Here is a 57,671-nt window from a genome sequence, read left to right as displayed (position 1 = left end):
CGCAGGCTCGGCGGCTGCTACAGGTGTTTTACACGCGGAACTGTTTGAGTAGCCCGTTCAACTGCTCACTCAGGTCCTTGAGCCGAACGCTGGCCGCGCTCGATTGCTCGGCCGCCAGGGCCGTGCTGTGAGACAGTCCCGCTGCCTGGGTGACGTTCTGGTTGATGTCCTCGACGACATGCGCCTGCTGCAAGGTCGCACTGGCGATTGACGCGTTCAGCCCATTGAGGTTGCGCAGTGCCTGGCCAATGGCATTCAGGCTGGCACCGGCGAGGCCGGCCTGCTCGATGGTCAGCTGCGAGGCGCGGCTGCTGTCGCCGATCACCTTGACCGCCGCTTCGGAGTGGGTTTGCAGGCGTTCGATCATTGACTGGATCTCGGCCGTGGACTTCTGGGTGCGCTGGGCCAGCAATCGCACTTCATCGGCCACCACGGCGAAACCGCGACCCTGTTCCCCGGCCCGAGCGGCTTCGATGGCCGCGTTGAGGGCCAGCAGGTTGGTCTGTTCGGCGATGGAACGGATCACTTCCAGCACGCTGCCGATCTGGGTGCTTTCGGTCGCCAGGGTCCGAATCACTTCCACGGCCTGGACAATGGTCGAAGACAACTTGTCGATCTGTTGCAAGCTGCCATCGATGTTGACCTGGCCTTGTCGGGCTTGAGACTCGGCGTCGCGCATCTCGCTGGCCGCATGCTCGGCATTCTTCGCGACGTCTTGCACGCCATAGGTCACTTCGTTGATTGCCGTGGCCACCAGTTCCATCTGCTGGGACTGTTGCTGGCTGCGTTGTTGAGCCTGGGCGGCGTCATTGCCCAACTCGGTGGAAGACTGGCCCAGTGCGCTGGCGGACACCTGCAATTCGCCGATCACCCGCCGCAGTTTGGCGGTGAATGCGTTGAAATGGCGTGCCAGTTGCGTCACTTCATCGTCGCCCTGGGCGTCGAGGCTGCGGGTCAGATCACTCTCGCCGCTGGCGATATTGGCCATGGCGTTCACGGTTTCCTGGAGCGGACGGACGATACTGCGGGCAATCAGGATCACCAGCAGCGCCATGATCGCGGCGATCACCAGCCCGACAATCGAGGCTTTCCAGACCTGGCCAACGAACTCGGCCTGCATGTCATCTATATAGACGCCCGAACCAAGCACCCAGCCCCAAGGCTCGAACAGTTTGACGTAGGACGTTTTTTCTACCGGTTCGCTGGCACCCGGTTTCGGCCAGCGATACTCGATGGTGCCGGCGCCTTTGGCCTTGGCGACCGCAACCATTTCATTGAATAGCGCAAAACCGTCCGGGTCGCGGATGGCCGAGAGGTTCTGGCCATCGAGCTTGGGGTTGGCCGGGTGCATGATCATGACCGGCGTCAGGTCGTTGATCCAGAAGTAGTCATTCTGGTCGTAGCGCAGGCCGCGAACGGCGGTCAATGCCTGTTTCTGCGCGGCTTCGCGTGTGAGCGTGCCGGCGGTTTCGAGGTCGTGGTAGTAGGTCAGTATGCCGCTCGCGGTCTGCACCACGTGTTGGGTTTTCTGGACTTTGGCATGATACAGGTCGTCATGGATCTGCTTGAGCATCAAGACGCCCAGCGTTAAAAGCATCATGACCGCCACGATCAGGATGAGCCACAAGCGGCGGCTGATCGACATATTGCGCAAGCTGTTCATAACGCTGTCACTCCGGATTCTTGTTCTTGTAATAAATGATCGCCAGCATCCAAGCACACTTTGCAGATCGGGCCAATTCGACCCAAGTCCTATAACGCGGCAGCGGTAACAAGACTTGTCTGATAGGATTTCGGCCCCGCACGGAGAAACCTGAATCCAAGTTGATTTTTCACAGGATTTTTACGCGCTTGTGTAGATCTTGTGCGCGCGGGACTTCAGCTAGGCTGATCGCAGTGAGCGCTCTAAAAAAATATTAACGGGGCATGCCTGGGGGCATCGCTTCTTGGGGGATTGATGGATCTTTGGACCGCCGTTCAGGCATTGATACTTGGAGTTGTAGAAGGGCTGACGGAGTTTTTGCCCATTTCCAGTACCGGACACCAGATCATCGTGGCCGATTTGCTCAACTTCGGTGGTGAGCGGGCGATCGCGTTCAACATCATCATCCAGTTGGGCGCGATCCTGGCCGTGGTCTGGGAGTTTCGCCGCAAGATTCTCGACGTGGTGACCGGTTTGCCGACGCAACCCGGCGCCCGGCGCTTTACCGCCAACCTGTTGATTGCCTTCATGCCGGCCGTGGTGCTGGGGGTGATTTTTTCCGATCTGATCCACCATTACCTGTTCAACCCGATTACGGTTGCGGCGGCGTTGGTGGTGGGCGGGATCATCATGTTGTGGGCCGAAAAGCGTCAGCACGAAGTGCACGCCGAAACCGTTGACGACATCACCTGGAAAGATGCACTGAAAGTCGGCTTCGCCCAGTGCCTGGCCATGATTCCAGGCACATCGCGCTCCGGCTCGACGATCATCGGCGGCCTGCTGTTTGGTTTGTCGCGCAAAACGGCGACCGAGTTCTCGTTCTTCCTGGCGATGCCGACCATGGTCGCCGCGGCGGTGTATTCGGGGTTCAAGTATCGCCATCTGTTCGTGCCGGCAGACTTCCCGGTGTTCGCCCTCGGTTTTGTCACCGCGTTTATCTTCGCGATGATCGCGGTCAAGGGCCTGCTCAAGTTCATTGCCACTCACAGTTATGCGGCGTTTGCCTGGTATCGCATCGTGTTCGGCATTGTGATCCTGGCGACCTGGCAGTTCGGTTGGGTCGATTGGGCAGCCGCCAAGCCATGAGCGACTCCAGCGCGCGCAACAGACCCGGACGCGGTTCCGGGGGAGAGACCCGGCATCTTCGGCTGAAATGGCTGGTGTTCGCGGCGGTGTGCGCGCTGCCGCTGTTTGGCTCGATGTCGATGGGGTTGCAGGGGATTTCGCTGATCCCTCTGTCAGCCTACGGGATCGTCAGCGTACTGGCGTTCTTCCTTTATTGGAGCGACAAACGCAAGGCGCAAACCGAACGCTGGCGCACGCCGGAGAACGTCCTGCACGCGGTCGAACTGGCCGGAGGCTGGCCGGGCGCCTTGCTCGCGCAGCAAGTGTTTCGCCACAAGACCCGCAAAATCTCCTACCAGATCCTGTTCTGGCTCATCGTATTGCTGCACCAGGTGTTCTGGATCGACCAGTTATTCCTGGGGGCGCATTTGTTTGCGCTGTTCTAGAGCAGCAGTCCGACCTGGGTGCGCTTGGGCAACTTGCTCACCACCAGTTGGTGGGAACGCTGCAACAAGCCTTGTAGCTCTTCGGCGCTCAGAGGGTAGGGCGTTTCCATGATCACCCACTGGGCTCGCGCCAGATAAGGCGCGGGATGAATGCCCGGGCGGTCGCAATGGCCGAGAAACAGATCCTTGTCGACCTTGAAGGCCAATGAGTCCCCGCGTAGGCCCTGGAGGACGAACATCTTGTTCCCGGCAATCGAAAACACCCGAACGCCGCCCCACTTGTAGTCTTCCCGCGCACCGGGCAGCGCAAGACAGAAGGTCGCGACATCCTCTTCGCTCATGCGCCCAGCCTTCATATCAGTCGGTCCCCACAGGCGTTGAATGATTCGATGAGATGGTCGATCCAGGCGCGCACTGCCGGCATCACGCCGCGCCGATGAGGGTAGACCGCTTGCAGCCAGCCGCCAGGCAGTGACCAGTCGGGCAGCAGTTGCACCAGCGTGCCGTTTTCCAGTTCCTGTTCGCAATACATCATCGGCAGCATCGTAAAGCCCTGGCCAGCCAGGGTGCAGGCCCGGCGCACGATGAAGTCGTCGATGCCCAGTCGCGCCTCGAGCGCCAGATCAACGTTTTTGCCCTGTTGATCGAGCATGCGTATATGCACCATGCGATCGGCTTCCAGTGCACCGAGCACCGGCAAACCCTTGAGGTCCTCGGGATGCGTGATCGCCCGACCGGCAAGGAAGGCCGGGCTGGCCACCAGCAGCATTTGCGCCTGGCGCAGCCGACGCGTGACCAGCAACGGATCTTCATCACCCAGTTCGCGGACCCGCAGGGCGACGTCGACACCCTCGGTCACCAAGTCGACCCGGCGATTCAGCAGCATGACTTCCAATTGAACCTGAGGGTGCTTTTCAAGAAATTTGCTGATCACCATCGGCAACATTTCATGGGCCAGCCCGACGGGGCAGGACACCCGCAGGCGCCCACGCGGTTCGCTGGACATGCTGGCCACCGCTTCATCGGCCATCTCGGCTTCCAGCAACATCGCCTGGCAGTGTCGCAGGTAACGTTCGCCGACGGCCGTCAACTTCAGTTGCCGGGTCGTGCGTTGCAGCAGGCGCGCGCCCAGGCGTTCTTCGAGTTCGGCGATGCGCCGCGACAGTCGCGACTTCGGAATGCCCAGCAAACGCCCGGCCGCCGCGAAGCCACCGGCTTCGACCACCTTGGCAAAATAGTAGAGGTCATTGAGGTCTTGCATGAGGGTGTTGGCTCGATTGTTCTATCAGTAGGACAAACTATCGCATTGTTGCCGACTAATCAGCTATTGGTTTCGCCTGTAGGATTGTTTCCATCAGATCGCCTCGTGGCGGTCCTCACCTGGAGATCCCACATGAAATTGTTGCATATCGATTCGAGCATTCTTGGTGACAACTCGGCTTCCCGTCAGCTGAGCAGTGAAGTCGCTAAAGCCTGGCAAGCCGCCGAGCCGTCTGCCGTCGTGACCTACCGCGACCTGGCTGCCGACGCCATCAGCCACTTCTCCGCCACGACCCTGGTTGCCGCCGGCACCACCGCTGAGTTGCGTAACGCGGCCCAACAGCACGAAGCCGAGCTGAGCGCGTCGACCCTGGCTGAATTCATTGCCGCCGATGCCGTGGTAATCGCCGCACCGATGTACAACTTCACCATCCCGACCCAACTCAAGGCCTGGATCGACCGTATCGCCGTTGCCGGTCAAACCTTCCGCTACACCGAAGCCGGCCCTGAAGGCCTGTGCGGTGGCAAGAAAATCGTGATCGTTTCGACGTCGGGTGGCCTGCATGCTGGCCAGGCGTCCGGCGTTGCTCACGAAGATTACTTGAAACTGGTGTTCGGCTTCCTCGGTGTCACTGACATCGAGATCGTCCGCGCCGAAGGTCTGGCTTACGGTGATGAAGTCCGCACCAAAGCCATGAGCGACGCCCAGGCGAAAATCAGCGAGCAGCTGTTCGCCGCTGCGTAAGGCTTGCGTAAAGAGCTGAATCAGCTCAGGCAAACCACCAAAAAACTCTGTATTCTGATCACGCAAGTGTCAGATACGGAGTTTTTTGTTTCTGGCTATTACATTTTATGGCCCGAGTTATGCAGTAGAGGGTTACCGTCTCCGGTCTAGTAACAAGGTGGGGCATCCCATGGTGCGTCTTTGTGCAAGTTTACTGATTTGCCTGCTCAGCAGCCTGAATTCAGTGCACGCCGCGCCTGCGCCTCCTCCTCACTGGAGCGTCGGCTTCCATGAGATGACTTTTCTCGATCCTCTGGATCTGCAACCGATGCGCGCCATCGCTTTCTATCCCTCCAGCGACCGTGAACACACCAGCAAACTCGAGGGCTATTCGGTCGAAGCCGGTGAAGACACGCGCGTCGCCATCGGTCGCTTCCCGATGTTGATGCTGTCCCACGGCAACACCGGAACCCCGCTGGCCCTGCACGACCTGATGACGTCGCTGGCACGCAAAGGCTTTGTGGTGGTAGCGGTGTTCCATCCTGGTGACAACTCCAAAGACCACAGCCGTCTCGGTACTTTGAGTAACCTTTACGGTCGGCCGATCCAGATTTCCGAAGCGATTACCGCGACCTTGGGCGATCGCATGCTCGCGCCATTCGTCAATGCCGATCAGGTCGGCGTGATCGGTTATTCGGCCGGCGGGGAGACGGCGTTGATCCTGTCTGGAGCCACACCCGACCTGGATCGTCTGCGTCGTTACTGCCAGGAGCGTCCGGATGATCGCGACGCCTGCAACACTCAGGGGGAATTGATTGTCGACCGGGATGACCTGCAACCGGTGGCCGACCCGCGCGTTCACGCGTTGCTGCTGATGGCACCGCTGAGCCTGAAGTTCGGTCGCCACACCTTGGCGGACGTGCATGTCCCGGTGCTGCTTTACAGCGGTGACGGCGACAAGCTGGTGCCGTTCGACAAAAACGCCGCGGCGTTGGCGCGCAAACTGCCGATCGCCCCCGACTTCAAATTGTTGGCCGGGGCAGGGCACTTCGTGTTTATGGCGCCTTGCAACGATGAGCAGATCGTCATCATGCCGGCCCTGTGTACCGATGCCGATGGGGTCGACCGCGAAGACATTCACCGCAATCTGATTTCCGAAGCCGGGCGTTTCTTCTCCCACACCCTGGGCAAATCAACGCGCGCCGGCATGCAAACCGCCGATCAATAAAACCCACGCCGGCCTATAAACCGCCGATCAAAATACCCCACGCCGGCCTATAAACCGCCGATCAAAGTACCCCACGCCGGCCTGTAAACCGCCGATCAAAAAAACGCACATTCCCTGTAGGAGCTGCCGCAGGCTGCGATCTTTTGATCTTGATGTTTGCGATTTAAGCGTACATAAGATCAAAAGATCGCAGCCTGCGGCAGCTCCTACAGGGTTTGCGTGTTCGTGAGTTTCAGGCCATTGCGCGGCGTTTCAGCAGTAAGGTCAGGCCAAGCCCAGTCACCGACAACAACGCCGCACTGAAGAAAATCCACGAGTACCCCAGGTTCAGCGCCACCGCCCCCATCAAAGGCCCGGCAATCGCCAGCGCCAGATCGAAAAACACAGCGTAAGCACTCAAACCCGCGCCGCGACTCGAGTTGGGGACCTGTTTAATCGCCTCAACCCCCAGCGCTGGATACACCAGTGACAAACCAAACCCGGTCAGGCCTGCACCGATCAGCGCATAACCGGTCGAAGGCGCCAGCCACAGCAGCACCAGGCCTACTGTTTCAATGGTCATGCAGGCGATGGCCGAGGTGAAACCACCGAAGCGGCTGATCGCCGAGATGAACAACAGTCGCGACAAAATGAAGCAAATCCCGAAGACCGTCAGGCAATAGGCCGCCCCAGTCCAGCCTCGGCTGACGTAATACAAGGTGATGAAGGTCGTTAGCGTGCCGTAACCGATCGAGGCCAGGCTCAGGCTTGCACCAAACGGCGCAATCCGCTCGAACACCGCCCAGAACGGCAGACGCTCGCCGCGAATCACCGGCACCGACGGTTTGTTACGGATGAGCCACAGCGCGGCCAAGGCCAGCAGCGACAGCGCAATCCCCAGGCTGGCGAAGCCATATTCTGCGACCATCACCACGCCCAGCGGTGCCCCGATTGCGATAGCACCATAAGACGCAATGCCGTTCCACGAAATCGAACGCGCGGTATGTTCCGCACCCACCTGGCCCATGCACCAGCTAATGGTGCCTACGCCGATCAAGCCCTGCGCTATGCCGAGCAACAATCTACCGGCAATCAGGATCAACAGGCTCAGCAGCGGAAAGCTTTGCAGCAAGGTTGAAATCAGCGTCAGCACGCCGCTCAACACAATCCCTGACAGCCCGTAAACGATCGCTCGCTTGGTGCCGATATTGTCCGACATGCGCCCGGCCATCGGGCGGCTGAGGAGGGTGGCCAGGTACTGGGAGCCAATCGTCAGTCCCGCAACAATGGCGCTGAACCCCAGTTGTTCATGGACATACCCCGGCAACACCGCAATCGGCAGGCCGATGCAGAGGAAGGCAATAAAGGTATAGAAAACGATGGAGACGATCTGCAGGGTGATCGCCAGGGAGCTTTGCGGGGGCAGTTGCGGCGCAGACATGTGGGCTCGTTCGCGGGCGGCGGGGGGAGAGCTGCATCATGGCTTGGGCGCGAAATAAAAGGAAGCTGGCTAACGATAAGATCAAAAGATCGCAGCCTGCGGCAGCTCCTACAGTTGGAATGCGTACCCCTGTAGGAGCTGCCGCAGGCTGCGATCTTTTGATCTTAAAAAACAAAAAGCCCCGTCACCAGGACGGGGCTTTCAGTGGCAGCATGCTTATTTAGAACACAACGCCCTGGCTACGCAGGTAATCATCATAAGTACCGCTAAAGTCGATCACGCCGCTAGGGCTCAACTCGATAATGCGGGTCGCCAATGACGATACAAACTCACGGTCATGGCTGACGAAAATCAGCGTGCCCGGGTAGTTCTCCAGCGCCAGGTTCAGCGCCTCGATGGATTCCATGTCCAAGTGGTTGGTCGGTTCGTCCATGATCAACACGTTCGGCTTTTGCAGGATCAGCTTGCCGAACAGCATGCGACCTTGCTCACCACCGGAGATGACCTTGACCGACTTGAGGATCTCGTCGTTGGAAAACAGCATCCGGCCGAGCGTGCCGCGAACGATTTGCTCGCCGCCCTGGGTCCACTGGCCCATCCAGTCGAACAGGTTGCAATCGTCTTCGAAGTCGTGCGCGTGGTCCTGGGCGTAGTAGCCCAGTTCCGCGGCGTCGGTCCACTTCACGGTGCCGGCATCCGGAGTCAGTTCGTTGACCAGGGTGCGCAGCAGAGTGGTTTTACCGATACCGTTCGGGCCGATGATCGCCACGCGCTCGCCCGCTTCAACGACGAAGCTGAAGTCCTTGAACAGCGGCTTGCCGTCGAAGCCTTTCGCCATGCGCTCGACGATGACCGCCTGACGGTGCAGCTTCTTGGTTTGTTCGAAGCGGATGAACGGGCTCACACGGCTCGAAGGCTTGACCTCGGCCAGTTGGATCTTGTCGATCGCCTTGGCGCGGGACGTGGCCTGCTTGGCTTTAGAGGCGTTGGCCGAGAAGCGGCTGACGAACGATTGCAGCTCGGAAATCTGTGCTTTCTTCTTGGCGTTGTCCGACAGCAGCTGCTCGCGGGACTGGGTCGCCACGGTCATGTACTCGTCGTAGTTGCCCGGGAACAGACGCAGCTCGCCGTAATCCAGGTCAGCCATGTGGGTGCACACGCTGTTCAGGAAGTGACGGTCGTGGGAGATGATAATCATCAAGCTGGAGCGCTGGGTCAGAATGTTTTCCAGCCAGCGGATGGTATTGATGTCCAAGTGGTTGGTCGGTTCGTCGAGCAACAGCACTTCAGGATCGGAGAACAGCGCCTGAGCCAGCAATACACGCAGTTTCCAGCCTGGGGACACTTCGCTCATCGGGCCGAAGTGCTGCTCGATGCCGATACCCAGGCCCAGCAACAATTCACCGGCACGGGATTCGGCGGTGTAGCCGTCCATTTCGGCGAACTCGGTTTCCAGTTCGGCAACGGCCATGCCGTCTTCTTCGGTCATTTCCGGCAGCGAGTAGATACGGTCGCGCTCGGCTTTAACCTTCCACAGCTCTTCGTGACCCATGATCACAGTGTCGATCACGGTGAATTCTTCGTAGGCGAACTGGTCCTGGCGCAATTTACCCAGACGCACGTTCGGCTCGAGCATGACCTGGCCGCCGGAAGGCTCGAGGTCGCCACCGAGGATTTTCATGAAAGTCGACTTGCCGCAACCGTTGGCGCCGATCAAGCCGTAGCGGTTGCCCGCGCCGAATTTCACCGAAACGTTTTCGAATAGCGGCTTGGCGCCGAACTGCATCGTGATGTTAGCTGTAGAGATCAAAGGTTTTTCCTGCGAAGCATTCAGAGTAGCTAGGGTTGCGGCAGTACCGATTCAGTACCCGTTTCCGGTATTCAAACCACGGGAAATTCATCCCGGTCAGAAGCGGAAGGTCCATCTGGCAATAAGTGGACAGCAGCAGTTGGAGCGCTTGGCCCGAGTCGAAGTGCGCTGAGACGGGGTTCATTCCCGTCATCAACCAAGGGGGGCGCGTAATGTTTGGCGGCGATTGTACTGGTCTGGCTCTTTAAACGATAGGGCGTTGAGGCCGCACGGACACTTTGGCGGTATCAGCGGACAGATTTTCACACCTGAATGCTAACCATTTGTTACAAACAGTGGCTAAAATGCCAGTTAACCGGATGCCGACAGGCATGAACGCAGTTTGTTCACCTCTGAAGTGTGACGATTTCCGTGAAGCTGATTATTGCCGCTGTATATGTCGTATCCATTGCGTACGTCCACCTGCGGGGTCGGGTACGCCATAAACTGGGACGCCAACTGAGCGATCACTCGACGTTCCTGGCGCCGGTCAATTGCTTCCTTTATCTGTTCTCGAAAATCCCCAACAAGCCTTACCTCGATCCGGTTGATTTCCCGGACCTGAGTCCGTTGCAGGCTAATTGGCAAGAAATTCGCGCCGAAGGCCAGAACCTGCTGAAGGCCGGGGAGATCAAGCGCTCGAACCAGTACGATGACGTCGGCTTCAACTCATTCTTCAAGACCGGATGGAAGCGTTTCTATCTGAAGTGGTATGGCGACAGTCATCCTTCGGCCATGAAACTCTGCCCGCGCACCACCGAACTGGTGCAGAGCATCGGTTCGATCAAGGCGGCGATGTTCGCCGAACTGCCACCAGGCTCCAAACTGGTGCGTCATCGTGATCCGTATGCGGGCTCCTATCGCTATCATCTGGGGCTCGAAACGCCCAACGATGCCGGTTGCTACATCAACGTCGATGGCGAAAATTATCATTGGCGAGACGGTGAAGCGGTGATGTTCGACGAGACCTTCATTCATTACGCCGAAAACACCACCAGTCAGAACCGCATCATTCTGTTCTGCGACATCGAGCGGCCGATGAAGTATCGCTGGGCGGCGGCGTTCAATGGCTGGTTCAGCCGTAACGTGGTGTCGGCGGCGGGCGCGCCGAACGATGCGGGCGACAAGACGGGCGGCATCAACCGTTTGTTCGCCAAAATCTACAAGATTCGCTTGCGCGGCAAGGCGCTGAAGAAGACTAACCGCAAACTCTACTACCTGGAGAAATGGGCGATTTTTGGTGGGTTGCTGGCGATTTTTGTGCTGATGTAGGAGCTGCCGAAGGCTGCGATCTTTTGATCTTGCCTTTAAAAACCAAAATCAAGATCAAAGATCGCAGCCTTCGGCAGCCCCTACAGGGGACGAGAATCATTAATCAGCCACGAGAGCTCTTCGTGGCTTTTTTGTTTGCGGCGGGTTTGGCTGCCGGCTTGGTTTTAGCGGTACTCTTGCCACCAAGGCTACGTTTAAGCAATTCAGTCAAATCAATAACATCCGCCGTCTTACGCTCCTCTTCACCCGTCGCCGTTTCCACATCCTCGATCTTGCCTTCATTGGCCTTCTTCTCGACCAGCGCCATGATCTTGTCTTCAAAGCTGTCGCGGTAGTCCTCGGGCTTCCAGTCGGCGCTCATGTCTTCCACCAGCCGTTTGGCCATGTCCAGTTCGCCCTTGGCCAGTTCCGGTTTCGTCACTTCGCTGCCTAACTCTAGCGTGTCTAGGCTGCGCACCTCGGCGGGCCAGCGCAGCATCACCAGCACCATGGCCGACTCCAGCGGCATCAGCGCGGCCAGGTGTTGACGGGTATGCAAGACCACATGGGCGAGGGCGACCTTGTTGGTTTTGCTGAGGGTCTCGCGCAACAGCGCATAGACCTTGCCGCCGCGCTTGTCCGGCGCGAGGTAGTAGGGCGTGTCGATGTTTTGCAGGGGGATTTGCTCACTGTCGACAAAGGCAAAGATGTCGATGGTTTGCGTGGACAGCGGGTGCGCCGACTTGATTTCGTCTTCGCTGAGCACCACGTAGCGCCCCTTCTCGTATTGCACGCCTTTGACGATGTGCTCCTTGGTGACTTCCTTGCCGGTGACCTTATTGATGCGTTTGTAGCCGACCGGGTCCATGCTGCGGTTGTCGAGCCAGTCGAAATCCACCCCTTGGGAAGACGTCGCCGAGACCAGCGCCACAGGGATGTGCACCAGGCCGAAACTGATTGCGCCTTTCCAGATTGCCCTTGCCATGGTCGTCTACTCGCGAGTGATGATCAGGTGACCTGTGGCCCCGCGCAAAAGTTTCAGTGGTGTGTGGCCGAGCCCTGGCGGGGGATCAACTTGGTGTTACATCTTGCCGGGAAGGTTTTGGTTAACAAAACCGAACCCTGGGCGTAGCGTGCTATCGAAGGGTGCATTCACGTAGAGAGGCTGCCTATGAACCGATTAGTGCTAGGTATCATCGCGATAGCCTTGACTGGCGTGGTGAGCGACCTCGCCCAGGCTGAGGTCTCATCGCCGGCATTCCCCTTGCTGGCCCAAAGTCCGACGGGCGCCACCACCAATCCTTACAACAGCCCGATTCGCCGGGCAAACCCCAACAGCATGCAAGGCACGCAACCCAGTGCTCCAGTCATCCGTGGGCCCAACACGGTGCCGGTTCCCCGGCCGCCGACCCTCGACAACGGCGGCGTAGGCAACCGCTATCCGCAAGACCGGCCGGCGCCGGTCAGCCCACCCAAGTTCATACCTAGTCCACCCCCACGCGATGCGGACACCAACCGTTGAGCGGCAGGATTGAGATCCTGCCAGCCATTCAGACGACAAAAGGAATCGTGCATGTTGCGTAAAACCCTCCTGGCGACGGTCTGTGTCTGTGCGCTGTTCACCGCCGGCGGGCCCGTTTTTGCGGCGCCTGCACACGCACTGGAAAGCGAGCAGGGCACCCTTGAGGTCATACCGCTCGCGAAGGGGCTGGACCACCCTTGGGCGCTGGCGTTTCTGCCCGATCGAAAAGAGATGCTGGTGACCGAACGGCCCGGCAACCTGCGCGTGGTCAGTGCCGATGGCAAACTCTCGGCGCCGCTCAGTGGCGTGCCGAAGGTCTGGGCCAAGGGCCAGGGCGGTTTGCTGGATGTGGTGTTGTCACCCGACTTCAAACAGGACCGCACGGTGTATCTGTCATATGCCGAAGGCGGTGGCGCGGGCGACGAGGCTGGCACGGCGGTCGGCCGTGGGCAGCTGTCAGAAGACCTGAGCGCCTTGAAGAATTTCAAAGTGATCTTCCGTCAGGAACCCAAGCTTTCCGTCGGTAACCACTTCGGTTCGCGCCTGGTGTTCGACCGCGATGGCTATCTGTTCATCACCCTGGGCGAGAACAATGACCGGCCGACCGCCCAGGACCTGGACAAGCTGCAAGGCAAAATTGTACGAATCTATCCGGACGGCAAAGTGCCCGACGACAATCCCTTTGTCGGTCAATCCGGCGTACGGCCGGAAATCTGGTCCTATGGCCACCGTAACCCGCAAGGCGCGGCACTCAATCCCTGGACCGGCACCCTCTGGGAAAACGAGCATGGCCCCCTTGGCGGCGATGAAATCAACATCATCGAGCGTGGCAAGAATTACGGTTGGCCGCTGGCAACCCACGGCCTGAACTATTCCGGCCAACCGATTCCGGAAGCCAACGGCAAGACCGCCGAAGGCACGGTCGCGCCGCACCATGTCTGGGAAAAATCCCCTGGCCTGAGTGGCATGGCGTTCTACGACGCTGACCGCTTCAAGGTTTGGCAACACAACGTGTTTATCGGGGCGCTGGTGAGTCAGGAGCTGATTCGCTTGCAGTTCGATGGTGACAGGGTTGTTCACGAAGAGCGGTTGATGGGCGAACTCAACCAGCGCATTCGCGATGTGCGGCAGGGGCCGGACGGGTATTTGTATGTGCTCACCGATGAGGACGACGGCACGTTGTACAAGGTCGGCCTGAAGTAACACAAAACCTTGTAGGAGCTGCCGCAGGCTGCGATCTTTTGCCTTTAAAAGATCAAAAGATCGCAGCCTGCGGCAGCTCCTACAGGGAGTGTCACGCTCGGGCATACAGAACCACCGCCGCCCGCAACTTGCCTCGTCCGAAGCTGCACATCTTGTCGAATTCCCCATGGCTGACCGGCAAATGCTGGCAATCCATGGGCTGGCGATGTTGGCTATGGTCGACATCCGGGTCGTGCAGGTATACAAACTCTTCATCGCAATCGGTGACGATCACCCAATGCGGCGATTTGGAGCGGGTCAGTCGATAGCTGCTGATCAGCACCAACGGCTGCCCGCCGTCGGCCAGCAACCGTGGTAAATCCAGCGGCCCACCGATCACCTGTTCGACGTCAGTGGCGAGCAACTGCGCCGTGAACTCCTCGTGCACCAGACGCATTACGTCTTTTTTATGCTCATCGCGCACGCCATCCAGAAACAGAGGGCCGGCCATGCTCACTTGCAGTCGTACGCGAAATCCTCGTCGCGACGCCGACAGCGCCAGGCCCTGAGGGCTGCAACCGCCGTGGCCCGAGGTCATGAAAACGGTGGTCGCCTCACGCCAGATCTGCAGTTCTTCGCGGCGTTCCAGCACGCGATCCTGTTGCAGTGCGCCCATCGCCATCAACAGGCAGGCCGGGCCGCAGGTGAAGTCGGTGGTCTGCGGGTAGTAAGGCACTTTGATGTTGCGCGAATCGCGGTGCTGGAGGATGCGTTTTTCCAGGCGCAGCGCATCCGCATGGTCCTCGTAATAGTCGTGAACCAGCGCAAATCGCCGATACCCGTTGCGCTCATACAGGGCAATCGCCGCCGGATTGTCGGTACGCACCTCCAGCCGCAGGTAAGCGCAATCGTGCTCCAGCGCGCAGGCCTCGATGCGTTGGAGCAGTTGCTTGCCCAGCCCGATGCCGCGAGCCTGGGTGCCGATGGCAATCGAGTAAAGTCGCGCCAGTGAGGTGCCCCGGTGAAACAGCACCACCGCGTAACCGACCAACTCCTCGCCACGCTGGGCCACCAGCAATTGCCCATGAGCCCGAGTCATCATCCATAAAAAGCTCCGACTGTTAAGCCGGTCCGTGGTGAAACATTGCTGTTCAAGTTCCAGCAGGGCCGCCAAGTCCTCAACGACCGCCAGGCGAAAAACCAGATTCATATGACCACCGTAAAAGTTACGTAACGAAACGGGACTTTCGAAAAAGTTCGTGCTTAATAGGAAAGGTCTTGTTCTCCAACGGATCAATCACTATGTCAGCGGTACAGGGTCATTGGCGCGAAGTATCCGAGCAAACTTCGCCGGCGGCAACGTTTTTAAATGATGCAGTTAGAACGTCAAGTCAGTTGATTATAATCGTCGAGCGTAAAGAAGACTGGACCTCCTACTTCCCCAGCGAAGACATCGTCAGCGCCCAGGAATACCTCGAACAAACCCGCGACAACGAGCAGGGCAAGCGGGTCCAGGTGATCAACCTGTGCCGCAGCTACAAGTACCTGGGGCACGGTTATTATTGTTCGCTGCTGGCCGAGGCGCGTGGGCACAAGGTTATTCCGTCGGTGCGAACCATTAGCGAGCTGACCCGAAAATCCCTGTACGGCCTGGCCCTCGATGATCTGGATAAAACCCTGGAAAAAGCCCTCAGTCATCATCTTTACAGCGATACCGAAGGCTTTACCTTGACGCTCTACTTTGGCAAAACCCATATCGAGCCGCTGCAGGATCTGGCGCGGCAGTTATTTGAAGTATTTCCATGTCCAATATTGTTAGTAGAGTTTCGACGAACTAACGGCTGGCACATTGAAGGAATAAAGTCCGGCGCCTTGCACAAGTTGCGTGAGGATCAGGAAGATCAGTTCGCCCACTCGCTCGACAGTTTCAGTCGCAAGATCTGGCGCCTGCCGCGTTCCCGGCGCCTGGCCCGCTATGACCTGGCAATTCTGCACGACCCCCAGGAAGCGTTGCCGCCTTCCAATGCCAAGGCGCTGGACAATTTCGTACGGGTTGGCAAGACGCTGGGCATCGACGTGGAGCTGATCGAGCGCAAGGATTACGCGCGCATTGCCGAATACGACGGGCTGCTGATCCGCGAGACCACAAGCGTCGACAACCATACCTACCGCTTCGCCAAGAAAGCTGAGAGCGAAGGGCTGGTGGTGATGGACGACCCGACCTCCATCCTGCGTTGCACCAACAAGGTCTACCTGACCGACCTGCTCAAAAGCCATCAACTGGGCATGCCCGCCACTGAAATTCTTTACAAGGAACGACCGGAAGACTTCGAACGCGTCGGCGAGCGCCTGGGTTTTCCGCTGGTGCTGAAGATTCCCGACGGCTGTTTCTCCCGTGGGGTGATCAAGGTCGAAAGTCAGCAAGCCTTGCTGGAAGCCACGGCCGAGTTGTTTGAACATTCGGTGTTGTTGCTGGCCCAGGAGTTTTTCTACACCGAGTATGACTGGCGCATCGGCGTACTCAACCGCAAACCGATTTTTGCCTGCCAGTACTTCATGTCCAAGGGCCATTGGCAGATTTACAACCACAAGGCCAAAGGCCAGGACATCAATGGCGAATGCCGCACCCTGGCGGTACACGAAGCGCCGCGCGCGGTGGTCGATCTGGCCGTGAAGACGGCCAACCTGATCGGTGATGGCCTGTACGGGGTCGACCTCAAGCAATCCGGTGACAAAGTGGTGGTGATCGAGGTCAACGACAACCCGAACATGGACGCCGGTATCGAAGACGCTTACTTGCAGGACGATCTGTATTCACTGGTGCTGGAAGAGTTCGTCCGTCGGCTGGAACTCAAGCGCCGCGGCCAGGCCTGGTGAACGGCCGATGATCAAAAGCTTTGAACTGACCCATGGCGCCCTGCACAAGGTTGAACGGCTGGACGCCGAAGTGATGCTGTTCAGCAACCCCGATGCGGCCGAGCGCGACTTGCTGCACAGCCACTTCAAGCTCGATGAACATGCGCTGGCCTCGGCCCTGGACCCGGACGAGGTGTCGCGCATCGAGTTTCACCCCGACAATTTGTTCCTGATCTGGAAGCGTCCGGAGAACTATTCCGGCGGTGGCAGCCTGGCGTTTGAAGTGTCGTCCTGCGGTTTGCTGTTTTGTGCGGAGCGCTTGCTGGTGATCGCCACCGACGATACGCCGCTGCACGGGCTCGGCACCCGGCAGCGCTTGAACACGCCGCTGGATGTGTTGCTCGATGTGCTGTTCAACAACATCCATCACTACCTGGGCCACCTCAAGGTGATCAAGCTGGTTGCACGGGAGTTGCAGCAGAAATTCAACGCGTCGATGCAGAACCAGCACCTGATCCAGATGTTCAACCTCAGCGAAAGCCTGATCTATTACATCAACGCCATTCACAGCAACGGCGCGGTACTGACCCGGCTGCGCAACCACGCAGAAAAGCAGCACTTCAGCGCCGAAGCCATCGGCCTGATCGACGACCTGATCATCGAAAACAACCAGTGTTACAAACAGGCGGAAATCTACTCCACGGTGTTCTCCGGGCTGATCGACGCCCGGGGCAACCTGATGAACAACAGCATGAACAACCTGCTGCGCAAACTGACGCTGATCAACGTGGTATTCCTGCCACTGAACCTGATTGCGAGCATCGGCGGCATGTCCGAGTTCAGCATGATGACGGCGGGTACGCCGTGGTGGGTGTCGTACCCGTTGTTTCTCACGGCGATGATGCTGGGGGCGGGGGTGATGGTGTTAGGGCTCAGGCGGTTGGCGAAGTGATGTGTTGAAAGTCAGGCCGCCTTCGCGAGCAGGCTCGCTCCCACAGTTGTCACGCATTCCCCTGTGGGAGCGGGCTTGCTCGCGAAAGCTATTTCAATAACCCTGCAAGTTTCGAATCAAACCGTTTGTTTAGCGACGACAGATTTTTTCCGATCTTGCAAACCCCGAACCACCAGATACAACAACGGCCCAATCGACACAAAAATCGCGGTGAGCAAAAGGTAAGGCATGACGGACAATGCCGACTGCCCGCGCTTGCGCGCTTCGCTGTACATCCACACCCCCGCCAGTGTCGCCAACAGGTAAAGGTCAATCACCACCTGCGCGGTATCCGGCCGCGACATCAGGCTGATGCCGAACTCCATCAACGACTGTTCGGCCTGAAGCATCACTGAAGCGGTGTAGCCAGCAAAGGCGAGGAGGGCAATCAGGGGCAGGGCGACAGATTTCATGGTGTCCTTCCTTGGGACAATGGGCGGAATCGCCAGCCTACAGAGCGTGAGGAAATTTGACCATTGACTTGCCATCAACGCCCGGCTAATTTCCAGCTGCCAGCAAAGCATTATTACCGCCATTCCTTATTTGGCGGGCTAGCTCACGACTGCAGCACTCAACCCGCCCTAGAGGCGGGTTTTTACTTTCTGTCTCATGTGTTTACTACACGGCCCCTGTAGGAGCTGCCGCAGGCTGCGATCTTTTGCCCTTAAAGATCAAAAGATCGCAGCCTTCGGCAGCTCCTACATCGGGCGTGTACTACAGGAGATATCCATGAGCACCGCGACCACCCAGCAGGCCTTGCTCGAGCACTACGTCAAAAAGATCCTCGCCGCGCCGGTGTACGAACTGGCGGTGCGCACGCCGTTGCAAGCGGCGCCGGCAATGCGGCGCACTGGCATGAGGTCAGTTCACCGGAAGCCGATCAGCCACCCAATCCCCTGTGGGAGCGGGCAAGCCCGCTCCCACAGATTTTGCATGCACCCGAGTTATTGCTGAACGGCTTTTTCGATTTTGCTGGACGCCGACCAGATCCGGTAACGCACCTCAACATCCTTCGGCACATACAGCACGATCGGCAGTTTGCTGTTGTAACGCAGCATGAATCCGTCACCGACCACCGGCACGAAGTCCTGTTTACTCTTGCCATCCGGGCAGGCCATCAGTGTACTCATCGGACCGATGACTTTTTCCAGGCGGTAGAACGGGTAGCCCCAGCCCTCCAGGTTCTTCTCCTCGAGAATCCCGCCCAGGCGCTGACGATTGCAGTCAACCGCCAGGGTTTTACCGGCCAGGATCTCGACCTGGAAGCTGTCTTCCGGAGTCTGCGGGGGCACTTGAATGACTTGGCGGGTAAAACCGCTTTCGGCCTTGGGATATGGCGCCACTGTCTCGAGTTTCGCGGCATGAGCGAGGGTGGACAGCCCGAAAACAATCAGCCCAACGGTCGTGTTAAAGGTCGTAGAACCCATGAAGCCTCCTTGCGTGTGAGTGGGGTCAGCGGATACTGAACAGAGCGACGGCATTCTTGCTGCCATCCGTCGCTAATGCAAATTGCAGCGGCAATCCGGGGGGTTCTTGCAATTTGCATGAGGCCGTCTGCTGGAAGTTTCGCTAAACCGTTGATTTACCGATGAGCTGCACGGCGAAATTCAAGGCATGTTTTATGCTGTAGTGGTCCTTAAGCTGACCGGCGTTTTCAGAGCCAGCGTTGATCTTTTTTGGCAATCTCACATAAAGGAGAGGGTCGCCATGTTTCTGTCTGCCTTGGAACTTCGCAATATCATTGAACGCAGTTTCCTGCCTAGACGCTGCCTGTGCACGCTATCGCCTGACCTGTCGATGACTGTAAAAGTGTATGCCGAGGGTGTAACCGATCACCTTGATCTGATGGTAACCGGCATCGACGCCCAACGACTGAACAGTTGTCGGGAAATTCAAGAACTGCTTGCCGAGCTGCGTTTGGACATGGAAGCGCAGCATCGTGCGAGTGTTCAGCCTTTGCACTTGGACAGAACCGCGCCTTAGCTCGCGGTTTCCAATTCTTGTGATACGCGCCGGGTCTGGAAAAATGCCAGGCCCAGCATTAGCTCGACCCCGACCGCCAACAAAATGCCCGGTCCGGCATGGCCATTGAGCCATTCGCCGAAACCCAATGCTGCCAACCCCCAGCAGCCGGCGACGAATCCATGACTCACTGCGCTGCGAGTCACCGAAGGCGCTTCGTTTCTAACCCCATAAAAAATCACGCTCAAAGCCGCGAACAAAACCGCGCTGCGCCGGGCAACCAAACCCGTCGCGGTCGAGTACTCAATGCTCCAGATCGCCAGCAGCCAGTCGGGCATAAAACCCCAGACCAGGGCCAGTAGAAAACACAGGGTGGCGGTAAAGGTCGACAACGTACGAAACGATAACTGCATGGCTAATCCTTGCGGCAGTGAGGGAAGGCGCTAGAGCATAGCGCCAGATCCCTCCGAGGAATACCGCCAAGGATTACTTCAGACTTTTCCGTCAGTTTTGTAGGCTGCAGGCGTCGGAAAGTTTTCGATAGGATATTTCTGCAGGCTTGCCCGTGTTGTCGATGTACTTCATGTCAGCCGTCACCACTTTGCAATCCAGGGTCGTGGGTTCAGTCAGTGACACGACCTTGGCCACATGCAGTGGCATGCCGTAGTGATAAGGCACGGCTTGAGAGGCTGTGTCGTTGGCCTGGGCCAGCCCGGCAAAGCCTATGCAGGCGAGGGCGGCAGTAACCAGCAATGTGCGCTTGTTCATGAACGTTCTCCGATGCGGACGGGAAGTCAGCTCGACGTCGTGGACGTCGAACCTGCCGCACTGGGCGTCAGAGGAACCTGAGGGCGTGCGGTCCAGTAAAGTTTTGGACCGCAGGATTAATCGAAGGTTAACGCGGCTGAATGCCGCCTGTCGTGAAGGGCGATTCTGTCAGGCACCGAAGCCAACCCGCAAGACTTCCTCGAAGCCGCCCTCCAACGCCTCCGCGCCTCCAGCGAATTACTTGAAACACTCCACCTCCAATGCTTCAAGGACGGTGACGTGCAGGACATTCCCCACATCACCCATGCGCTTTACCTGCTGACTCAGGGCGGTTGCGACATGCTGAAGGTCGCTCAGCAACGGATGTTGGGTTGGAAGAAGCCTGTCTGACGCCACAGCTCTGTAGGAGCGAGCTTGCTCGCGATGGACGTCAACGATTACGCGTATTTACTGAATAAACGCGCCGCTCTTGAATCCTTCGCGAGCAAGCTCGCTCCTACAATTTTAAGCGTACCTATAACCCTTAGCCGTTGCATTGGAAGATCTATGAAAATTGTTGGCGCGCCTTTTTTGTCTTCTGCGGCCTTCCAGGCGTTAATGGCGCGGAAGATAATTCCTGTAGGAGCTGCCGAAGGCTGCGATCTTTTGATCTTGCTTTTAAGGGGCAAGATCAAAAGATCGCAGCCTGCGGCAGCTCCTACAGGAGGTGTATCAGGGGGTCAGGTGAGTTGGTGGCGGTAGGGCAAATCCGGCCCGTTTTTGCTGCACGTCAGCGCCGCTGCCTGCACCGCGAATTTCAACATGCCTTCGATCTGTTCGCGCTCCAGCGCTTGCACACCCTCGACCGAATCCAGCTGCCGCTCGGTCAACCAGGTAATCAGCGCTGCCTGGAACGTATCGCCAGCACCTACGGTATCGGCGATTTTCACCGAACTGGCTGGCACCGACCACGAACCATGGGCACGGCTGAACACCGTCGCGCCTTCGCCGCCACGGGTCAAGAACACCAACTGACAGCGATGCTGCAACCAGCCTTCGATCACGCGCTGCGGGTCCTGCTCGGGATACAACAGACTCAAATCCTCGTCGCTGACTTTGATCAGGTCGGCCAACTCCACCAACGTGGCAACGCGCGAGCGCCACAGGTCGATGTTCGGTTCAGGATTAAGCCGCACGTTCGGGTCCAGGCTGATCAGCCGTTTGCCACTCTCGCGCTGCACCAGAGCCAGCAGCGTATCGGCAATCGGCTGCACCACCAGCGAAAACGAGCCGACGTGCAAACCGCGCACCTCTGGGCCAAGCTGCGGCAGATGCTCCGGTTTCAACTGCCGATCCGCACAGCCTTCGCCACGGAAGCTGTAATGCGGTGAACCATTGGCGCCGACCGCGACCATCGCCAGGGTCGTGGGTGCAGCGAAATCCACAAGGTAATCCGCGCGCACACCTTCGTCCTGCAATACCTGTTGCAAGCGGCGCCCGAGGTAGTCGGTGGACAAACCGGCAAACAGCGCCGAGTCCACGCCCAAGCGGCGCAAACCCACCGCGACGTTGAAGGGCGAGCCACCGGCAATCGCCTTGAAATTCACTTTTGAAGCCAGGCCGCTGGCGTCGTCTTCACTGAAGAAATCGAACAGCGCTTCGCCACACACCAGATACATAATTGTTCACTCTTTAAAGGGTTGCGACATGCAGTTGATAGCGCTCATAGGCCTGCTGACAGACCGCTACATTATCTGCGATCGGCAGTGTTTCGCTGGCCAGGTCGAGCTTGACGCAACGCTCGCACAGATCCGCCAGGCTGTCTTCCTGTCCGTTTGCCCAGGACGTGCACCACGCGGCCTGAATCGCTGCGCCGAGGGCGGCGGCTTCGCTTTGTTCGGTGCAAATAACCGGCGTGTTCATGATGTCGGCGACTATTTGCCGCCATACCGGGCTTTTCGAGCCGCCGCCGATCAAACAAATACTGCGGCTTTGTAAGCCATTCTGCCGTAGCAGGTCCAGCCCATAACGCAGGCCGAAGGTGGTGCCCTCGACCACGGCACGGCACAGGTTGGCGCGGGTCAGGTTGGTCATCGTCAAGCCCAGCAGGCTGCCAGTGGCATGAGGCAGGGCGGGCACGCGCTCGCCGTTGAGGAATGGCAGCATGCACACGCCTTCGGCACCGATTGGCGCTTGGGCGACCAGTTCGTTAAAGGGCTCGATGTTCAGCTCGAACAATTCGCGAATCACCCCGGTGGCGTTGGTCAGGTTCATGGTGCAGATCAGCGGCAGCCAGCCACCGCTGGAAGAACAGAAGGTCGCGACCGACGCATCCGGGCTGACTTTAGGCTGGTCGGCATAAGCGTAAACCGTCCCCGAAGAGCCGAGGCTCATGGTGATGGCGCCGGGCCGGATATTGCCGGTGCCAATGGCGCCCATCATGTTGTCACCACCGCCGCTGGACACCAGCGCTTGCGGGTTGATGCCCAAGTGTTCGGCGATGCTCGGCAGGAGCGTGCCGACCGCCTGATGGGCATCGATCAGTTCCGGCAACGCGGCTTGCAAGCGGCCGGTGGAATCGATGTCGCGCAGCAGCTGCAAGTCCCATTGGCGCGTGCGCACGTTGAAATAACCGGTGCCTGAGGCATCGCCGTATTCGCTGCAACAGCGGCCGGTCAGCCAGTAGTTGAGGTAGTCGTGCGGCAGAAGGATACGGGCGATTCGGGAAAACACCTCGGGATGCTGCTCTTTGGTCCAGAGCAGTTTTGAAACGGTGTAGCCCGGCGCGATGACCACGCCGAGGCGTTCGAGCGAGCCTTTTTCGCCGCCCAGATGCGCCAGCAGGCGCTCGTTTTCCGGGGTGGATTCGGTGTCGCACCAGAGCTTGGCGGGGCGCAGCACTTGGCCTTGATCGTCGACCAGGACCAGGCCGTGTTGCTGACCGGAGACGCCGATGCCGAGGATGTACTGGCCATCGACGTTGGCGGCGAGCAGGGCGCGGCGGGTGGCCAGGGCGAAGGCTTCAAGCCACTGATGGGTGTCTTGCTCGCGACGGCCATTGGCGCCGCTGATGAGAGAATGCGCGGCGGCGCCCTGGCTGAGGACTTGGCCGTTTTGGGCATCGAGGATGATGGCTTTGGTGCCTTGGGTACCGCAGTCGATGCCCAGGAATAATTGTTGGTTTGCCATGGGAGGTCCTTGGTGTGTCAGGTCGATCTCAGTGAAGCCATTCGCGGGCAAGCCTCGCTCCTACAAGATTGGTGTCGTGGATCGACGTTGACTCTGTAGGAGCGAGGCTTGCCCGCGAAGACGGCGGCGAATTCACCGATGCATTTAAGCCAATACCCGCTCCAACGTCCGCGTCACGCCCACATCCCGCAGGCTATTGCAGCACCACTCGAACGCCGCCACAAACTCCGGCGAACGCGGAATTGCCGTGCCAAAAATCTCCTCGACCTCCAGCAAACGCTGGGTGATCAACACATCATCCGCCACCAACGCCTGACAGAACGCCGCCCGCGGATCAGGAATGCTAAAGGTGTCGCCATTCTCATCCACGCCCTTCAAATACAAAGCCCAGGCCGCCACCACCAGAGCCGCTCGCTTGGTTTCACGACCGTCCGCAATCAAGCGGTTGATCGTCGGCACGGTGAACTTGGGAAACTTCGACGACCCATCGGAACACACACGTTCCAGTTGGTCGGCAATCGCCTGGTTAGAGAAGCGATCCACGAGCGTGTCCTTGTACTGCGTCAGGTCGATCCCCGGAACGGATGACAGTTGTGGCGTCACATCCAGGTCCATGTAGGCGCGCATATAACGCACAAACAGCGGATCGTTCATGGTCTCGTGCACGAAGCGGTAACCCTTCAAAAACCCCAGGTACGTCAGGGCCAGATGGCTGCCGTTGAGCAGTTTGATTTTCATCTCTTCATAGGGCGTGACGTCGTCGGTGAATTGCACGCCGACCTTTTCCCAGGCGGGGCGACCGTTGACGAATTTATCTTCCAGCACCCATTGCACAAACGGCTCGCAGACCACCGGCCAGGTGTCGTCGACCGCATGTTTGTCGTGCAATTGCAGCTTGTGTTCCGTGCTGGTCATCGGCGTGATGCGGTCGACCATGGCGTTGGGGAAACTGACGTGGGCGGCGATCCAGTCCCGAAGGTCGGCATCACGCAGCGCGGCAAACGCGAGCAAGGCTTTGCGGGTGACAGCGCCGTTGTGTGGCAGGTTATCGCAGGACATCAAGGTGAACGCTGGCGTGCCGGTAGCACGGCGTTTGGCCAGCGCGGCACAGAGGAAGCCGAACACGGTTTTCGGTGTGTCCGGGTGCGCCAGGTCGTGCTGGATTTGTGGCAAGTGCGCCATGAACTCGCCATTGCTGTCGTCGATGCAGTAACCGCCCTCGGTGATGGTCAGCGAGACAATGCGGATCTGCGGGCTGGCCAGTTTGTCGATCAACGCGCTCGCGCCATCTTCGGCCAGCAGCATGTCGCGGATCGCGCCGATGACCCGGACTTCGGTGTCGTCGGTATCGCCGAGTTCAAACAGGGTGAACAGGTAATCCTGCTCCTTCAGATCGTCACGTGCGCGGCGGTCCTCGGTGCGCAGGCCCACGCCGCAAATCGCCCAGTCCAGGCCTTCCCCGGTATTCATCAAGGCGTCGGTGTAATACGCCTGATGGGCGCGGTGAAAACCGCCGACGCCGATGTGGGCGATGCCTTGGCGCGTGTCGCTCAGGGCGTAGGCGGGCAATGCGACTTCGGCGGCGAGGTGGTGGAGGTTCTGTTTATTGAGTTTCATCACAAGCTCTCGAAATCAGGCCGCGGCGCGCAATGGGCGGGTGAGCGCCACGCCGTCGGCATCGAATAAATGGCAGTGTTCGGCGTCCAGGTGCAGGCTCAAGGCCTCACCGTAACGGCTCGCCAGATCGCCGCGAACACGCAGGGTCAGTGCTTCGCCGGAGGCCGTCACCACGTGGCAGAAGGTGTCGCTGCCCAGGCGTTCGCTGACGTCGGCGGTGACTTGCAGCGTGCAATCACCGGTTTGCGCCAGTTCCAGATGTTCCGGACGAATACCCAGGGTCACTGCGCCACCGACGTTAAGGTTGGCGCCGGTCAGCGGCAAGGTGATGCGGGTGCCGGCGTCGAGCAGCACTTCGCAGCTTTGGCTTTCGACACGGGTGACTTTGCCCTTGAGGAAACCCATTTTCGGCGTGCCCAGAAAGCCTGCGACAAACAGATTGGCCGGCTGGTGATACAGGTCCAGCGGCGAGCCGACCTGTTCGATTTTGCCACCGTTGAGCACCACGACTTTGTCGGCCATGGTCATGGCTTCGACCTGATCGTGGGTCACGTAGATCATGGTCGCTTGCAGGTCTTTGTGCAGTCGCAACAGTTCCAGGCGCATCTGTACGCGCAGGGCGGCATCGAGGTTGGACAAGGGTTCGTCGAACAGGAAGATTTTCGGGTTGCGCACGATGGCCCGGCCGATGGCCACGCGTTGACGCTGGCCGCCAGACAGTTGCTTGGGCTTGCGCTCGAGCATCGGCCCGAGTTCAAGAATGCGCGCGGCTTCACCGACTTTTTTCTCGACTTCGGCTTTTGGTACGCCGGCCAGATCAAGGGCAAACGACATGTTTTTGCGCACGCTCATGTGCGGGTACAGGGCGTAGGTCTGGAACACCATCGCCAGGTCACGCTTGGCCGGGCTGACTTCGGTGATGTCGCGGCCATCCAGTTCGATGGTGCCGCCGCTGACTTCTTCGAGGCCGGCGATCAGGCGCAGCAGGGTGGATTTGCCGCAGCCCGACGGGCCGACGAAGACCACGAATTCCTTGTCGTTCACTTCGAGGTCGATGCCTTTGATGATGGAAAAGCCTTCGAAGCCTTTTTGCAGATTCTTGATTTTCAGGTTGGCCATGGTGATGGGCCTCCGGTTGTTATTTTTAAGATCAAAAGATCGCAGCCTGCGGCAGCTCCTACAGGGATCGTGTTCGGCACGGCGATCCGTGTGAACGCCAGGTCCGGTGTAGGAGCTGCCGAAGGCTGCGATCTTTTGCTTTTGATTCATTTCACGGCGCCGAACGACAGGCCACGGACCAGTTGTTTTTGGCTGATCCAGCCGAAGATCAGGATCGGCGCGCAAGCCAGGGTGGACACCGCCGATAACTTGGCCCAGAACAGACCTTCGGGGCTTGAGTAGGAGGCGATCAACGCGGTCAGTGGCGCGGCTTTCGACGACGTCAGGTTCAGCGACCAGAACGCCTCGTTCCAGCACAGGATCAACGACAGCAACACCGTGGACGCCAGGCCCCCCTTGGCAATCGGGAGCAGCACCCGGACCATTTCCTGCCACAACGTGGCGCCGTCCAGACGCGCGGCTTCGAGGATGTCTTTCGGGATGTCCTTGAAGTAGGTGTAAATCATCCAGACCACGATCGGCAGGTTGATCAGCGTGTAAATCACGATCAGGGCGATGCGCGTATCCAGCAGGCCGAAACTCTTGGCCAGCAGGTAGATCGGCATCAGCACCCCCACCGGCGGCAGCATTTTGGTGGAGAGCATCCACAGCAGCGTGCCCTTGGTGCGTTGGGTTTCGTAGAACGCCATCGAGTAGGCCGCCGGCACCGCGATCAGCAGGCAAAGCGCCGTGGCGCTGAACGAAATCACCACCGAGTTCCAGGCAAAACTGAAGTAGTCGCTGCGCTCGTTGATGTGCAGGTAGTTCTCCAGGGTCGGGGTGAAGATGAACTGCGGCGGGGTGGCGAAGGCGTCGATTTCGGTCTTGAAACTGGTCAGCACCATCCAGAAGATCGGGAAGAAAATCAGGATCGCGATGGCCCAGGCCAGGGTGCCGAGCAGCAGGCTTTGCAGGCGACGGGATTGTTGAAGGGTCATGGCGCAGGCCTCAGGCTTTGTCTGTCAGGTTTTTGCCGATCATCCGCACCAGCACGATGGCCGCGATGTTGGCAATCACCACCGCGATCAAACCACCGGCGGACGCCATACCGACGTCGAACTGCACCAGCGCCTGGTTGTAGATCAGGTAGGCGAGGTTGGTCGAGGCGTAGCCTGGGCCGCCGTTGGTGGTGGTGAAGATTTCGGCGAATACCGACAGCAGGAAGATGGTTTCGATCATCACCACCACCGCGATCGGGCGCGCCAGGTGCGGCAGGGTCAGGTGCCAGAAAATCGCGATCGGGCCGGCGCCATCGAGGCGTGCGGCTTCTTTCTGTTCCTGGTCGAGGGACTGCATGGCGGTCATCAGGATCAGGATCGCGAAGGGCAGCCATTGCCAGGACACAATGATGATGATCGACAGCAGCGGGTAGTGCGCCAGCCAGTCCACCGGTTGCGCGCCGAACAGTTTCCAGACGTAGGCGAGAATCCCCGACACCGGGTGGAAAATCAGGTTCTTCCAGATCAGCGCACCGACGGTGGGCATGATGAAGAATGGCGAGATCAGCATGACCCGGACGATGCCGCGACCGACAAACTCACTGGCCTCCAGCAATGCACTGATCAAGACGCCGAACACCACACTGATCAGCAACACGCTGCCGACCAGCAACAGGGTGTTGGTGGCGCCGGGCAGGAAGCCCGAATCAGTCAGGAAATAGGTGAAGTTATCCAGCCCCACGAACTCGTCTTCGCCGGGATTGAGCAGGTTGTAACGGATCATCGAGAAGTAGAGCGTCATGCCCAGTGGCACGATCATCCACAGCAGCAATAACGCCACTGAGGGGCTGGCCAGAAACCAGCCGGGGTTGGCCAGCCGGCTTTTACGCACCGGCTGGGGGATGTCCATTTGAGCTTTGGCAGTGGAAATATTCATGGCATCAGAACCGATAGGGAGCGGGCGATGAAGAACAACTGTAGGAGCGAGCTTGCTCGCGATGGTGTGTCAGCTACGGTGATGTCGACGGACACACCATCGCGAGCAAGCTCGCTCCTACAGGGGGGTTACTTGGGATAACCGGCGCGCTTCATCTCACGTTCGGTGGTTTGCTGGGCGGCCGTCAGGGCCTGGTCGACCGTGGTCTGGCCGATCAGCGTCGCGGAAAACGACTTGCCAACCTGGGTGCCGATGCCCTGGAACTCAGGAATGGTCACCAACTGAATGCCGATATAAGGCACAGGTCTCAGGGTCGGCTTGCTCGGGTCAGCGGTTTTCAGCGACTCCAGCGTGACCTTGGCGAACGGCGCCGCATTCATGTAGGCGTCGCTATAGGTGGAAGCCCGCGTGCCTGGCGGCACATTGGCGATGCCGTCTTTTTCGGCGACGAGCGCGCCATACTCCTTGGATGTGGCCCAAGCGCTGAAGGTTTTCGCGGCGTCCTTGGCTTTGGAGCTGGTCGGAATCGCCAAGGCCCAGGAATAGAGCCAGGCTGAGCCTTTATCCGTCACTTCATGCGGTGCATAGGTGAAGCCGACATGATCGCTGACCTTGCTTTGGGTCTTGTCGGTAACGAACGATCCGGCGACGCTGGCATCGACCCAGATCGCGCACTTGCCGCTGTTGAACAGTGCCAGGTTCTCGTTGAAGCCATTACTCGACGCGCCGGGTGGGCCCGAATCCTTCATGGTCTTGACGTAGAAGTTCAGCGCGTTTTTCCATTCCGGACCGGTAAATTCCGGTTGCCACTTCTCATCGAACCAGCGTGCACCGTAGGCATTGGCAACGGTGGTGATCAACGCCATGTTCTCGCCCCAGCCGGCCTTGCCGCGCAGGCAGATACCGTACTGTTCTTTATCCTTGTTGGTGAGTTTGCGGGCGAATTCGCCGATCTGGGTCCAGGTCGGATGCTCGGGCATGGTCAGCCCGGCTTCCTTGAACAGGTCGGTGCGGTAATAGGTGATGGAGCTTTCGGCATAGAACGGCAGCGCATACAGCGAACCCTTGACCGACAAGCCCTCACGCACCGACGGGAACACATCATCGAGTGCATACGATGCCGGCAAGTCCTTCATCGGTTCCAGCCAACCCTTGGCGCCCCACAGTGCAGCTTCGTACATGCCAATGGTCAGTACGTCGAACTGACCGCCCTGTGTCGCAATGTCGGTAGTGAGGCGTTGACGCAGGACGTTCTCTTCCAGCACCACCCAATTGAGCTTGATGTCCGGGTGCTCGGCCTCAAAGGTTTTAGAGAGCTTTTGCATACGGATCATGTCGCTGTTGTTGACAGTCGCGATGGTCAGCGTCTGGGCGCCGAGGCTGACGCCGCTGAGGGTCATGCAGGTGAGGGCAAGCAGAGCTTTTACAGAAGGTTGCATCGAGCACTCCTTTTCTGCACCCGGCGGGGTTACAGAAGGACAGTTATTGTTTTTGTGTCTTCCTGCGCAAGGAAGAATGTGCACTGATTACAGCCTTCAATTGATGATGTGACAAATCATCCGTCGCACTTGAATTGATACTATTTTGCACTGGGGTTTAGTGCTGTAGGTGCATGGAGTGGCGTTTGAGCGCTTGGTGCGCATTGAATACGTATAGGTTTCAACGGTGAAGATCAAAAGATCGCAGCCTGCGGCAGCTCCTACAGGTGTACGCCAATCCCTGTAGGAGCTGCCGCAGGCTGCGATCTTTTGATCTTGTCTTTATCCGATATTTTGTTCAGTCAACCGCTGCACCGCCAACCGCCGGTAGTGCGATGGGGTCATGCCTTTCAATTGCTGAAAGCGTCGATTGAAGTTGGAAATATTATTGAACCCGGACTCGAAGCACACGTCGGTCACCGGCTTGTCGCCATCGGCCAGCAGCTCGCAGGATTTGCTGATGCGCAGGCGATTGACGAACTCGATGAAGCAACGGCCGGTGGCCTGCTTGAACACTCGGCTGAAATACGTCGGTTTCATGCCCAGGTGCTCGGCGACTTCTTCCAGCGGCAGCTCGCGTGCGTAATGCGCGAAGATGTAATCCACCGCCCGGTTGGTGCGGTCGACATTGTGCTCGTCGGCCAATTGCGGCGTTGTCGCGCCGGAGAGCAACTGATAATCGTCAGAGGCCGCCAGTAACTCCAGCAAAATGAAAAAGTGCCCGAGCCGGGTCACGCCTTTGGTATCGGCGATGCGTTGCATCAGGCTCATCGCCTGCTGGATGGTGCGTTTGCAGCGAAACTCGATGCCGTACTGCGCGCGTTCCAGCAGCGGCGCCAGCGTCTTGAGTTCGGCGAACACCAAATGGCCGCTGTCGAACAACTCGTCGGTGAAGTTGACCAGCATGTCGCGCTTGGGCACCACTTCATCTTCCGCCACCTGGCTGATCCAGTTGTGGGGCAGGTTGGGGCCGGTGAGAAACAGGCTTTCGGGGTAGAAGTTGCCGATATAGTCGCCAATGAAGACTTTGCCGGAACTGGCGACGATCAGGTGCAGTTCGTATTCCTTGTGAAAATGCCAGCGCACCAAGGGGCAGGGGAAACCGTGCTGGCGATAGATGATGGACAACCCGTTATGGTCGTCCATCAATTCGTAGGAAGGATCGGTAACTCTGGCAGTTCGGGTCATATCAGGGCGCTTTTATTGTTCTCGCGTCTTGATCATGCCTCTTTCATGGGCGAAATTGCCAGCCTGGAGCGCCGTTACGCGCGGTGCAAAGCGGCGCCATAGACCGCCTTCATGCTGGTGGCACTCCAGCAATAACGCACGAGTTCGGATTCTTCGAAAAAGTCCGTGTTGATAATGCTGCAGCGCGTGACCCAATCCCGGGTTGGATTGAACCAGTCATTGATCTTGTTCTTGATGTGCTGAGGCCCGCCCAGAACGCCGTAGCTGGTCGCTGACAACGACCAGAGAAATGTTTCGAAGGGTGCATCCGCCAACGTGCGGGAAATGTGGCGCTCCAGTTCATCGATGTCAGTGAAAGTGTCGCTGTTCCATTTGTGGGCAATGCGCGGCCAGAAGTAATCATCGTCCAGTTCAAGCACGGCCGGTGCCGCCAATACCAGTCTGCGGCGGGAGCTGAGCCGTTTGAGTTCACCGACCGTTTTGGTGGCGTGGGTGGGTGCAATGATCCGTTCCCCCAGTCGACGAACCAGCAAGTCATTGAGCTTCTGATGGGAAAACGGTTTTGCACCATCCCCGAGCTGGTGGAAGTCGAAAACGATGAACTCATTCGGGTTGTGATCAAGAAAGCTCGACACGGCGTCAATCAGCTCATCAAGCACCCGATGCGACTGAAAACCGTTGTGATGAAAGTAGAAGACAGATTGCTCCGCGCCCTCGGTATAGCCGAGACGAATATCAAATGCCCGTGCGCCGTTTGCCAGTTGCCAGGCAAATGAATCGTTTTGACACGTTGTCCAGTTGCCGACGATTGCCCCGTGATTAGGTGCTTTTTTGTCCATGCCGGCATTGTGCGCGCCGGGCCAGACAATGTCGGTCAGTTTCAGGCGGTCTATGTCGAGGGCATTGCTCATCCATTTGTTTTTATCCAGATTCCATTCTATCGAACGTGACATATTTATTCCTTTAGTTAACGAGCCCCCATCCTTGGGGAAGTGTGTTGGATTAAGAATGTTAATGCTGCCCGTGAAAATCATAAAGGTATGCGGATTTTTTTCCAGTAGCGGACACATGTACAAAAATATAGCCAATGTATGGCATTAACGGTCGATGGTATTAGCCTTGATAATATTGGCCATCCAGCAGTGCTTGACCAGTTTGGATGATTCGATGAAGTCTACATTGACAATATTGCTTTTGAGGATCCAGTCGCTGCTCGCCGGATCAAACCAGCGGTCAAGAGACTCGTTGATGTCCACTGGACCTCCCATGGCATGGTAACTGGTTGCGGACAATGACCATTGAATCCCGTACGGAGGGTACTTCATCACCCGCGTGATATGGGCATCCAGTTCGCTGAGGCTGGTGGTCCCGATACCGCTCCATAAATGCTCGATTTGCCGGCAGAAGTAGTTCGAATCGAGCAAAGGATGGCGCTGGGCCGCCACCAGGACACGCTGGGCGCCGCTGATTTGTTTCAGCTGTCCAAGCGTAAGGTCAGCGTTGCGGGACGGAATGATCCGGTCACCCAAATGAGTCAGGAGCATTCTATTGAATTCCCGGTAGTCAAAGGGTCGGTCGCCATCATTCAACTGGTGAAAATCGAGCACGATGAACTCGTCAGGGTTTTCCTGAAGAAAACGGACAACGCTGGTTATCAGGTTTTCGAGGGATCGCGAAGAGCGAATGCCATTGTGCTGGAACCAGAACGTCCCGACGCCATTACCAGCGACTTCATAAAACAACCTGGCATCAAGTGCGCGAGCACCTTGCGTCAGTTGATAATAAAAAGAGTTATTTTGACAGGCTGCCCAGTGACTAATCCCAGGGGCGGCATAAGATGCTTTTTTGTCAACTCCAGAATTGTGGGCGCCGGGTAAAATCAATTCGGCAAAGGATAGATAGTCAATGTTCGGGGTGCTGCTCATCCAGTTGCTGGGGGTGGTGTTGGCGGTAGAGCGATATTGGTCTTCATTGAATGCATGGTTCATGGCGCGTCCTTGCGTGTAGTTATAAAAATATGGGGTGTATCGCTCAGGCCATGTAAGTTGGTTGAGCGATTACCTTGTCACTTATAACTACATTAACTGCCATGGACAAATAAGGCTTGATGCAAAAGATGTTTTTAGTTGAAGTTTGGCTTCTCGATCAGGCATCCTCTTTGAAACGATTTTTGGCCTCAATCCACTGCGACATATATTGAGTGCTCTTGTGCTGATGATGACGCAACATGCTGCCGGTGAAGTTATCTCTTCTGACCGACGCCAGGTGTTGGCGGCAATAGTCGAGCTGAACGATCAATGCCGGGCCATGAACGCGTTGCTGATAACGGCTCCTCAACAGCTCCAGCCCAAGGGCCTGTGCATTCAGCCACTGTGTCTTGTCCTGGTGCAGCTGCACGGCGCTAGCGGCGAGCGCCTCCGCAGTTTGGGCAATCGCGCCAGGCCATTGCTCCTCGCCATGCATGCCTTCTGCACCAATCGGGGTGGTGACATTCGGCGTGCCACAAATCACCGCATCAAGGATTTTGCCTTTGATGCCCGCACCGAAACGCAACGGTGCCAGGCACACCCGTGCCGCCGACATGACCTGCAAGGCATCTTCTGCCCAGTTCATGATATGAAAACCTTGGGCCGCGTTGTGCAGCGCGGTGGCTTTGGGCGGGGTATAGGCCCCGTAAATATGCAGTTGTGCAGTAGGAAGTTGCTTGCGGATCAACGGCCAGAGGCTGGTTTTCATCCAGAGCACCGCATCCCAGTTCGGTGCATGGCGGAAGTTGCCGATACTGACAAAGTGCGCGCGGTCTTCAAAGTCTACCGGGGCCACGCTCGGCAAATCAGCCATCAGCGGGCACCAATGCAACAGATTGCGGGGCACGTTGAACTGTTCGACCAGTAATTCGATTTCCACGTCAGAGATCATCAAGTTCAGGTCGCAACGATAAATCGCTGCAATCTCCCGTTTGGCCAGATCGGTATCGGCCATGTACTCAAACTCTTCACGCAATGCCGGCGCAAACAAATCACTGAAATCGTTGGCATCGTCACTGGCCTTCAAACGGTCCTTGAGGCGTTGATGCCGCGCATCCCGCAGACTTTGCAAGTCGGCGGTCTCAAGCACGCGCAAGGCATCGGGGCAGTGCTTCTCAACGCGCCAGCCAAACTGTTCTTCCATCATGAAGCGATCGAACAGCACCACATCCGGGGCCAGTTCACGGATGAAGGTGTCGAAACTGCTGTTGTTCAACTCGATGGGCACTTCATGAATGCCCAACGCCGTCAGGTCGGCCCGATGTTCGCCGCTGGTGGCTGGGCTACTGAACGTGATGTCCCAGCCCTGCTGCAGGAATGTTTCAAGGATTTGCATCATGTGGCCACCGGCCGCGGAAGAGCGGGGCTCGGGCCAGACGTAACCAATGACCAGGACTTTGGTTGCGTGGGGCTGATTCATGAGGTAATCCTTGAAGCGGGTAGGGGGTGGAGAGCTGGAGGGGGTAATTTAACCACAGATCTCGCGGGTTTTGAGGTAGTGATGCGCTACCAAAGTAGACGCTCCCGGAATGGGAGCGTCGCGATCATGCGTTTTTACAGAATGCCAATTTAAACATCTATTTTCATAGGCGATTTCGGTCCTGTTTGAATTCCCCCCATCCAATTCGTATCTGTTGCGTCTACCCAACTACCAGTGTTGGGGACCACCTCCCGATTGATTTCCAATATTTTTTGATTTTTATCGTGCCAGGCAGTCATTTGGTCTTCCAGTTTTTTTATGTATTGGTCCGCCGGGCAAGTTATGCCCGCCCATCGATCTACAACCCATGCGTCTTTGAACGCCGGCTCAGAAAAATCGATAGTAGACGCGATAGTTCCGCGCGGCGGCCCTCCCACCAGCGTAAACATATGATTCGGCATATGCCAAAGATCTGCGCTTCCGCCATCTAGCAAAATTATTTTTGCGGCTATAGCCGCCATATGATCACAGTTTCCGGCACCGGTTTTCAGCACCATTTCAATGCCGCCGGGCTTGCTTCTCCTCGAGTACTGCCATAAAACCACGGGTTTGGCGATGTCCAGTCGCTGCAGGTCATTTGGATCGATGTCGATGAGCTTATTATCCGATCCAACGCCGGTAGCGCTTATTTGTTTGTCCGCTTGAACCGTTGCACCCTTGGCGTAAATTTCGTTTTTTTGGGCTCGACTTAGAGTTGAAAAATAAAGGGGCTTGCCTATAGGTTCGATTTTTATGGCTGGAATAGAAACTTCGATATTGAAGTGGCCCTGTCTATTCATGGCTGTCAAAATCAGGTCGCGTTTTTGTGCTTCGCTGAGCTTGGCAGTTGACTTTTTTAAGTCGGAAAGTTCAATAGGTGTCCAGCCAATTGATTCTAATTCTTTGTATAAATAGTCTAGCGTAGGCAGTGAGACGAAGTCGTTATTAGGCAGCTTTGCTACATTTGAAATAAAGGGGTCTTTGATCTTGTGATATTCTTTTATTAGATTGGAGCCGAGACCTTCGTCAAGTGGGCTGATATTCGAAAACTCAATGTTGTTGACCGACTTTCCGTCGTACTTGCAGTAGTAGAAAAGTCCGGTATCAGCCTCTGCAACCAAGTAGGTGGTCTTGCCATAGAGTAAGCCAGGGATATTTACCATAAATGCTCTCACTTCGCGCGCATCGTCAAGCCCTTGGACGATAGCGTTAATTCGGACAACTTTGGATGCTGCGTTAAGTTCGTTGTCAACAATTTTGCCTGGAAGTCCAAAGAAATCGTTCGGAATAATATTGCCCGTAGTGACAGCTTTGAACTGCAGGGGTACCGTCAACTCATCGGGGTTACATTTTTCATAATCGGAGGTGCATTTGTATATGCGTCGTTCGTGAATCACACGAGGGCTCACGCCGTCTTGAACCGCTGTTGGATAAAGGCGCTTGTGTTCAGTCGCTTGAGCCCTTCTTTCCTGGACGGTTCCCAAGCTTTTATCAATTATTTTAGAGAAGCAATGACCTGTTCGCTTGCTTTTGCCACCTATGCTACAAACCGCCTCGAACCCTTCAAGCTCCTGCTTGAAATTAGCCGCTGATGTAATCTCATGCATCACCTCTGGGTGTTCTGGATCAAATCGATAAACCTGATCGCCAACCAAAACATCGACGCCTGTCGATCGCTGAATGGTGTGCGCCTCCGTTTCGAAGAGCTTTGTCGGCGTTAGTTTGGTTGTTCCATCGCTGAATGTCGTACGCTCTAACGAGATGGAGCTGTCAGGCTTAAAGTTATCAAGCGCAGTGCCATACGGTCGATTGCGAGTGGCATCATAGGCGTACCATTTTCCCTCGTATATCAGCGCTGTGACTTTGCTGGTTTGGCCAGCGCCTTGTACCGCATTACAAGTGCCTTCGGTAACGTCCGCGCGTTTAAAATTTTGGGTCGAGTCAAAGGCATTGGGACCGCGGTAAAGCTTTTTAACCTGTTCGATTCCCTTGCCTGCTGCGCTGTAAGCTTGCGTTCCCAGCTTGCCAACCACGTTTTTCCCTGCAGTAAGCATGCTCCCTATGCCATCGAACGGGTTCGCCGAAGAGACGAGACCTTTGCCGGTCATCCATGTCAATTTCATGACCTTTGGTACAAACCTGGCGCCGGATTTTGCTATTTGAATAGCTTTGCCAGCACCTAGAGCTCCGGGAATGACGAAACCGGCTGCATCTAACGTGCAGTCCAGGGCGGCGCTGCCTTTGTTACCCGCTATGATGTTGTCAACACAGGACTTGAAAGGTACCAAGTCCAGGAAGAAGTCCCTTACGTTACACTTGAATATTTCCTCTTCCTCCGATTTAGTCGAGCCCTTGGCTAAGGTTTGTAACTTGTCGCGACCGGTGATGAAGTGTTCTTTAACAACGACAGAAGCCATATGGTTTATTTGAGACTTTGGAGAAAACGGATTGGGTATAGTGTTGTAGTCATAGCCGGGTGGGTAGAGCACAACTTTTTGTTCCACAGGTTTTAGTTCTTCGATGATGACGTCGGACCAAGCCCCCTCTTTCGGCGCTGTACCGGTTTGATAGGCTTGCCAATCAAAACGTTGTCGTGTTGCTAATTGCATCTCCCCCCGGCCCTTGACGATTTCAGTTTTTCCACCCAACTTTGGCGTTTCAGTAATGTCCGAGCGTTTAATGATCTGTACTGTTGACGGAAATACTTCGTAGTACGTAGTGCTCTGCTGGTGTTCAGTACGTATCAAAATGCCGTGGCGACCTTTATTGGCCTCAATCTTGTCCGGTGTTTGGTTGTGCGTGGACTCTCCAGTCTGGCTGCGTACTGAGTAATAGGTATTCTTGCCATACTCAAGGTTTTTTTTGTCGCTCGGCGGTAGTTGCGCAACCAGATGCTTGAAAATTGAACTCGAACCGGTGATCAAATTGTCAAAGTGGCTATTAAACTCAGGCACAAAAACGGTGTTCACATTTTTCAATTGACTGAATTTTTGCTCGAGTCGGCGAACAGGGAGGACATCTGACTCCCAGGTGCCGGGGGCAAACTCTCCAGTTATATAGAGGTCAAGCAGTGAGTAAGCCATTTTAGCCACCCCTTGCGGGGTGTTTTTTCGTGTCAAGGTCAGGTCTTCGTAGGGCAAATCCTTGCCGAAAACCCGAGTCAGCTCGGCCAATGCGATGTCTTTTCTCGTGGGAGTGGGGGCCGTCAGATAGCCCTGAGCCCGGGCCAGTTCCTCTCGGACCTCCTGGAACTTTTCCCCGACGATTTTCAACTGCTGCTCTGTATAAATGTCGTTGGTGTTTTGCAGGAGTACCCCATTGGCGATCGCCCAATCGATCAGCGGGTCCACCGAAGCCGATTGTGCCGCGATTTCGTCACCGACGGATATGGACGCTATTTCGCCATAATTCATGACCTGCTCAAAGGTCATCTTCGGCACAGTCCCTGGGCTAACTTGTTCAATACGAGCAGCGGCAATCCTGAATGTTGTCCAGGTGTGGGATCCGATAACCAGATTGTCGGGAATTTTCTGGGCAAGAAATTCTGGCGCAATGCCCAAAAGCAGTTGATATGCCGCCACGGGCGCGGCTTTCGAGGAGACTTTGCCCCCGGCCATAAGATGGTGTTCAAGTTTGGTGACAACTGAAGCGGGTTTTGCCCCCCAGTTAGCCTCCTGTGTCAGGTTGTACCCTGCGACATGGTTACGCGGTTGTCCTGGTGTGGCATCAAGGTCAAGCACCATCGCCGCCATGGCCCACTCAGTACCACTGCTTGGAGTCGGCGCGACGTCAAACTTCTGCTCCAGCACCGTCCCAAGCGTTTTGGCTTGCGCAGAGGCCAGGGCGAGATACAGGCCCTGGATCGGGCTGGTTACCGCGTTGTTTTGCAATAAATGGTCGAGCAAGCTTTTGCCTACAGGTTTATCCACCTGGCCAATAGCTTCACGGACTGTGTTTTGTTGGGCTGTTGTAAGCGCGCGGTCATTAGCTAAAGCCCCCCAGTAATTTCCGTTTCCCAGGCTTTCAGGTAAAGCAAAGGTTAAAGCTTCAATCAGGTTGAGTGTCGCTTCTTTAGTCGTTGGCACGATCCAGCCACTGTCCTCGATAAACCGTACCGCATCGATTGTGGTTTGAGCTTCTGTCGGGTGTTTGAGGGCAAATGTCGAATCTGCATGGACAGGCAGGAGACATTCCGTGAGGTTCACACTGGCGCTATTGGCCAAGTCTGCAATGAGGAGCTTCAAACCCGTCACTAGCGCATGGTGGGTATAAAGATTGCCCAGGTATTGTTTTTGGCTTGCAATGAACGGCTCGGATCTCAGCTCCAAAGGCCTTAGCGGGTCATCAGGATTGATGGTGGGAAAAGCCTCGTCAGCGTTCAACTCGCGGGCTCGCTGCTGTGCGGCGGCGGCGTTCCCTATGGCAGGTTCTCCATAAAACCCGTTGAGTAGTGGAAATTCAACGCCTGAGCCGGAAGGATAGGGCACGCCATGCAAGGTTGGGTCGACTACTTTCAGGGCCTTGAGTATCGGGCCGGCGACCTTCGCCCATCCGGTATTATCAGCCAGCTCAAACGTGGTCTGGACACCTTTGACCTTGCCAGACAGGCTGCCATCGTGGGTGTTTACTTTCGTCGTAGAGAGGTCGAGGTCCATCGTTTTGGCCCAGTCATTGAAGAATGGGTTTTTGATGGCGTTAACAAAGTTCAACCAACACTGCCCGAAGGTGGAGTGCATCGGCACTTGGACCTTCACGGCGTTGGGGTTAGTCGCTGCGTTGACGGACTCCAGCAGCGCGCGGGTATAACGGGGAATTAACGCCTTATCGCCAGAGAGGCAAGAACTGTCCGCCCACGTGACCGCACGTCTTCTGCGCAGTACGCGAACCACCTGCCTTGCGGCTTCAGTCTCCGGATTCGCCGGGGCGCCGTCGCCAATCTCCTCATGGTGGTCGATATCGGGACTTTGCAGTGCTTCCATCGTTTTCAGGTATTGGGTCAGCACCGCTTGGTTCGCGGTGCTTTCTTCGAGGTCATCAGTGTTTTCGATTACCGGTTCAGCACTACGCCTGACTCTGATTAACTTAGTGGCATCGCTGTCAGGCTCGTGAACAAACTCACTCGCGATAAATCTTTTGCCCTCCGCCTCTAAAATCAACTCGGCATAGGTTTTTGCAGGGTTTTGCGAGCTCGGTTGTTCCAGCAGTAACTCGACCTGCTGAAGTAGCTTCTCGTCGTCAAGCAAGTCGTGCTCTGCGGACTGATACATCAGCTCAAGGATTTTGTGCTGAACGGTAGAATTGCCCGCAGCGACTGGCTGATCCAGAATTTTTTCTACTTCGTCATCTTGGCGCTCGTGGATCAGCGCTTCGCTTTCGATATCGGGTTGGGGAGTATTGTACTGCTCCGGAACCTGTTCGCTGTAATGGTTGTAAAGCGCTGTGGCTGCGACGAAGGCGGTGGTGACAGCTGCTGCGCACGCGGCAGAGAGGGTTGCCCGGGGATTGTCCTTGATAATCTGGACTGCGGCAGTCGCAGACCCGATTGCATAGCTGCGGTAAGTGGCGAGCACTGCGGACAGTTGAGAGAGCGCGGCTTGCATCTCAGTGGCTATAGATTCCCACCATGATGGAGGAGTGGTCACGAGGTCATTGTAGACTGGTCGTCCACCCAGGAAACTTTCTGCCTCTTGCTCCTCCGGGATATCAACCACGATATGTGGCACAGTTTGCTCACGTCGCTCCAACAGTGGAATTCCGCCCTCGTCATTCGACGGAGCCTCCCGAGCGGCGAAATTCGCCACGAGCTCTTGAAGACTCAGTAGTGGGCGCTTGAGCTCATCATTCCCCATAGCTTCCGGGAATTTGAGAGCATTATCGATGCTGCTCAATGCGTCACTGGCAATCTTGCTCAATTGTTCCAGTGTGCTCAGTATGTTGTCTGTCGGCGGTGCTGATGATGGCGCAGGAGATGGCTCTGGAGTGGAGGATGGACCACGTTGCGCAGTGGTATTGGACTCGCCACCTGTATCATTTCCTGCACGGGGTTGCAGTGAGGCGATAAAAGCATTCACTTCTTTTTCCCGCTGCGCGACCTGCGCCTTCATATCGCCCAAGTCAACCGGGATGTCCGCTTCAGGCGAAGAGCTTGCAACGGGAGCGACCTTTGGAACGGCAGGTAGAAAAGGTTGTACTTTTGCCGCTACTCCCAGGACACCGATCGTATCCAGCACATTGGCTGTATACAGAAACTTTGCCGCGAACCCCTCTCCGGGGGTAGGCCCTTTAGTGTCAACCTCGTTATATAAAGAAGCGCGATTTTCAATTTCTAGAATGTCCTCCAACAGCGGTGAATCAAGAGTTGTAGTTGGAGGATTTTGCGCCGGGGCTGGCTCATTCTCAGTACCGGAGAAAAGGTAAAAAGCGACATTCGCCACCATGAGGCTAACGCTGTCCTGCAGTTCATTCCCCAAGTCGCTGAGAGTCATTGAACCTAACTTGCTAAGCGCTGCTTTGACTGGGCTCGTAACCTTCGAAGGGTCTATCACTTCCTCAAGCCAACTTCGATCAGGCCGGTTATCGACAATCTCGATCGCGTTCAATTGGTCATTGAGCTTCTGCGCTTGCGCCGGAAAACGCTCTGACCAACGATCACGTTCATTCGGGCGGGGCTCGCGCATTGCCTCGACGAATCCGGCCATCAAGGTCTTGGCTTCTTTCGGTGACGGCCTTATATGGATGAGGTCTTCGAGTTGCCTCAGGATTACGTTAAGCGACGTTTCACTTGAGGGGCGTATGTACTGGCGCGCCTGTTTCGTGAAATTGTTCAGCGTTTCCCACGTGGTATCGTCGAGCAACTCGCCTGCGGCAATATTTTTCTCCTGCCCATCACGCGTCAACTTGAGTTGAGTCTGGATAAAGCCAAGAACCCCTTCGCCATTCGCGCCTCGGGGGAGATTGACGTTTTCTCCGAAAACATTTGCCCATTGAGTTGGAGGCAGATGACAGATGATCTCTACAAACTCACGCAACTGCCCAGGCTTGAGATCATCGAGTGGTTTGATCGAACGCATGATCGCGTCCACCCAAAGAGGGGCAAGTACTTGACCTGTGGGTGTTTGCAGGATGCCGGATTTGAGTAACTGTAAAACTTCTTTTTCCGAGACGGGTTGGGTTCGGAGATAGTCCTGAATAGATGACCATACTCTTTCAAGGGACTCTTGATCGAATACCGCGCCTTTTCCTGCTTTCCATGCGTCAGGGATATGATTGGCGGTTAAGAGTCCGACATACACCGGAATTGGAATCGGGGATTTCGAATCTCCGGTGACCGGATTTTTCCCTGAAGTAGAGGGATCGGGCACTTTTTGAAAGTGCTTATGCGTCCGTAACGCACGCGGCTCCCTGCCGGCCAACCCATTGGTTGGCAGCGGTGGCGCTGTTGGAATTGAATGTGAAGCGGTGGCGGATGCAGTGACGTTTAAAGCTGGCATGAGGAGGGTTATCGACTCGCGGGATGAAAAAAACCTCGACCTCCCTTGGAACAGGAAATCAAGGTATCGAGCGCGGGAAGGTAAGCGATCTACTCAATTGAAAAATGATGGAAATATTTGCAAATTATCGAATGCCAACTTCGGATTTTGAATCAACAAAAAGCAAAGTGCTTCAGCGCTCAAGAATACCTTTTACCTTATCCCGCAACTGGTCAATGGAGAACGGTTTGCCAATGACGTGCATGCCTGTTGGCACATCGATATTTTCGGCATACCCGCTGGCGAACAGGATCGGCAGTTCGGGGCGCAGCATCCGGGCCTGCGTGGCCAGCTCCCGGCCGTCCATCACCGGCAATCCCACGTCCGTCATCATCAGGTCGATGTACTGATCCTCGTCGTTGAGGAACGCCAGCGCCTGTTCGCACCCGTCTGCTTCCAGCACCTTGAACTCCAGTTCCTCCAGCACATCGACGATGAGCATGCGCACGATGTCGTCGTCTTCGACAACCAGGATGATGGAGTTTTCAATGGACATAATGAGGTTCTCAAAAGATGAATTCACGGTAGCCGGACGATCAAAATCGCCGGGCTCTTGCATGAGTAAGTGGTGAAACCCGAGAAGTTCCCACTGCCCCGCAAAAAAGAATAGCCGTACAAGGTGCGGCAAGGATAACCGCTGCATTGCATCGCCGCGGCTGAATGTTGGATTTTGCGCGCAAACGTGGCAGAAAAGTGGAACAGGGCGCCAGTTTTGGGGCAAACTCTTTGGTTTTCAACAGTTCGACAAGGCCTCCCCATGACCTCTGCGTCTTCGGTTGATGAGCAACGATTCCGCAAACTTCTAAGCCGCAATGTCAGCCTGCCGTTAGGCGTCGGCCTGATCAGCGCGGTTTTCTTCGTCTCGCTGATTACCTATTTGCTGTCGACGATCCAGTGGGTCGAACATACCGACCGTGTGATCAATAACGCCAATGAAGCGGTGAAGCTGACCGTCGATCTGGAAACCGGCATGCGCGGCTTCCTGCTCAGCGGTGACGACAAATTCCTCGAACCCTACGAAACGGCCAGGCCGAGAATCAAAGTCGCGCTCAATACTTTGCTCGACCTGACGGCTGACAACCCGGTTCAGACCGATCGCTTGCGTCGCCTGGAAGCGTTGCAGACCGAATGGGCGGCCTATGCGCAGTCGATGATCGACTTGCAGCGCGCAAGCGGTGACTACCGCGGCGCGGTGAAGGCCGGGCGCGGCAAGCGGCTGACCGACGAGATCCGCAAGCAGTTCGAAGAAGTGATCGACACCGAGCAGCAATTGCGCACCACGCGCAACGAGGAAGTGCGCCGCACGACGGTCTGGAGTATCAGCCTTTATTTGTTGTTCATCGCCGTGATCAGCGGTTTACTGGCCTACGTCGGCCGGCGTGATTTGCTCACGCTTTCCCAGAATTACGGCGCCAACCTCGCCGCGCAACAAGCCAGCGCCCAGCGCCTGGAGCAGCAAGCCTGGCTGCGCAATGGCCAGACTGAACTGGCGGAGCAAGTGTTGGGGCAGCTGAGCCTGAATGTGCTGGGGCGCAATATCCTGCAGTTCTGCGCGCACTACCTCGGCACGGCCGTGGCGGCTATCTATGTACGTGAGGAGCATGGCGGCCTCAAACGCATTGCCTCTTACGGTTTCTCTCGCGAAGAAGAACAGCGCGAACAGCATATTTACAATGAAGAAGGCATTGCAGGCCAGGTGGCGCAAACGGCCCGCCTGATTCGCCTCGACGCGGTGCCGGAGAATTACTTCAAGGTCAGCTCCGGGCTTGGCCAAGGTCTGCCGCGAAGCGTGCTGGTGGTGCCGACCAGCGATGACGAACGGGTCAACGGTGTCATCGAATTGGGGTTCCTGCGCCCGCTGAATGAACGCGATGTCGAATTGCTCGAGCTGATTGCCGGCAACATCGGCACCTCCATCGAGGCCGCTCGCTATCGCCAGCGTTTGCAGGAAGTGCTGGCCGAAACCCAACAACTCAACGAAGAGCTGCAAGTCCAGCAGGAAGAGTTGAAAACGGCCAACGAAGAACTGGAAGAGCAGTCGCGGATTCTCAAGGAATCCCAGGCCCATCTGGAAACCCAGCAGGTCGAGCTGGAGCAAACCAACGAACAATTGGCCGAACAGGCGCAGATCCTGGCCGAACAGCGCGATGTCATGGACCTGAAGAACACCGAGCTCAATCAGGCCCAGACCCTGCTCGAAGAACGCGCCGAAGAGTTGCAGCGCTCAAGCAAGTACAAGTCCGAATTCCTCGCCAACATGTCCCACGAGTTGCGCACGCCGCTGAACAGCTCGTTGATTCTGGCCAAGTTGCTGGCGGAGAACCCTCAGGAAAACCTCAGCGCCGAACAGGTCAAGTTTGCCGAGTCGATTTACTCGGCCGGCAATGACTTGCTCAACTTGATCAACGACATTCTCGACATCTCCAAGGTCGAGGCCGGAAAGCTTGAGATGCGCCCGGAAAACACCAGCGTTGCGCGTCTGGTGGATGACTTGCGCGGGATGTTCCAGCCGCTGGCGACCGACAAGCAGCTGGATTTCCAGATCGATCTGCAGCCCGGCGCGCCGATGATGATGTTCACCGACCGCCAGCGCTTGGAGCAGGTGATCAAGAACCTGCTGTCGAACGCGGTGAAGTTCACCGAAAAAGGCGTCGTCAGCCTGACCGTGGCCAGTCAACCCAACGACGGCATCGCCTTTATCGTCCGCGACTCCGGGATCGGTATTGCAGCGGAACAGCAGGAAAGCATTTTTGAAGCGTTCCGTCAGGCCGATGGCACCACCAATCGCCGTTACGGCGGCACTGGCCTGGGGTTGTCGATTTCCCGCGACCTGGCGGCATTGCTCGGTGGTTCCATCAGCGTCACCAGCGAACCGGGGCAAGGCAGCGTGTTTACCCTGGTCTTGCCGCAGCAATACGTTGAACCGGGCGAAAAACCGGTAGAGCCAATGAAGGCGTCGCCGGTTGCCCGCACGCCGAAAGCTGCGCCGGCCGCCCTGGTGCCGCTGATCGCTGAAGTGGATATCCCGCGTTTCAACGACGACCGCACCCACGCGCCGTTCACCACTCGCTGCATCCTGGTAGTGGAAGATGAGCCGAACTTCGCGCACATCCTCTACGATCTGGCGCACGAATTAGGTTATCAGTGCCTGGTGGCCCATGGCGCCGACGAAGGTTACGATCTGGCCAAGGAATACATTCCGGACGCCATCCTGCTGGACATGCGCCTGCCGGACCATTCCGGGCTGACCGTGTTGCAGCGCCTGAAGGAGCACGCGGAAACCCGGCACATCCCGGTGCATGTGATCTCCGTCGAAGACCGCGTCGAAGCCGCGATGCACATGGGCGCCATCGGTTACGCGGTCAAGCCGACCACTCGCGAGGAGCTCAAGGACGTGTTCGCCCGCCTCGAGGCCAAGCTGACCCAGAAGGTCAAGCGCGTGCTGCTGGTCGAAGACGATGATTTGCAGCGCGACAGCATTGCCCGCTTGATTGGCGACGATGACATCGAGATCACGGCGGTAGGCTTCGCTCAGGAAGCGCTGGACTTGCTGCGCACGACGATTTTCGACTGCATGATCATCGACCTGAAGCTGCCGGACATGCTCGGCAACGACCTGCTCAAACGCATGTCCACCGAGGATATCTGCTCGTTCCCGCCAGTGATCGTCTACACCGGGCGCAACCTGACGCGTGATGAAGAAGCCGAACTGCGCAAGTATTCGCGCTCGATCATCATCAAGGGCGCGCGCTCGCCGGAGCGTCTGCTGGACGAAGTCACACTCTTTTTGCACAAAGTCGAATCCAGGCTGTCCCATGAACGGCAGAAGATGCTCAAGACCGCGCGCAGCCGCGACAAGGTCTTCGAGGGTCGCAAGGTGCTGCTGGTGGATGACGATGTGCGCAACATTTTCGCCCTCACCAGTGCGCTGGAGCAAAAAGGCGCAGTCGTGGTCATTGGTCGGAACGGCCGTGAAGCGATTGAAAAACTGAATGAAGTCGAGGACATCGATCTGGTGTTGATGGACGTGATGATGCCGGAGATGGATGGTTTCGAAGCCACCATCGAGATCCGCAAGGACCCGCGCTGGCGCAAACTGCCGATCATTGCGGTGACGGCCAAGGCCATGAAGGACGATCAGGAGCGCTGCCTGCAGGCCGGCTCCAACGATTACCTGGCCAAGCCCATCGACCTGGATCGCCTGTTCTCGCTGATTCGAGTGTGGTTACCGAAGATGGAACGTATCTAAGTGGAGCGCAATTATTCAGCCGAGCGAAGTAGCGAAATCGAATTGCGGTTGTTGATCGAGGCGATCTACCTCAAATACAGCTACGACTTTCGCGACTATTCCGGCGCATCGATCAAGCGGCGCGTCCAGCACGCGCTGGGCCAATTTGAGTGCGCTACCATTTCGGCGTTGCAAGAGAAGGTGCTGCACGATCCGACGGCGTTCATGCAGTTGCTGCAGCTGCTGACGATCCCGGTCAGCGAGATGTTCCGCGACCCTTCGCACTTCCTGGCGATCCGCCGGGAAGTGGTGCCGCTGCTCAAGACCTATCCCTCGATCAAGATCTGGATCGCCGGATGCAGCACTGGTGAAGAAGTCTATTCGATGGCGATCCTGCTGCGCGAAGAAGGCTTGCTCGATCGCACCATCATCTACGCCACCGACATCAATCCGCGCTCACTGGAAAAAGCCAAGCAGGGGATTTTCTCGATGGAAAATGTCCGGGCCTACACTTCTAATTACCAGCACGCCGGTGGCCAGCGTTCGTTCGCCGACTACTACACGGCGGCGTACGGCTACGCGATTTTCGACAAGAGTTTGTGTGAGAACGTGACCTTCGCCGATCACAGCCTGGCAACCGACAGTGTCTTTTCAGAAACTCAATTAATTTCGTGTCGTAACGTTTTGATTTACTTTAATAAAAAACTTCAGGATCGCGCCTTCGGATTGTTTTACGAGTCGCTGTGTCATCGTGGTTTTTTGGTGCTCGGGAGCAAGGAAACCCCTGATTTTTCCGCCTTCGGCAACCAGTTCGAGCCGTTGGTCAAACAAGAACGGATCTACCGCAAACTATGAACAGTGGAGCGGATTTGCCTTCGGTCGAGGCGATTGTGATCGGTGCTTCCGCCGGAGGAGTCGAGGCGTTGCTGAGCATCCTCAGTTCCCTGCGCGAAGGCTTCGTGCTTCCAATCATTGTGGTCCTGCACTTGCCGGATCAGCGCCGCAGCCATCTGGCCGAAGTGTTTTCCCGGCGCGTGTCCATGCGGGTCCTGGAAGCCCGGGACAAGACCCAGGTTGAAGCCGGGACACTGTATTTCGCAGCACCTGGCTATCACTTGTCGGTGGAGCAGGACCGCTCCTTTTCTCTGAGCCTGGAAGACCGCGTGCATTATTCACGGCCCGCCATTGATTACCTGTTCGAGTCAGCCGCCGATGCCTATGGCCCGGCCTTGGCCGCGGTATTGCTGACCGGCGCCAACCGCGATGGCGCCAGCGGCCTGGCCAAAGTCAAACATCGCGGCGGCCTGACCATCGTGCAGGACCCGGATGAAGCCCAGGTCGCGACCATGCCCCAGGCAGCACTGGATTTGCACCAGCCGGACCACATACTTCCCATACGCGGCATCGGCCGTCTGCTTGTCGAGCTGGAACGAATAGCATGCTAAGTCACATTCAAGCCAAACTGCTGATCGTCGACGATCTGCCGGAGAACCTGTTGGCGCTCGAAGCGCTGATCAAGCGCGAAGACCGTTTGGTCTATAAAGCCCTGTGCGCCGACGAAGCCTTGTCGCTGTTGCTGCAACACGAGTTCGCCATGGCCATTCTTGACGTGCAGATGCCCGGCATGAACGGCTTCGAACTGGCCGAGTTGATGCGCGGCACGGAAAAGACCAAGAACATCCCCATTGTGTTTGTCAGTGCGGCCGGTCGTGAGCTGAACTATGCGTTCAAGGGCTACGAAAGCGGCGCCGTGGACTTTCTTTACAAACCGCTGGATATCCACGCGGTCAAGAGCAAGGTCAACGTATTCGTCGATCTGTTCCGTCAGCGTAAAGAGATGAAGCTGCAAGTCGAAGCGCTGGAACAAAGCCGGCGCGAACAGGAAGCCCTGCTCAAACAGTTGCAGAGCACGCAGCTGGAGCTGGAACAGGCGGTGCGCATGCGCGATGACTTCATGTCGATCGTCGCCCACGAGGTGCGCACGCCGCTCAATGGCCTGATCCTCGAAACCCAGCTGCGCAAGATGCACCTGGCCCGTGATAACGCCTCGGCTTTTACCCTGGACAAGATGCATGCGATGGTAGACCGCGACGAACGGCAGATCAAAAGCCTGATCCGCCTGATCGAAGACATGCTCGACGTGTCGCGCATTCGTACCGGCAAGTTGTCGATTCGGCCGAAGCGCTTCGATCTCACGGCACTGGTGAGCGGTTTGCTGCAGAATTTCGCCCCACAGATCGATGCCGCCGAATCGTCGGTCACCCTGGACGCCGAGCAGTCGGTGGTCGGCAGCTGGGACGAGTTTCGCATTGAGCAGGTGATTTCCAACCTGCTGACCAATGCGTTGCGTTACGGCGCCAAGAGCCCGATCACCGTTAAGGTGTACAGTGAGAGCGGTCAGGCGCGGGTGGAAGTGCGCGATCTGGGGATCGGTATTGGTGAAGAGAACCAGAAGCGTATCTTCCAGCAGTTCGAGCGCGTCACGGCGAAACACGCCGTTGCCGGGCTGGGCCTGGGTTTGTTTATTTCGGAACAGATTGTGACCGCCCATGGCGGTTCCATTACCGTCGAAAGCCGGATTGGCGAAGGCGCCTTGTTTCGCGTTTGTCTGCCGCTGTAGGAAAACAGCCAGATAAACGCAACCTCTGATCGACCTCACGGTCGTATCAGCAGCTATTGACCGAACAAAGGCTTCCCATGAGCGAAGATGCACAAGACGTCGTATTGATCGTCGAAGATGACCCCTCGATCCTGATGGTGCTTTCTGCCTATCTGTCGGGGGAGGGCTACCGGGTGCTGCAGGCCGAAAACGGCGAGCAGGCCTTTGAAATCCTGGCGAGCAAACCGCACCTGGACATGATGATTACCGATTTTCGCCTGCCGGGCGGAATCTCTGGCGTGCAGATCGCCGAGCCGGCCGTCAAGCTTCGACCGGAACTCAAGGTGATCTTTATCAGCGGTTATCCGCAGGAAATCCGCGAGACCGATAGCCCGATCACCCGCAAGGCGCCCATCCTGGGCAAACCCTTCGATCTGGATGTGTTGCAAGACCTGATGCAGGAAATGCTCTCGTAATACCCCTGTAGGAGCTGCCGCAGGCTGCGATCTTTTGATCTTAATTTTTGGCGATATCACGAATGCCAAAAACAAGATCAAAAGATCGCAGCCTGCGACAGCTCCTACAGGAACGCATCAGCGCAGCGATAGGTCGCCGTGTTCAGGTCCGGATCATCTCCCGCACCTTCGCCGTCAACAGGTCGAAGGTGAACGGCTTGGTGATCATCTGCATGCCGGGATCGAGGAAGCCCCCGCGCACCTCGGCGTGTTCTGCATAACCGGTGATAAACAACACCCTGAGGTCAGGCCGGTACTGACGGCCAATTTCCGCTAGCTGCCGGCCATTCATGCCGGGCAACCCGACATCGCTGATCAGCAGATCAATACGCTGCGCGGAATCGAGAATCGGTACCGCGCTGTCCGCATCCCCCGCCTCGACAAAGGCATAACCCAACTCGCTTAACACAGTGCTGACCAATACCCGCACCGCCGGATCGTCCTCGACGATCAACACGGTCTCACCGTTCTGCGCGAAGGGTGCGTGCTGGGTATCGACCGGGCCGTGCTGCGGCAGATCACCGCCAAAACGCGGAAGAAACAGACTCACCGTGGTGCCTTTGCCCACGTCACTGTCAATGGCGACGTGGCCGCGAGATTGTTTGGTAAAACCATAGATCATCGACAACCCGAGGCCAGTGCCCTGGCCAATCGGTTTGGTGGTGAAGAAGGGGTCAAACGCGCGGTTGATAGTGCTTTGCGGCATGCCACACCCGGTATCGGTGACGCTCAAGACCACATAATCACCCGGTTCCAGGCTGCCCTGTGCTTTGGTCATGCCCGCGTCCACGTGTAGATTTTCGGTTTTAACCACCAGTTTGCCGCCATTGGGCATGGCATCCCGCGCGTTGATCACCAGGTTGAGCAGGGCACTTTCCAGTTGGTTGGGATCGGCTTCGGCGACCCACAGGCCCTCGTTCAACTGCATGTCGAGCTGAATGCTTTCGTTGATGCTGCGCTGCAGCAGTTCACCCATGGACACCACCAAGGTGTTCATCTCCACGGGTTTTGAATCCAGTGATTGCCGTCGGGAAAACGCCAGTAAACGATGGGTCAGGCCGGCCGCCCGGTTGGCCGATGTCACGCCCAGGTCGATCAGGCTGTCCAGATCGTCGGTACGCCCTCGGGCCAGGCGTCGACGCAGCAACTCCAGACTGCCGATGATGCCGGTGAGCATGTTGTTGAAGTCGTGGGCAATACCGCCCGTGAGTTGGCCGACCGCTTCCATTTTTTGCGACTGGCGCAGGGCTTCTTCGTTATGCCGCAGCTGCGCAGTCCGTTCCTCGACTTGCTGTTCAAGGGTTTCGAGGGTGGTTTGCAGGCGCAGTTCGCTTTGACTCAAATCAATCAGCCGATCCCTGGCCTCATACTGTCGTCGGCGCCCGCGCAAAGCGGTGGTCACCAGGCTGATCAGGGTGACCGGATGGAACGGGCGTTCAAGAAACGTGACGTTGCCCAGTTGCGGGCCGAATCGCGACGCCGGATTCTGTTCCGGGCCGCCATGGTAGGTCAGCAATACGATGGGCAGGTCCGACCAGGCGGGCTGTTGCTCGATCAGGCCGAGCAGCGGCTCCAGGTCGCCGCCCAGCAAGGCTTCGGAGGAGATCAGGAGTAATCCGGCGCCGAGCACCAGCTCGCCGCATAGGCCGACAAGGTCACGGGTAATGACACCTTCGAAACCCGCTTCATTGAGCATCATCAGGGCGATTTGGCTGTCACGTCCTAGCGGGGCGAGAATAATCGCGCGCTCGGACACCGCCTTTGGAGCGCTCACGGGATTTCATCCGTCAGCAATGGATTGCTCGCACCCAAGTAGGTCGGCACGCCGCGCAATACGCCCTGGAAGGCGTCCAGCGGTTCACCGATGGTCATGCCGCGGCCGCTGATGCGGTATTCGCGAATGGTCGACTCATGGCTGCCCGTGCGTTTCTTGATGATCGAGATCGCTCGGCGCACCTTGCCCAGCGCTTCGAAGTAACGCAAAAGAATCACCGTGTCCGCCAGATAAGTGATGTCCACGGGCGCTTGCATGTCACCGACTAACCCGTGCTGGGCAACGGTCATGAAGGTCGCGGCGCCCTGGCGGTTGAGGTACAGCAATAATTCGTGCATGTGCAGGATCAGCGCGTTTTCTTCAGGCATCGCCGCCTGGTAGCCGTTGATACTGTCGATGACCACGGTCTTGATGCCGCGCTCATCGACGCAACGACGCACTCGGTGGGAGAACTCGCCGGGGGACAATTCTGCAGCATCCACTTGCTCGATCAGCAGGTTGCCGGTGTCTTGCAGGGCCTGCAGGTCGATGCCCATGTTATTCATGCGTTCAAACAGCAAGCCGAGCTCTTCATCGAAAATGAACAGCGCGGCTTTTTCGCCACGGGCCACGGCTGCGGCGGCGAAAATCATGGAGATCAGCGATTTGCCGGTACCGGCCGGGCCCAGGATCAAGGTGCTCGAACCAGTCTCGATACCGCCACCGAGCAGGGCGTCCATTTCCTTGATGCCGCTGGTGAGTTGCGTGCGGATGTACTTGCCGCGATGTTCGGCGGCGACCAGGCGTGGAAATACATGCACGCCATCACCCATGATGGTGAAGTCGTGATAGCCACCACGGTACTTCTGCCCGCGATACTTCACGACGCGGATCCGCCGGCGTTCGGCACCATAGTTGGGGGTCAGTTCCTCAAGGCGAATAACGCCATGGGCCACACTGTGGACGGTTTTGTCGAGGGATTCGGTGGTCAGGTCGTCCAGCAACACCACGGTGGCGTCATAACGCACAAAGTAGTGTTTGATGGCCAGGATCTGGCGCCGGTAACGCAGGGAGCTTTGTGCCAGCAGGCGAATCTCCGAAAGGCTGTCGAGCACCACACGGGTGGGCTTGACTCGTTCGACCACTTCGAAAATCTGCTTGGTGGCTTCACCCAGCTCAAGGTCGGAGGAGTACAGAAGGCTCTGCTGATGCTCTGCATTGAGCAGGCTTTCCGGCGGTGTCAGTTCGAAGATGTGGATGTTCTTATCCAGCTCCCAACCATGGGACAACGCCCCTTGGCGCAACTCTCGCTCGGTTTCCGACAACGTGATGTACAACGAGCGCTCGCCGGCTCGTGCGCCGGCCAACAGAAAATGCAAGGCGACGGTGGTTTTGCCGGTTCCGGGCTCACCTTCCAGCAAAAACACATGGCCGCGTGACAATCCACCGGCCAGGATGTCATCCAGACCTTCAATGCCGGTGGCGGCTTTTGCACTGAACAACTCGTTAGATGTAGACAAAAAAAACCCTCTCATGACCAGGGAAAGCGAGGCAGCAGGCTGTAAGTGCCTGAATGGACTGCCTGATCACTTGACCTTTGGCCCTGATGAGCGTTCAACCTTTTTTGGTGGCAAAAGCAAAAAATCGCAGCCTGCGGTTGTCCGTATTCCTTGTAGAAGCTGCCGAAGGCTGCGTTCGAGTGCGCAGCACTCGCCATCCATTGTTAGCGGGCGCTGCGCACCCGAACGCAGCCTGCGGCAGCTGCTACAGGGGCAATCTTTTACAGGCCTTGCTGCAACACCGGATCGTCGGGGTTCATCTGTTCAAGTTGCGCCAACAGAATCTGCACGTTCTGCAGCTGCCCGCTTTCTTTCCAATAGTTGATCAGCAATACCCGAGCCTTGCGGTCGGCCGGGTGGCGCTGGACGATTTCCTGTAACTGCTTCTGCGCCGCTTCCAGTTCTTCCTCGCCATGCAGCGTGGTGGCCAGGTCGTAGCGGTAATCCTTGTTGTCCGGCTCGAGCTCCACGGCCTTGGACAGACCGAGCAAGGCGAATTCACTTTGGCCGTGATGCAGCAGCCAAAGGCCCAGGGCATGTTGCAAGTAAGCCGATTCGGGCTGAGCCTGCAGCTGCTTGGCCAGCAACTGTCGCGCGGCGTCGCTTTGCCCCTGTCTGTCCAACACATCAATCTGCATTACTAGCGCAGGTAAATTGCCTGGGTCCAGATGCAACGTTTGTTCGAGGGCCTGTTGGGCTTCCTTCAACTCGGCATTGTGCAGATGCAGTCGAGCCAGCTGGTAGAAGTTGGCGGCGCTTTGCGGCGCATTTTTCAGATCCTGTTCCCAGGCATCGATGGCTTGCTCCAACGGCCCGAAGTACAAGCCCAGATCATCCGGCGAAAGCCCGAGCAGCGCATTGACCGCGGCGAGCCGCACGCTCTGCTCGCTATCGTCGAGCAAGGGCCCGAGCAACAGGCTGCGCTGCCCGTTGGGCACCAGTCCGCTGATGCTTTTGATCGCGGCAATGCGCACCTCGGGTGCAGGGTGTTGCAGGTCCGCGTCTGCCAGTTTCAGGGCCTGGGGGCTCGGGTAGTTGGGGAGCTCGGCGTGCAGCCAGATGCGTCGTTTGGGGGAAATATCAGGGCGCCCCATTTGCTGGTACAGGACCCGCGCGGCCCCCGGTTGACCCGCTCGCGCCTGAGTCAACGCTTCGCTGTAGCCGCGCTTGATCGCTTCCGGGACCACGGGAGTTGAACTGCGCAGGAACGCCCAGGCAAGACCCATGGCAAACAAGGCACAAACGCTGATGAGCAGATATCGGCGGGACTGGGGCATGCAGGAATCCGTTGCTGGCAAGCTTTTGCAAAGGCGCCAGCTTCGGTCAGGCAGGGCCGTGAGTCAAACCCTGGCTCAGTTCAGCACGTACTCGATGGGCTCGAGGGCCGGCGGCAGATCGGTTTTGCCCAAGGCGGCCAGCACTTCACGCTCCAGAGTGCGCAAGATCGCATTGCAGGGCAGATCGTTCTCATCAAAGCCGAACGGGTCCTCAAGGTCGTCGCCGATTTCATCGAGGCCAAAAAAGGTGTAGCTGACAATGGCGGTGAATACGGGCGTCAACCAACCCAGCGGTTCGGCCATGGCGAAGGGCAGCAGGATGCAGAACAGGTAAATCGTGCGGTGCAGCAGCAAGGTGTAGGGGAAAGGCAGCGGCGTGCTTTTGATCCGTTCGCAGCTGGCCTGAACCTGACTAAGGCTGACCAGCCGGGCTTCGAGTTGGGTGTAGCGCCATTCGCTGATCCGGTCACGGTGGGCAAGCGCCGAGAAGCGGCCGCCAATGCGCTGGAGGAGGGCGTCGGTCAGGTTCGGGTGGTCGGCTTCTATAGCGGATTGCGTCCAGGGCCCGATGGCAGTCGACTCATCTTCCCGGCGCAGTCGAGCGATCAAACCATGGGCAAAGCCACAGAGCTCGCGTAACAGAAGCGCTCGTTCAACCTCGCCCATCAGCCCTTGGGTCTGACGAATCAGCGAGCGCACCTCGATGATCAGTTGCCCGAGTTGCTTGCGGCCCTCCCACCAGCGGTCATAGCAGGCGTTGTTGCGAAAGCTCATGAAGATCGACAGCGACAGGCCCAGCAAGGTGAAAGGCGTGGCGTTGACCTTGGAAAAGGACGCCGGATGCCAGGTCTCGACCAGCACAATCACTGAAGCCAGCAGCGTGACCAACAGACTGCGCAACGCGATGCGCTTGGCAATCGAGCCTTTGAGGGAAAACAGGATGCCGATCAGGTTCGGCTTGGCACGCACAATCATGGGCAGCGGCTTTTTGAGTGAGGCTTTCGCAGCGGTTCCAGCCTAGGAGCATGGCGCGTGTCTGTCCAATCGCTATGGTTGACGGGATCATCAATTGCATCTATTGCGCGACGGTCGCTCAGTAACACCCAATCGTCCATCTGTGCAGTCAGGGTGCGCTATTAGCGTTTTTTGCAAGATGTAAAAAGGTGAAGTCCTTAGGCTTGTTGAAAATGAACCTGCCTGAACGGAAAGAAACTCAATGCTTGCCCCATGTAACGCAACTGAGATTGGTGGTCTGTCGCAAATACCTTTTTCGAGCCCCAGTTGCCAAGTACAAACCCCCCTCGGCAGCAGGGTTATGACGATTGAGCCTAGTCCTGAGAACCTGCACTACGTGGGTGGCAGCGTGATGGGACATATCGCAGGACTGGATGCTGAAATATCGCCCCCAGTATTCGCCTGCAAAAACTTCATGACCTCTCATAGAGACTTTGTTGATCAGGGGGATGTTGACCGGCAATGGCAAGCTTTAAAGGAACACCTGAGGAGTTCGACATTTTCTGAAGAAGAGGTACTTGAGGTCCTGCGCAGCGGAATTTTGCAAACAGAAACGGGCAAGGCCATTGCTGGATTGTTTGCCGACGCAATGTTGCGCTCGATCCGGCCGCTGGGGACGCTGACCAACACAAGACTAAAAGAAATGGTCGAAGCCATTTGTAATTTACCACCCCGTCAATGGCAGGCTGCGTTTGGAGAAAATGTAAGGCTTGCGAAAGAGCCAAACGAGGAAAGCGTTGCGGGGTTTATCCAGTCACACCTCGACCGCTCCAGTACGCAACGCGACGAACGGATCGCAAACGAAGAGTTACTTTCGGATGCTCAGTGGGAGGCCATCAAGCACACCACGGTGAAAGCCCGCAGTTACGTTCAGCGCACAAGCGACAGCAGGCTGAACATCGCACTTAGAATGCTTGAAGATGTTCTTGATGTCAGGCCCACGCCCCAGGAAGCTCAAACACTCGTGAACGAGCTTTTTACCGCGCTCAACCAGCCGGTACAGAGCGATCGAGTGCGTTGGACGGATCATTTTTTGAAAGAGGTCGAGGTTCTGAATGAACAGCTGAAGCCTGTCGAGCGGCCCAAGGAAACCTGGCTGGAGTGGATAGCAGGTTCGAGCTGGCTGGAAAGCATGGTGGGGCGTCCGGTTTCGTTATCGGCGCCACTAAGCGTTTTTGCAGCACCGGTGACTGCACTGCTAAACAAATCGGGATCGGCCCCCTCTCAGAAACCCCAGGCATCGGATCATCAATCTGCTCCGGATGCCGTTCGGTCGGGCTCCGATCCGCTTCCCACTGTCAACGATCCTGCTCCGACACTGCTGTCGAAGCTTCAAACCTTTGAGCGTAATACTGATTTTTTCTCAAGCGTCACTAACACTGGCCCACGTGTCCCCGAGAGCTTCGCTGGCAAACTCTTATACGTTCTTAATGTGCTCGATACGTTCGGAGTCGCGCGCCTGGACAGTCGCCACATTTCAACAGGCCGCCCCGCAATCGCAATAAAGCCAAGCACCGAGGCGTGGAAAAATGGGGAAAGCAATTTCTCAACACCGCCATTTGGCGCAACACCCGAGCCCCCGAATGCCGCTATTCGCACAGACGCCTGGTCCACTTTGGGGCAGTTCGCTGCACAAGTGGATAACGTTGTCAGCCAGATCGCCGGTTACATAATGCCGTGGGACAGCGTGCATGGCTCAGCCGATCTGGAGGAGGTGAAAGTGTTACTAGAACCGTTTAGTTCGCTTGAGCACTCTCCCGTATATCAACCTCTTAGCGAACCGTTAAGCGATCAGCCGTCCGTGCCCGAATTGAACGTTGTCGGTGAGCAATTGCAGGGCTGGCTGGCCCGGATGAGCGCGAGCCTGATCAGCAGCGGAGTGGCTGTGTTGAGTCGTACTGGCGACATGATCGAGCAAAATCCGGGTAAAACTGCTGGTGTGTTTGCTGCCTACATGGCGATCAGTAACTTTTACACTCACTGGTTCCTGCCTGAACCCGAGCAGCCGATTGATCCATTGCAGGGCCTCGAACTCTATCCTGATGCTGCGCCTGATGAAAACTCGGTAGTTCATGAAAATATAGTCGAGGGTCTTGAGGACTTATTTGAGGTTTCTCCAGAGTTTGCAAGTGAAGTAAAAAAACTTATCAGCAAGTCTGATTACCTTGATCCCGCCGACGACCCACAGTTGATTGAGAACCTCGAGGCACTTTTGCAGCGACCTGTGCCAGGCGACCAAAATGTGACCTATCAGGATTACCTCGATGAAATCACTGTATTGGCGGCATCAGACGCTCATGATGAGTTTGAGGCAGACCCGGATAGCGAATCAACGACCGAGACCGCCGTCACAACGGATGCCGCGCCGGGACTCATTCGCAAGGTGCGCAGCTTGGGGGGCGACGGGGGCATGTTCGTCAACATGCAAACTTCAGAAAGTGGCGTAGCTGCGCATGCGTCAGCACACTTGCTCATTGAGGCAGGACAACGCTCATTAGATGCCGAGATTTCTATTCGGCCGGGTGAGGAAATCGCACCCGGTGTCACGATAAGCCAGGCGGCAGATATATTTATCAAGGATTTTGTCGAGCTGCAGACAGTATTGGATCCGTCATTATTCATCTTGTCGTCTGTAGAGCAAGTTGTGGGTAACTCGGATTTACCTGATAGTTTAAAATCAGATATAAGCTATAAAACAGTGTTTAGAGTCGAATACGATCTGCCACCCCCAAATGGCAAGCATGGCGGTTATTTTAAAAAAACAAGCAGGCATAAAATGTTCACCCTGGCTGAATTGTTGATGGGGCGACACGAAAAAGAGGTGCAATCACGTGAGGAGGTCAAGATCGACTGGCCTTCCGGGTATACCGATGGGTTCAAGGATGCGGTGAAGCAAAGCAATCTTTGGAAAGATTATGAAGGGCGTTCTGCAAAAGTTCTTTCTCAACCAAAATTCTTCGAACTATGGAAAGACAATTTTAAGTTCAAGTTGCAACACTTG

44 protein-coding genes and 2 pseudogenes (1 of these 46 only partly in view) are annotated in these 57,671 nt (G+C 57.0%); 18 read left to right on the top strand and 28 right to left on the bottom strand.

Annotated features, from left to right (window positions below; translation table 11 throughout):
• Window positions 1-28 precede the first annotated feature (28 nt).
• On the bottom strand, window positions 29-1,663 hold the full coding sequence (locus tag ACA052_RS15550; RefSeq protein WP_497645671.1) for a methyl-accepting chemotaxis protein: 1,635 nt from the start codon (window positions 1,661-1,663) through the stop codon (window positions 29-31).
• 294 nt (window positions 1,664-1,957) lie between these two features.
• Between ACA052_RS15550 and ACA052_RS15545 the strand changes: the two genes are divergently transcribed.
• The gene (locus ACA052_RS15545) at window positions 1,958-2,788 is read left to right on the top strand and encodes an undecaprenyl-diphosphate phosphatase (protein ID WP_497645670.1); all 831 of its coding nucleotides are present in this window, start codon (window positions 1,958-1,960) and stop codon (window positions 2,786-2,788) included.
• Complete coding sequence (locus tag ACA052_RS15540) at window positions 2,785-3,213, top strand: DUF1294 domain-containing protein (protein ID WP_497645669.1); 429 nt, start codon at window positions 2,785-2,787, stop codon at window positions 3,211-3,213. The genes ACA052_RS15545 and ACA052_RS15540 overlap by 4 nt, the downstream gene beginning before the upstream one ends.
• Here the strand turns inward: ACA052_RS15540 and ACA052_RS15535 are convergent.
• Window positions 3,210-3,569 carry an MmcQ/YjbR family DNA-binding protein gene (locus ACA052_RS15535; RefSeq protein WP_497645668.1) on the bottom strand — a complete coding sequence of 120 codons (360 nt, stop codon included), beginning with the start codon at window positions 3,567-3,569 and terminating at the stop codon, window positions 3,210-3,212. The two genes, ACA052_RS15540 and ACA052_RS15535, sit on opposite strands and share 4 nt — an antisense overlap.
• Complete coding sequence (locus ACA052_RS15530) at window positions 3,566-4,474, bottom strand: LysR substrate-binding domain-containing protein (protein WP_497645667.1); 909 nt, start codon at window positions 4,472-4,474, stop codon at window positions 3,566-3,568. The genes ACA052_RS15535 and ACA052_RS15530 overlap by 4 nt, the downstream gene beginning before the upstream one ends.
• Before the next feature lie 132 nt (window positions 4,475-4,606).
• Between ACA052_RS15530 and ACA052_RS15525 the strand changes: the two genes are divergently transcribed.
• Together ACA052_RS15525 and ACA052_RS15520 are read left to right on the top strand one after the other, a co-directional pair.
• Entirely contained in the window at window positions 4,607-5,218 is a 612-nt protein-coding gene (locus ACA052_RS15525) for an FMN-dependent NADH-azoreductase (RefSeq protein ID WP_497645666.1), read from the top strand.
• Between the two features lie 169 nt (window positions 5,219-5,387).
• Window positions 5,388-6,425, top strand: coding sequence for an alpha/beta hydrolase family protein (locus ACA052_RS15520; protein WP_497645665.1), 1,038 nt, complete (start codon window positions 5,388-5,390; stop codon window positions 6,423-6,425).
• A 232-nt stretch (window positions 6,426-6,657) separates the two neighbouring features.
• Here ACA052_RS15520 and ACA052_RS15515 read toward each other — a convergent pair whose 3' ends face one another.
• Both ACA052_RS15515 and ACA052_RS15510 read right to left on the bottom strand, forming a co-directional pair.
• Window positions 6,658-7,845 (bottom strand): MFS transporter, encoded by a 1,188-nt coding sequence (locus ACA052_RS15515; protein ID WP_497645664.1) that lies wholly within the window; start codon window positions 7,843-7,845, stop codon window positions 6,658-6,660.
• A gap of 220 nt (window positions 7,846-8,065) precedes the next feature.
• The gene (locus ACA052_RS15510; RefSeq protein ID WP_109630940.1) at window positions 8,066-9,655 is read right to left on the bottom strand and encodes an ABC-F family ATPase; all 1,590 of its coding nucleotides are present in this window, start codon (window positions 9,653-9,655) and stop codon (window positions 8,066-8,068) included.
• A 411-nt stretch (window positions 9,656-10,066) separates the two neighbouring features.
• On the opposite strand from ACA052_RS15510, the gene lpxO reads away from it, so the two are divergent.
• Window positions 10,067-10,966 carry a lipid A hydroxylase LpxO gene (lpxO, locus tag ACA052_RS15505; RefSeq protein WP_497645663.1) on the top strand — a complete coding sequence of 300 codons (900 nt, stop codon included), beginning with the start codon at window positions 10,067-10,069 and terminating at the stop codon, window positions 10,964-10,966.
• Window positions 10,967-11,069: 103 nt separating this feature from the next.
• Here lpxO and ku read toward each other — a convergent pair whose 3' ends face one another.
• A complete protein-coding gene (gene ku / locus ACA052_RS15500) occupies window positions 11,070-11,930 on the bottom strand; it encodes a non-homologous end joining protein Ku (RefSeq protein ID WP_497645662.1) in 861 nt (286 codons plus the stop codon).
• Window positions 11,931-12,116: 186 nt separating this feature from the next.
• On the opposite strand from ku, the gene ACA052_RS15495 reads away from it, so the two are divergent.
• Window positions 12,117-12,467, top strand: a complete 351-nt coding sequence (locus ACA052_RS15495) for a hypothetical protein (RefSeq protein WP_497645661.1) — start codon at window positions 12,117-12,119, stop codon at window positions 12,465-12,467.
• A gap of 51 nt (window positions 12,468-12,518) precedes the next feature.
• Complete coding sequence (locus tag ACA052_RS15490) at window positions 12,519-13,670, top strand: PQQ-dependent sugar dehydrogenase (RefSeq protein WP_497645660.1); 1,152 nt, start codon at window positions 12,519-12,521, stop codon at window positions 13,668-13,670.
• Between the two features lie 91 nt (window positions 13,671-13,761).
• On the opposite strand, the gene rimI is transcribed toward ACA052_RS15490, so the two are convergent.
• Window positions 13,762-14,859, bottom strand: a complete 1,098-nt coding sequence (gene rimI / locus ACA052_RS15485; protein WP_497645659.1) for a ribosomal protein S18-alanine N-acetyltransferase — start codon at window positions 14,857-14,859, stop codon at window positions 13,762-13,764.
• 92 nt (window positions 14,860-14,951) lie between these two features.
• Between rimI and ACA052_RS15480 the strand changes: the two genes are divergently transcribed.
• Together ACA052_RS15480 and ACA052_RS15475 are read left to right on the top strand one after the other, a co-directional pair.
• Window positions 14,952-16,526 carry a RimK family ATP-grasp domain-containing protein gene (locus tag ACA052_RS15480; RefSeq protein WP_497645658.1) on the top strand — a complete coding sequence of 525 codons (1,575 nt, stop codon included), beginning with the start codon at window positions 14,952-14,954 and terminating at the stop codon, window positions 16,524-16,526.
• A gap of 7 nt (window positions 16,527-16,533) precedes the next feature.
• Window positions 16,534-17,457 (top strand): magnesium transporter CorA family protein, encoded by a 924-nt coding sequence (locus ACA052_RS15475; RefSeq protein ID WP_497645657.1) that lies wholly within the window; start codon window positions 16,534-16,536, stop codon window positions 17,455-17,457.
• Window positions 17,458-17,573: 116 nt separating this feature from the next.
• Here ACA052_RS15475 and ACA052_RS15470 read toward each other — a convergent pair whose 3' ends face one another.
• Entirely contained in the window at window positions 17,574-17,909 is a 336-nt protein-coding gene (locus ACA052_RS15470; protein ID WP_497650332.1) for a DUF2834 domain-containing protein, read from the bottom strand.
• A 316-nt stretch (window positions 17,910-18,225) separates the two neighbouring features.
• Here ACA052_RS15470 and ACA052_RS15465 point away from each other — a divergent pair.
• Window positions 18,226-18,339 (top strand): annotated as a pseudogene (locus ACA052_RS15465) (threonine ammonia-lyase, biosynthetic); the annotation flags it as partial.
• 101 nt (window positions 18,340-18,440) lie between these two features.
• Here ACA052_RS15465 and eco read toward each other — a convergent pair.
• Window positions 18,441-18,923, bottom strand: coding sequence for a serine protease inhibitor ecotin (eco, locus tag ACA052_RS15460; protein ID WP_497645656.1), 483 nt, complete (start codon window positions 18,921-18,923; stop codon window positions 18,441-18,443).
• A gap of 280 nt (window positions 18,924-19,203) precedes the next feature.
• On the opposite strand from eco, the gene ACA052_RS15455 reads away from it, so the two are divergent.
• The gene (locus ACA052_RS15455) at window positions 19,204-19,479 is read left to right on the top strand and encodes a DUF1652 domain-containing protein (protein ID WP_497645655.1); all 276 of its coding nucleotides are present in this window, start codon (window positions 19,204-19,206) and stop codon (window positions 19,477-19,479) included.
• Here the strand turns inward: ACA052_RS15455 and ACA052_RS15450 are convergent.
• Window positions 19,476-19,871: a hypothetical protein gene (locus ACA052_RS15450; protein ID WP_497645654.1), complete on the bottom strand. Its 396-nt coding sequence runs from the start codon at window positions 19,869-19,871 to the stop codon at window positions 19,476-19,478. The two genes, ACA052_RS15455 and ACA052_RS15450, sit on opposite strands and share 4 nt — an antisense overlap.
• A gap of 91 nt (window positions 19,872-19,962) precedes the next feature.
• Complete coding sequence (locus ACA052_RS15445) at window positions 19,963-20,226, bottom strand: DUF2790 domain-containing protein (protein WP_497645653.1); 264 nt, start codon at window positions 20,224-20,226, stop codon at window positions 19,963-19,965.
• 162 nt (window positions 20,227-20,388) lie between these two features.
• On the opposite strand from ACA052_RS15445, the pseudogene ACA052_RS15440 reads away from it, so the two are divergent.
• Window positions 20,389-20,616, top strand: a pseudogene (locus tag ACA052_RS15440) (hypothetical protein); the annotation flags it as partial.
• A 329-nt stretch (window positions 20,617-20,945) separates the two neighbouring features.
• On the opposite strand, the gene ACA052_RS15435 reads toward ACA052_RS15440, so the two are convergent.
• From ACA052_RS15435 to ACA052_RS15375, 13 genes are all read right to left on the bottom strand, one after another.
• Window positions 20,946-21,884: a carbohydrate kinase family protein gene (locus ACA052_RS15435; RefSeq protein WP_497645652.1), complete on the bottom strand. Its 939-nt coding sequence runs from the start codon at window positions 21,882-21,884 to the stop codon at window positions 20,946-20,948.
• A gap of 13 nt (window positions 21,885-21,897) precedes the next feature.
• Window positions 21,898-23,394 carry a xylulokinase gene (gene xylB / locus ACA052_RS15430; RefSeq protein ID WP_497645651.1) on the bottom strand — a complete coding sequence of 499 codons (1,497 nt, stop codon included), beginning with the start codon at window positions 23,392-23,394 and terminating at the stop codon, window positions 21,898-21,900.
• A 144-nt stretch (window positions 23,395-23,538) separates the two neighbouring features.
• Window positions 23,539-25,011, bottom strand: coding sequence for a mannitol dehydrogenase family protein (locus ACA052_RS15425; RefSeq protein WP_497645650.1), 1,473 nt, complete (start codon window positions 25,009-25,011; stop codon window positions 23,539-23,541).
• A 15-nt stretch (window positions 25,012-25,026) separates the two neighbouring features.
• The gene (locus tag ACA052_RS15420; protein WP_497645649.1) at window positions 25,027-26,130 is read right to left on the bottom strand and encodes an ABC transporter ATP-binding protein; all 1,104 of its coding nucleotides are present in this window, start codon (window positions 26,128-26,130) and stop codon (window positions 25,027-25,029) included.
• A 146-nt stretch (window positions 26,131-26,276) separates the two neighbouring features.
• Entirely contained in the window at window positions 26,277-27,107 is an 831-nt protein-coding gene (locus ACA052_RS15415; RefSeq protein ID WP_007936731.1) for a carbohydrate ABC transporter permease, read from the bottom strand.
• Window positions 27,108-27,117: 10 nt separating this feature from the next.
• Complete coding sequence (locus ACA052_RS15410) at window positions 27,118-28,017, bottom strand: carbohydrate ABC transporter permease (RefSeq protein WP_497650331.1); 900 nt, start codon at window positions 28,015-28,017, stop codon at window positions 27,118-27,120.
• Between the two features lie 155 nt (window positions 28,018-28,172).
• Window positions 28,173-29,483 carry an ABC transporter substrate-binding protein gene (locus ACA052_RS15405; protein WP_497645648.1) on the bottom strand — a complete coding sequence of 437 codons (1,311 nt, stop codon included), beginning with the start codon at window positions 29,481-29,483 and terminating at the stop codon, window positions 28,173-28,175.
• 321 nt (window positions 29,484-29,804) lie between these two features.
• Window positions 29,805-30,710: a helix-turn-helix domain-containing protein gene (locus ACA052_RS15400; protein ID WP_497645647.1), complete on the bottom strand. Its 906-nt coding sequence runs from the start codon at window positions 30,708-30,710 to the stop codon at window positions 29,805-29,807.
• A 74-nt stretch (window positions 30,711-30,784) separates the two neighbouring features.
• Entirely contained in the window at window positions 30,785-31,663 is an 879-nt protein-coding gene (locus tag ACA052_RS15395; protein ID WP_497645646.1) for a phosphatidylinositol-specific phospholipase C domain-containing protein, read from the bottom strand.
• A 144-nt stretch (window positions 31,664-31,807) separates the two neighbouring features.
• Complete coding sequence (locus ACA052_RS15390) at window positions 31,808-32,698, bottom strand: phosphatidylinositol-specific phospholipase C domain-containing protein (protein WP_497645645.1); 891 nt, start codon at window positions 32,696-32,698, stop codon at window positions 31,808-31,810.
• A gap of 157 nt (window positions 32,699-32,855) precedes the next feature.
• Window positions 32,856-34,157: a glycosyltransferase gene (locus ACA052_RS15385; RefSeq protein WP_497645644.1), complete on the bottom strand. Its 1,302-nt coding sequence runs from the start codon at window positions 34,155-34,157 to the stop codon at window positions 32,856-32,858.
• 149 nt (window positions 34,158-34,306) lie between these two features.
• A complete protein-coding gene (locus tag ACA052_RS15380) occupies window positions 34,307-41,686 on the bottom strand; it encodes a hypothetical protein (RefSeq protein WP_497645643.1) in 7,380 nt (2,459 codons plus the stop codon).
• Window positions 41,687-41,858: 172 nt separating this feature from the next.
• Window positions 41,859-42,221 (bottom strand): response regulator, encoded by a 363-nt coding sequence (locus tag ACA052_RS15375; protein WP_497645642.1) that lies wholly within the window; start codon window positions 42,219-42,221, stop codon window positions 41,859-41,861.
• 261 nt (window positions 42,222-42,482) lie between these two features.
• Between ACA052_RS15375 and ACA052_RS15370 the strand changes: the two genes are divergently transcribed.
• The 5 genes from ACA052_RS15370 to ACA052_RS15350 all read left to right on the top strand — a co-directional run bounded on the left by ACA052_RS15370 (window position 42,483) and on the right by ACA052_RS15350 (window position 49,028).
• Window positions 42,483-45,974: a response regulator gene (locus tag ACA052_RS15370; protein WP_497645641.1), complete on the top strand. Its 3,492-nt coding sequence runs from the start codon at window positions 42,483-42,485 to the stop codon at window positions 45,972-45,974.
• Window positions 45,975-46,808 carry a CheR family methyltransferase gene (locus ACA052_RS15365; protein WP_497645640.1) on the top strand — a complete coding sequence of 278 codons (834 nt, stop codon included), beginning with the start codon at window positions 45,975-45,977 and terminating at the stop codon, window positions 46,806-46,808.
• A complete protein-coding gene (locus ACA052_RS15360; protein ID WP_497645639.1) occupies window positions 46,805-47,398 on the top strand; it encodes a chemotaxis protein CheB in 594 nt (197 codons plus the stop codon). Before ACA052_RS15365 ends, ACA052_RS15360 begins: the two co-directional genes overlap by 4 nt.
• A complete protein-coding gene (locus ACA052_RS15355) occupies window positions 47,392-48,573 on the top strand; it encodes a hybrid sensor histidine kinase/response regulator (protein ID WP_497645638.1) in 1,182 nt (393 codons plus the stop codon). The genes ACA052_RS15360 and ACA052_RS15355 overlap by 7 nt, the downstream gene beginning before the upstream one ends.
• A 77-nt stretch (window positions 48,574-48,650) precedes the next feature.
• The gene (locus ACA052_RS15350) at window positions 48,651-49,028 is read left to right on the top strand and encodes a response regulator (RefSeq protein WP_497645637.1); all 378 of its coding nucleotides are present in this window, start codon (window positions 48,651-48,653) and stop codon (window positions 49,026-49,028) included.
• A 142-nt stretch (window positions 49,029-49,170) separates the two neighbouring features.
• On the opposite strand, the gene ACA052_RS15345 is transcribed toward ACA052_RS15350, so the two are convergent.
• From ACA052_RS15345 to ACA052_RS15330, 4 genes are all read right to left on the bottom strand, one after another.
• Window positions 49,171-50,841, bottom strand: a complete 1,671-nt coding sequence (locus ACA052_RS15345) for an ATP-binding protein (RefSeq protein WP_497645636.1) — start codon at window positions 50,839-50,841, stop codon at window positions 49,171-49,173.
• Window positions 50,838-52,340: an ATPase domain-containing protein gene (locus tag ACA052_RS15340; RefSeq protein ID WP_497645635.1), complete on the bottom strand. Its 1,503-nt coding sequence runs from the start codon at window positions 52,338-52,340 to the stop codon at window positions 50,838-50,840. Before ACA052_RS15340 ends, ACA052_RS15345 begins: the two co-directional genes overlap by 4 nt.
• 260 nt (window positions 52,341-52,600) lie before the next feature.
• A complete protein-coding gene (locus tag ACA052_RS15335) occupies window positions 52,601-53,656 on the bottom strand; it encodes a tetratricopeptide repeat protein (RefSeq protein ID WP_497645634.1) in 1,056 nt (351 codons plus the stop codon).
• A gap of 75 nt (window positions 53,657-53,731) precedes the next feature.
• Entirely contained in the window at window positions 53,732-54,631 is a 900-nt protein-coding gene (locus ACA052_RS15330) for a bestrophin family protein (RefSeq protein WP_497645633.1), read from the bottom strand.
• 340 nt (window positions 54,632-54,971) lie between these two features.
• Here ACA052_RS15330 and ACA052_RS15325 point away from each other — a divergent pair, with 340 nt between their 5' ends.
• Window positions 54,972-57,671, top strand: partial view of a hypothetical protein gene (locus tag ACA052_RS15325; RefSeq protein ID WP_497645632.1) — the 5' portion only. The gene runs 1,590 nt beyond the window's last position; 2,700 of the gene's 4,290 nt are visible here — the first part of the coding sequence; the start codon lies at window positions 54,972-54,974; its stop codon lies beyond the right edge, outside the window.

This window comes from Pseudomonas sp. LBUM1644, from assembly GCF_059716195.1.
Note: the sequence above shows the minus strand (reverse complement) of the source record. Positions and strands in the feature narration are given on the sequence as shown.

What these genes read in the sequence shown, in the direction of transcription:
- ACA052_RS15550 (WP_497645671.1), bottom strand. Translation starts at nt 1,663, where the DNA reads ATGAACAGCTTGCGCAATATGTCGATCAGCCGCCGCTTGTGGCTCATC.
- ACA052_RS15545 (WP_497645670.1), top strand. Translation starts at nt 1,958, where the DNA reads ATGGATCTTTGGACCGCCGTTCAGGCATTGATACTTGGAGTTGTAGAA.
- ACA052_RS15540 (WP_497645669.1), top strand. Translation starts at nt 2,785, where the DNA reads ATGAGCGACTCCAGCGCGCGCAACAGACCCGGACGCGGTTCCGGGGGA.
- ACA052_RS15535 (WP_497645668.1), bottom strand. Translation starts at nt 3,569, where the DNA reads ATGAAGGCTGGGCGCATGAGCGAAGAGGATGTCGCGACCTTCTGTCTT.
- ACA052_RS15530 (WP_497645667.1), bottom strand. Translation starts at nt 4,474, where the DNA reads ATGCAAGACCTCAATGACCTCTACTATTTTGCCAAGGTGGTCGAAGCC.
- ACA052_RS15525 (WP_497645666.1), top strand. Translation starts at nt 4,607, where the DNA reads ATGAAATTGTTGCATATCGATTCGAGCATTCTTGGTGACAACTCGGCT.
- ACA052_RS15520 (WP_497645665.1), top strand. Translation starts at nt 5,388, where the DNA reads ATGGTGCGTCTTTGTGCAAGTTTACTGATTTGCCTGCTCAGCAGCCTG.
- ACA052_RS15515 (WP_497645664.1), bottom strand. Translation starts at nt 7,845, where the DNA reads ATGTCTGCGCCGCAACTGCCCCCGCAAAGCTCCCTGGCGATCACCCTG.
- ku (WP_497645662.1), bottom strand. Translation starts at nt 11,930, where the DNA reads ATGGCAAGGGCAATCTGGAAAGGCGCAATCAGTTTCGGCCTGGTGCAC.
- ACA052_RS15495 (WP_497645661.1), top strand. Translation starts at nt 12,117, where the DNA reads ATGAACCGATTAGTGCTAGGTATCATCGCGATAGCCTTGACTGGCGTG.
- ACA052_RS15490 (WP_497645660.1), top strand. Translation starts at nt 12,519, where the DNA reads ATGTTGCGTAAAACCCTCCTGGCGACGGTCTGTGTCTGTGCGCTGTTC.
- rimI (WP_497645659.1), bottom strand. Translation starts at nt 14,859, where the DNA reads ATGAATCTGGTTTTTCGCCTGGCGGTCGTTGAGGACTTGGCGGCCCTG.
- ACA052_RS15480 (WP_497645658.1), top strand. Translation starts at nt 14,952, where the DNA reads ATGTCAGCGGTACAGGGTCATTGGCGCGAAGTATCCGAGCAAACTTCG.
- ACA052_RS15475 (WP_497645657.1), top strand. Translation starts at nt 16,534, where the DNA reads ATGATCAAAAGCTTTGAACTGACCCATGGCGCCCTGCACAAGGTTGAA.
- ACA052_RS15470 (WP_497650332.1), bottom strand. Translation starts at nt 17,909, where the DNA reads ATGAAATCTGTCGCCCTGCCCCTGATTGCCCTCCTCGCCTTTGCTGGC.
- eco (WP_497645656.1), bottom strand. Translation starts at nt 18,923, where the DNA reads ATGGGTTCTACGACCTTTAACACGACCGTTGGGCTGATTGTTTTCGGG.
- ACA052_RS15455 (WP_497645655.1), top strand. Translation starts at nt 19,204, where the DNA reads ATGTTTCTGTCTGCCTTGGAACTTCGCAATATCATTGAACGCAGTTTC.
- ACA052_RS15450 (WP_497645654.1), bottom strand. Translation starts at nt 19,871, where the DNA reads ATGCAGTTATCGTTTCGTACGTTGTCGACCTTTACCGCCACCCTGTGT.
- ACA052_RS15445 (WP_497645653.1), bottom strand. Translation starts at nt 20,226, where the DNA reads ATGAACAAGCGCACATTGCTGGTTACTGCCGCCCTCGCCTGCATAGGC.
- ACA052_RS15435 (WP_497645652.1), bottom strand. Translation starts at nt 21,884, where the DNA reads ATGTATCTGGTGTGTGGCGAAGCGCTGTTCGATTTCTTCAGTGAAGAC.
- xylB (WP_497645651.1), bottom strand. Translation starts at nt 23,394, where the DNA reads ATGGCAAACCAACAATTATTCCTGGGCATCGACTGCGGTACCCAAGGC.
- ACA052_RS15425 (WP_497645650.1), bottom strand. Translation starts at nt 25,011, where the DNA reads ATGAAACTCAATAAACAGAACCTCCACCACCTCGCCGCCGAAGTCGCA.
- ACA052_RS15420 (WP_497645649.1), bottom strand. Translation starts at nt 26,130, where the DNA reads ATGGCCAACCTGAAAATCAAGAATCTGCAAAAAGGCTTCGAAGGCTTT.
- ACA052_RS15415 (WP_007936731.1), bottom strand. Translation starts at nt 27,107, where the DNA reads ATGACCCTTCAACAATCCCGTCGCCTGCAAAGCCTGCTGCTCGGCACC.
- ACA052_RS15410 (WP_497650331.1), bottom strand. Translation starts at nt 28,017, where the DNA reads ATGGACATCCCCCAGCCGGTGCGTAAAAGCCGGCTGGCCAACCCCGGC.
- ACA052_RS15405 (WP_497645648.1), bottom strand. Translation starts at nt 29,483, where the DNA reads ATGCAACCTTCTGTAAAAGCTCTGCTTGCCCTCACCTGCATGACCCTC.
- ACA052_RS15400 (WP_497645647.1), bottom strand. Translation starts at nt 30,710, where the DNA reads ATGACCCGAACTGCCAGAGTTACCGATCCTTCCTACGAATTGATGGAC.
- ACA052_RS15395 (WP_497645646.1), bottom strand. Translation starts at nt 31,663, where the DNA reads ATGTCACGTTCGATAGAATGGAATCTGGATAAAAACAAATGGATGAGC.
- ACA052_RS15390 (WP_497645645.1), bottom strand. Translation starts at nt 32,698, where the DNA reads ATGAACCATGCATTCAATGAAGACCAATATCGCTCTACCGCCAACACC.
- ACA052_RS15385 (WP_497645644.1), bottom strand. Translation starts at nt 34,157, where the DNA reads ATGAATCAGCCCCACGCAACCAAAGTCCTGGTCATTGGTTACGTCTGG.
- ACA052_RS15380 (WP_497645643.1), bottom strand. Translation starts at nt 41,686, where the DNA reads ATGCCAGCTTTAAACGTCACTGCATCCGCCACCGCTTCACATTCAATT.
- ACA052_RS15375 (WP_497645642.1), bottom strand. Translation starts at nt 42,221, where the DNA reads ATGTCCATTGAAAACTCCATCATCCTGGTTGTCGAAGACGACGACATC.
- ACA052_RS15370 (WP_497645641.1), top strand. Translation starts at nt 42,483, where the DNA reads ATGACCTCTGCGTCTTCGGTTGATGAGCAACGATTCCGCAAACTTCTA.
- ACA052_RS15360 (WP_497645639.1), top strand. Translation starts at nt 46,805, where the DNA reads ATGAACAGTGGAGCGGATTTGCCTTCGGTCGAGGCGATTGTGATCGGT.
- ACA052_RS15355 (WP_497645638.1), top strand. Translation starts at nt 47,392, where the DNA reads ATGCTAAGTCACATTCAAGCCAAACTGCTGATCGTCGACGATCTGCCG.
- ACA052_RS15350 (WP_497645637.1), top strand. Translation starts at nt 48,651, where the DNA reads ATGAGCGAAGATGCACAAGACGTCGTATTGATCGTCGAAGATGACCCC.
- ACA052_RS15335 (WP_497645634.1), bottom strand. Translation starts at nt 53,656, where the DNA reads ATGCCCCAGTCCCGCCGATATCTGCTCATCAGCGTTTGTGCCTTGTTT.
- ACA052_RS15330 (WP_497645633.1), bottom strand. Translation starts at nt 54,631, where the DNA reads ATGATTGTGCGTGCCAAGCCGAACCTGATCGGCATCCTGTTTTCCCTC.